General features: G+C 64.9%; 55 protein-coding genes and 2 pseudogenes (1 of these 57 cut by a window edge). 32 read left to right on the top strand and 25 right to left on the bottom strand.

Features of this window, described 5'->3' with window-relative positions:
• Nucleotides 1–677, top strand: the 3' portion of a protein-coding gene (gene dnaQ / locus QJT78_RS11280) for a DNA polymerase III subunit epsilon (RefSeq protein ID WP_028150167.1). Its footprint begins 40 nt before the window's first position; 677 of the gene's 717 nt are visible here — the last part of the coding sequence; its start codon lies off the left edge, out of view; the stop codon is at nucleotides 675–677.
• On the opposite strand, the gene secB is transcribed toward dnaQ, so the two are convergent.
• Nucleotides 674–1,159 carry a protein-export chaperone SecB gene (gene secB, locus QJT78_RS11275; protein ID WP_028150166.1) on the bottom strand — a complete coding sequence of 162 codons (486 nt, stop codon included), beginning with the start codon at nucleotides 1,157–1,159 and terminating at the stop codon, nucleotides 674–676. The genes dnaQ and secB overlap by 4 nt on opposite strands.
• A gap of 403 nt (nucleotides 1,160–1,562) precedes the next feature.
• On the opposite strand from secB, the gene QJT78_RS11270 reads away from it, so the two are divergent.
• The 3 genes from QJT78_RS11270 to QJT78_RS11260 are packed head-to-tail and all read left to right on the top strand — an operon-like array spanning nucleotide 1,563 to nucleotide 4,388.
• Complete coding sequence (locus QJT78_RS11270; protein WP_014490800.1) at nucleotides 1,563–2,270, top strand: Tim44/TimA family putative adaptor protein; 708 nt, start codon at nucleotides 1,563–1,565, stop codon at nucleotides 2,268–2,270.
• Complete coding sequence (locus tag QJT78_RS11265; RefSeq protein WP_028150165.1) at nucleotides 2,248–3,801, top strand: MltA domain-containing protein; 1,554 nt, start codon at nucleotides 2,248–2,250, stop codon at nucleotides 3,799–3,801. Before QJT78_RS11270 ends, QJT78_RS11265 begins: the two co-directional genes overlap by 23 nt.
• Entirely contained in the window at nucleotides 3,798–4,388 is a 591-nt protein-coding gene (locus QJT78_RS11260; RefSeq protein ID WP_038943468.1) for a Smr/MutS family protein, read from the top strand. Before QJT78_RS11265 ends, QJT78_RS11260 begins: the two co-directional genes overlap by 4 nt.
• On the opposite strand, the gene QJT78_RS11255 is transcribed toward QJT78_RS11260, so the two are convergent.
• The 5 genes from QJT78_RS11255 to hslV form a co-directional block, all read right to left on the bottom strand.
• Nucleotides 4,385–5,509, bottom strand: coding sequence for a hypothetical protein (locus tag QJT78_RS11255; RefSeq protein WP_028150163.1), 1,125 nt, complete (start codon nucleotides 5,507–5,509; stop codon nucleotides 4,385–4,387). The two genes, QJT78_RS11260 and QJT78_RS11255, sit on opposite strands and share 4 nt — an antisense overlap.
• Before the next feature lie 202 nt (nucleotides 5,510–5,711).
• Complete coding sequence (gene hslU, locus QJT78_RS11250; protein ID WP_028150162.1) at nucleotides 5,712–7,016, bottom strand: ATP-dependent protease ATPase subunit HslU; 1,305 nt, start codon at nucleotides 7,014–7,016, stop codon at nucleotides 5,712–5,714.
• 49 nt (nucleotides 7,017–7,065) lie between these two features.
• Nucleotides 7,066–7,683: a DUF2585 domain-containing protein gene (locus QJT78_RS11245; protein WP_028150161.1), complete on the bottom strand. Its 618-nt coding sequence runs from the start codon at nucleotides 7,681–7,683 to the stop codon at nucleotides 7,066–7,068.
• Nucleotides 7,680–8,165, bottom strand: coding sequence for a GNAT family N-acetyltransferase (locus QJT78_RS11240; RefSeq protein WP_028150160.1), 486 nt, complete (start codon nucleotides 8,163–8,165; stop codon nucleotides 7,680–7,682). The genes QJT78_RS11245 and QJT78_RS11240 overlap by 4 nt, the downstream gene beginning before the upstream one ends.
• Nucleotides 8,166–8,182: 17 nt before the next feature.
• Nucleotides 8,183–8,743: an ATP-dependent protease subunit HslV gene (gene hslV / locus QJT78_RS11235; RefSeq protein WP_028150159.1), complete on the bottom strand. Its 561-nt coding sequence runs from the start codon at nucleotides 8,741–8,743 to the stop codon at nucleotides 8,183–8,185.
• A gap of 190 nt (nucleotides 8,744–8,933) precedes the next feature.
• Between hslV and hisB the strand changes: the two genes are divergently transcribed.
• The 7 genes from hisB (at nucleotide 8,934) to coaA (ending at nucleotide 13,669) form a co-directional block, all read left to right on the top strand.
• Nucleotides 8,934–9,527 carry an imidazoleglycerol-phosphate dehydratase HisB gene (hisB, locus tag QJT78_RS11230; RefSeq protein WP_028150158.1) on the top strand — a complete coding sequence of 198 codons (594 nt, stop codon included), beginning with the start codon at nucleotides 8,934–8,936 and terminating at the stop codon, nucleotides 9,525–9,527.
• 65 nt (nucleotides 9,528–9,592) lie between these two features.
• Nucleotides 9,593–10,123, top strand: coding sequence for a DUF2628 domain-containing protein (locus QJT78_RS11225; protein ID WP_028150157.1), 531 nt, complete (start codon nucleotides 9,593–9,595; stop codon nucleotides 10,121–10,123).
• Nucleotides 10,120–10,770 (top strand): imidazole glycerol phosphate synthase subunit HisH, encoded by a 651-nt coding sequence (hisH, locus tag QJT78_RS11220; protein ID WP_028150156.1) that lies wholly within the window; start codon nucleotides 10,120–10,122, stop codon nucleotides 10,768–10,770. Before QJT78_RS11225 ends, hisH begins: the two co-directional genes overlap by 4 nt.
• Nucleotides 10,767–11,504: a 1-(5-phosphoribosyl)-5-[(5-phosphoribosylamino)methylideneamino]imidazole-4-carboxamide isomerase gene (gene hisA, locus QJT78_RS11215; RefSeq protein ID WP_028150155.1), complete on the top strand. Its 738-nt coding sequence runs from the start codon at nucleotides 10,767–10,769 to the stop codon at nucleotides 11,502–11,504. The genes hisH and hisA overlap by 4 nt, the downstream gene beginning before the upstream one ends.
• Nucleotides 11,505–11,514: 10 nt before the next feature.
• Nucleotides 11,515–12,288 carry an imidazole glycerol phosphate synthase subunit HisF gene (gene hisF, locus QJT78_RS11210; RefSeq protein ID WP_028150154.1) on the top strand — a complete coding sequence of 258 codons (774 nt, stop codon included), beginning with the start codon at nucleotides 11,515–11,517 and terminating at the stop codon, nucleotides 12,286–12,288.
• A gap of 78 nt (nucleotides 12,289–12,366) precedes the next feature.
• Entirely contained in the window at nucleotides 12,367–12,687 is a 321-nt protein-coding gene (locus tag QJT78_RS11205; protein WP_028150153.1) for a phosphoribosyl-ATP diphosphatase, read from the top strand.
• A gap of 25 nt (nucleotides 12,688–12,712) precedes the next feature.
• Nucleotides 12,713–13,669, top strand: a complete 957-nt coding sequence (coaA, locus tag QJT78_RS11200) for a type I pantothenate kinase (protein ID WP_028150152.1) — start codon at nucleotides 12,713–12,715, stop codon at nucleotides 13,667–13,669.
• 286 nt (nucleotides 13,670–13,955) lie between these two features.
• On the opposite strand, the gene QJT78_RS11195 is transcribed toward coaA, so the two are convergent.
• The 5 genes and pseudogenes from QJT78_RS11195 to QJT78_RS11175 all read right to left on the bottom strand — a co-directional run.
• Nucleotides 13,956–16,190: an ATP-binding protein gene (locus tag QJT78_RS11195; protein WP_038975645.1), complete on the bottom strand. Its 2,235-nt coding sequence runs from the start codon at nucleotides 16,188–16,190 to the stop codon at nucleotides 13,956–13,958.
• A gap of 119 nt (nucleotides 16,191–16,309) precedes the next feature.
• Complete coding sequence (locus QJT78_RS11190; protein ID WP_038943465.1) at nucleotides 16,310–16,783, bottom strand: hypothetical protein; 474 nt, start codon at nucleotides 16,781–16,783, stop codon at nucleotides 16,310–16,312.
• Nucleotides 16,784–16,892: 109 nt separating this feature from the next.
• Nucleotides 16,893–17,798 (bottom strand): annotated as a pseudogene (locus tag QJT78_RS11185) (ATP-binding protein); the annotation flags it as partial.
• Between the two features lie 73 nt (nucleotides 17,799–17,871).
• Nucleotides 17,872–18,252 carry a hypothetical protein gene (locus tag QJT78_RS11180; RefSeq protein ID WP_038943464.1) on the bottom strand — a complete coding sequence of 127 codons (381 nt, stop codon included), beginning with the start codon at nucleotides 18,250–18,252 and terminating at the stop codon, nucleotides 17,872–17,874.
• Between the two features lie 260 nt (nucleotides 18,253–18,512).
• Nucleotides 18,513–19,154: pseudogene (locus QJT78_RS11175) on the bottom strand (magnesium chelatase domain-containing protein); the annotation flags it as partial.
• A 216-nt stretch (nucleotides 19,155–19,370) separates the two neighbouring features.
• Here QJT78_RS11175 and QJT78_RS11170 point away from each other — a divergent pair.
• Entirely contained in the window at nucleotides 19,371–19,616 is a 246-nt protein-coding gene (locus tag QJT78_RS11170; RefSeq protein ID WP_027534981.1) for a PilZ domain-containing protein, read from the top strand.
• A gap of 79 nt (nucleotides 19,617–19,695) precedes the next feature.
• Nucleotides 19,696–20,469: a tetratricopeptide repeat protein gene (locus tag QJT78_RS11165; RefSeq protein WP_038944011.1), complete on the top strand. Its 774-nt coding sequence runs from the start codon at nucleotides 19,696–19,698 to the stop codon at nucleotides 20,467–20,469.
• A gap of 80 nt (nucleotides 20,470–20,549) precedes the next feature.
• Here QJT78_RS11165 and QJT78_RS11160 read toward each other — a convergent pair whose 3' ends face one another.
• The 7 genes from QJT78_RS11160 to rsmI all read right to left on the bottom strand — a co-directional run bounded on the left by QJT78_RS11160 (nucleotide 20,550) and on the right by rsmI (nucleotide 27,676).
• Nucleotides 20,550–21,842, bottom strand: a complete 1,293-nt coding sequence (locus QJT78_RS11160; protein WP_028148783.1) for an AAA family ATPase — start codon at nucleotides 21,840–21,842, stop codon at nucleotides 20,550–20,552.
• Entirely contained in the window at nucleotides 21,839–22,573 is a 735-nt protein-coding gene (locus tag QJT78_RS11155; protein ID WP_028148784.1) for a CpaD family pilus assembly protein, read from the bottom strand. Before QJT78_RS11155 ends, QJT78_RS11160 begins: the two co-directional genes overlap by 4 nt.
• Before the next feature lie 52 nt (nucleotides 22,574–22,625).
• The gene (locus QJT78_RS11150) at nucleotides 22,626–24,143 is read right to left on the bottom strand and encodes a type II and III secretion system protein family protein (protein WP_038944010.1); all 1,518 of its coding nucleotides are present in this window, start codon (nucleotides 24,141–24,143) and stop codon (nucleotides 22,626–22,628) included.
• Nucleotides 24,144–24,156: 13 nt separating this feature from the next.
• Nucleotides 24,157–24,972, bottom strand: a complete 816-nt coding sequence (gene cpaB / locus QJT78_RS11145; protein WP_014490823.1) for a Flp pilus assembly protein CpaB — start codon at nucleotides 24,970–24,972, stop codon at nucleotides 24,157–24,159.
• Nucleotides 24,973–25,385: 413 nt separating this feature from the next.
• Nucleotides 25,386–26,330: a glutathione synthase gene (gshB, locus tag QJT78_RS11140; RefSeq protein WP_028148786.1), complete on the bottom strand. Its 945-nt coding sequence runs from the start codon at nucleotides 26,328–26,330 to the stop codon at nucleotides 25,386–25,388.
• A 10-nt stretch (nucleotides 26,331–26,340) separates the two neighbouring features.
• Complete coding sequence (locus QJT78_RS11135) at nucleotides 26,341–26,739, bottom strand: YraN family protein (protein ID WP_028148787.1); 399 nt, start codon at nucleotides 26,737–26,739, stop codon at nucleotides 26,341–26,343.
• The gene (gene rsmI, locus QJT78_RS11130; protein ID WP_028148788.1) at nucleotides 26,726–27,676 is read right to left on the bottom strand and encodes a 16S rRNA (cytidine(1402)-2'-O)-methyltransferase; all 951 of its coding nucleotides are present in this window, start codon (nucleotides 27,674–27,676) and stop codon (nucleotides 26,726–26,728) included. The genes QJT78_RS11135 and rsmI overlap by 14 nt, the downstream gene beginning before the upstream one ends.
• Nucleotides 27,677–28,015: 339 nt before the next feature.
• Between rsmI and QJT78_RS11125 the strand changes: the two genes are divergently transcribed.
• Nucleotides 28,016–29,254: a penicillin-binding protein activator gene (locus QJT78_RS11125; RefSeq protein WP_281460231.1), complete on the top strand. Its 1,239-nt coding sequence runs from the start codon at nucleotides 28,016–28,018 to the stop codon at nucleotides 29,252–29,254.
• 99 nt (nucleotides 29,255–29,353) lie between these two features.
• Here QJT78_RS11125 and hemW read toward each other — a convergent pair whose 3' ends face one another.
• Genes hemW through rph form a run of 3 tightly spaced genes read right to left on the bottom strand, consistent with a single transcriptional unit; the run spans nucleotide 29,354 to nucleotide 31,855 of the window.
• Nucleotides 29,354–30,508 carry a radical SAM family heme chaperone HemW gene (gene hemW / locus QJT78_RS11120; protein WP_028148790.1) on the bottom strand — a complete coding sequence of 385 codons (1,155 nt, stop codon included), beginning with the start codon at nucleotides 30,506–30,508 and terminating at the stop codon, nucleotides 29,354–29,356.
• Nucleotides 30,495–31,130, bottom strand: coding sequence for an RdgB/HAM1 family non-canonical purine NTP pyrophosphatase (gene rdgB, locus QJT78_RS11115; protein ID WP_028148791.1), 636 nt, complete (start codon nucleotides 31,128–31,130; stop codon nucleotides 30,495–30,497). Before rdgB ends, hemW begins: the two co-directional genes overlap by 14 nt.
• Before the next feature lie 11 nt (nucleotides 31,131–31,141).
• Nucleotides 31,142–31,855, bottom strand: coding sequence for a ribonuclease PH (gene rph / locus QJT78_RS11110; protein ID WP_028148792.1), 714 nt, complete (start codon nucleotides 31,853–31,855; stop codon nucleotides 31,142–31,144).
• Nucleotides 31,856–32,023: 168 nt separating this feature from the next.
• Between rph and hrcA the strand changes: the two genes are divergently transcribed.
• Entirely contained in the window at nucleotides 32,024–33,112 is a 1,089-nt protein-coding gene (gene hrcA, locus QJT78_RS11105) for a heat-inducible transcriptional repressor HrcA (protein WP_028148793.1), read from the top strand.
• A gap of 96 nt (nucleotides 33,113–33,208) precedes the next feature.
• Nucleotides 33,209–33,814, top strand: coding sequence for a nucleotide exchange factor GrpE (gene grpE, locus QJT78_RS11100; RefSeq protein ID WP_028148794.1), 606 nt, complete (start codon nucleotides 33,209–33,211; stop codon nucleotides 33,812–33,814).
• A 71-nt stretch (nucleotides 33,815–33,885) separates the two neighbouring features.
• On the opposite strand, the gene pncA is transcribed toward grpE, so the two are convergent.
• Both pncA and QJT78_RS11090 read right to left on the bottom strand, forming a co-directional pair.
• Nucleotides 33,886–34,608, bottom strand: a complete 723-nt coding sequence (pncA, locus tag QJT78_RS11095) for a bifunctional nicotinamidase/pyrazinamidase (RefSeq protein WP_028148795.1) — start codon at nucleotides 34,606–34,608, stop codon at nucleotides 33,886–33,888.
• Nucleotides 34,609–34,721: 113 nt separating this feature from the next.
• Nucleotides 34,722–35,663, bottom strand: coding sequence for a hypothetical protein (locus QJT78_RS11090; RefSeq protein WP_038944008.1), 942 nt, complete (start codon nucleotides 35,661–35,663; stop codon nucleotides 34,722–34,724).
• Between the two features lie 393 nt (nucleotides 35,664–36,056).
• Here QJT78_RS11090 and dnaK point away from each other — a divergent pair, with 393 nt between their 5' ends.
• The 13 genes from dnaK (at nucleotide 36,057) to QJT78_RS11025 (ending at nucleotide 50,594) form a co-directional block, all read left to right on the top strand.
• On the top strand, nucleotides 36,057–37,958 hold the full coding sequence (gene dnaK, locus QJT78_RS11085) for a molecular chaperone DnaK (protein ID WP_028148797.1): 1,902 nt from the start codon (nucleotides 36,057–36,059) through the stop codon (nucleotides 37,956–37,958).
• A gap of 244 nt (nucleotides 37,959–38,202) precedes the next feature.
• On the top strand, nucleotides 38,203–39,330 hold the full coding sequence (dnaJ, locus tag QJT78_RS11080) for a molecular chaperone DnaJ (RefSeq protein ID WP_281460230.1): 1,128 nt from the start codon (nucleotides 38,203–38,205) through the stop codon (nucleotides 39,328–39,330).
• 88 nt (nucleotides 39,331–39,418) lie between these two features.
• Entirely contained in the window at nucleotides 39,419–40,018 is a 600-nt protein-coding gene (locus tag QJT78_RS11075) for an rRNA adenine N-6-methyltransferase family protein (protein WP_028148799.1), read from the top strand.
• Between the two features lie 57 nt (nucleotides 40,019–40,075).
• The gene (locus QJT78_RS11070) at nucleotides 40,076–40,654 is read left to right on the top strand and encodes an NAD(P)H-dependent oxidoreductase (RefSeq protein WP_028148800.1); all 579 of its coding nucleotides are present in this window, start codon (nucleotides 40,076–40,078) and stop codon (nucleotides 40,652–40,654) included.
• Between the two features lie 6 nt (nucleotides 40,655–40,660).
• Nucleotides 40,661–41,374, top strand: coding sequence for an orotidine-5'-phosphate decarboxylase (gene pyrF, locus QJT78_RS11065; RefSeq protein WP_028148801.1), 714 nt, complete (start codon nucleotides 40,661–40,663; stop codon nucleotides 41,372–41,374).
• Between the two features lie 73 nt (nucleotides 41,375–41,447).
• The gene (locus tag QJT78_RS11060; RefSeq protein ID WP_028148802.1) at nucleotides 41,448–41,750 is read left to right on the top strand and encodes a DUF1330 domain-containing protein; all 303 of its coding nucleotides are present in this window, start codon (nucleotides 41,448–41,450) and stop codon (nucleotides 41,748–41,750) included.
• Between the two features lie 409 nt (nucleotides 41,751–42,159).
• Entirely contained in the window at nucleotides 42,160–43,461 is a 1,302-nt protein-coding gene (locus QJT78_RS11055; protein ID WP_028148803.1) for a calcium-binding protein, read from the top strand.
• A 122-nt stretch (nucleotides 43,462–43,583) separates the two neighbouring features.
• Nucleotides 43,584–45,299, top strand: a complete 1,716-nt coding sequence (locus tag QJT78_RS11050; protein WP_240537658.1) for a type I secretion system permease/ATPase — start codon at nucleotides 43,584–43,586, stop codon at nucleotides 45,297–45,299.
• Nucleotides 45,296–46,657, top strand: a complete 1,362-nt coding sequence (locus QJT78_RS11045; protein ID WP_028148805.1) for an HlyD family type I secretion periplasmic adaptor subunit — start codon at nucleotides 45,296–45,298, stop codon at nucleotides 46,655–46,657. Before QJT78_RS11050 ends, QJT78_RS11045 begins: the two co-directional genes overlap by 4 nt.
• A gap of 178 nt (nucleotides 46,658–46,835) precedes the next feature.
• Entirely contained in the window at nucleotides 46,836–47,918 is a 1,083-nt protein-coding gene (locus QJT78_RS11040; protein ID WP_028148806.1) for a helix-turn-helix transcriptional regulator, read from the top strand.
• Nucleotides 47,919–48,033: 115 nt separating this feature from the next.
• Nucleotides 48,034–48,945: a M23 family metallopeptidase gene (locus QJT78_RS11035; protein ID WP_348652386.1), complete on the top strand. Its 912-nt coding sequence runs from the start codon at nucleotides 48,034–48,036 to the stop codon at nucleotides 48,943–48,945.
• Between the two features lie 103 nt (nucleotides 48,946–49,048).
• Nucleotides 49,049–49,864, top strand: a complete 816-nt coding sequence (gene dapB, locus QJT78_RS11030) for a 4-hydroxy-tetrahydrodipicolinate reductase (protein ID WP_028148808.1) — start codon at nucleotides 49,049–49,051, stop codon at nucleotides 49,862–49,864.
• A 106-nt stretch (nucleotides 49,865–49,970) separates the two neighbouring features.
• Complete coding sequence (locus tag QJT78_RS11025; RefSeq protein ID WP_014490847.1) at nucleotides 49,971–50,594, top strand: 2,3-bisphosphoglycerate-dependent phosphoglycerate mutase; 624 nt, start codon at nucleotides 49,971–49,973, stop codon at nucleotides 50,592–50,594.
• A 123-nt stretch (nucleotides 50,595–50,717) separates the two neighbouring features.
• Here QJT78_RS11025 and QJT78_RS11020 read toward each other — a convergent pair whose 3' ends face one another.
• On the bottom strand, nucleotides 50,718–51,614 hold the full coding sequence (locus QJT78_RS11020; RefSeq protein WP_028148809.1) for a bifunctional helix-turn-helix domain-containing protein/methylated-DNA--[protein]-cysteine S-methyltransferase: 897 nt from the start codon (nucleotides 51,612–51,614) through the stop codon (nucleotides 50,718–50,720).
• Between the two features lie 55 nt (nucleotides 51,615–51,669).
• Nucleotides 51,670–52,203 carry a DUF2244 domain-containing protein gene (locus QJT78_RS11015; RefSeq protein ID WP_028148810.1) on the bottom strand — a complete coding sequence of 178 codons (534 nt, stop codon included), beginning with the start codon at nucleotides 52,201–52,203 and terminating at the stop codon, nucleotides 51,670–51,672.
• Between the two features lie 22 nt (nucleotides 52,204–52,225).
• Here QJT78_RS11015 and nth point away from each other — a divergent pair, with 22 nt between their 5' ends.
• The 3 genes from nth to QJT78_RS11000 are packed head-to-tail and all read left to right on the top strand — an operon-like array spanning nucleotide 52,226 to nucleotide 55,561.
• Complete coding sequence (gene nth / locus QJT78_RS11010) at nucleotides 52,226–52,993, top strand: endonuclease III (protein ID WP_028148811.1); 768 nt, start codon at nucleotides 52,226–52,228, stop codon at nucleotides 52,991–52,993.
• 56 nt (nucleotides 52,994–53,049) lie between these two features.
• The gene (locus QJT78_RS11005; RefSeq protein ID WP_038952269.1) at nucleotides 53,050–54,192 is read left to right on the top strand and encodes an HlyD family secretion protein; all 1,143 of its coding nucleotides are present in this window, start codon (nucleotides 53,050–53,052) and stop codon (nucleotides 54,190–54,192) included.
• Complete coding sequence (locus QJT78_RS11000; RefSeq protein WP_249169739.1) at nucleotides 54,179–55,561, top strand: MFS transporter; 1,383 nt, start codon at nucleotides 54,179–54,181, stop codon at nucleotides 55,559–55,561. The genes QJT78_RS11005 and QJT78_RS11000 overlap by 14 nt, the downstream gene beginning before the upstream one ends.
• Nucleotides 55,562–55,648 lie beyond the last annotated feature (87 nt).

Here is a 55,648-nt window from a genome sequence, read left to right as displayed (position 1 = left end):
ATCCGCTCCGCGGCGATCGCCTGGTCGAAATCGGCTGCGTCGAGATTTTCAACCGCATGCCGACGGGCCAGACGTATCACGTCTATATCAATCCCGAACGGGATATGCCGGCGGAAGCCTTTGCGGTGCACGGGCTGTCGGCCGAGTTCCTGTCGACCAAGCCGCTATTCCACGAGGTCGTCGATGCGTTTCTGGAGTTCATCGGCGATGCGCCGCTGGTGATCCATAACGCTTCGTTTGACATCGGCTTCATCAACGCCGAGCTCGACAAAGTAAAACGCGTCGCGATCCCGCGCGAGCGGCTGGTCGATACGCTACTGTTGGCGCGGCGCAAGCATCCGGGCGTGTCGAACCGGCTCGACGATCTCTGCTCGCGCTATTCGATCGACAATTCACACCGCACCAAGCACGGCGCGCTGCTCGACGCCGAGTTGCTCGCCGAAGTCTATGTCGATCTGGTCGGGGCGCGACAATCGCAGTTGCTCCTCGCTTCGGAAGGCGAGGACATTCGCATCAATGCGGCTGGCGATGCGCCGCGGCGGCAGCGGACCGTGCCGCTCGCGCCGCGGATTTCCGATGCCGAGCGCGAGGCCCATCGGGCCTTCATCGCAACGCTCGGTGACAAGGCGATCTGGAACGAGTTCCTGCCCGCTCCAGCCGCCCCTCCGGCTGTTTAGGCCTGACCGCTCGTCTGCTGAGCGGCCATTTGCCGCTCCATGTTCTGACGATAGAGACCGACGAAATCGACCGGATCGAGCATCAGGGGCGGGAACCCGCCGTCGCGCACGGCGGTCGCGATGATCTCGCGGGCGAACGGGAACAGCAGACGCGGGCATTCGATCATGACCAGCGGATGCAAATTCTCCTTCGGCACATTGGTGATGCGGAACACGCCGGCATAGGCAAGCTCGAACGAGAACATGATCTTACCGGCGGTCTCGGCCTTGCCCTCGACCGACAGCGTCACCTCGAACTCGGTTTCGCTGAGATTGATGGCGCTGACATTGATCTGGATGTTGATCTGGGGCGGCTGGCCCTGCTGCTGGAGCGAGGTCGGCGCGTTCGGATTCTCGAACGAAAGGTCCTTGATATATTGCGCCAGAACGTTGAGCTGGGCCGCCTGGGCCGCCTCGGGAGGGGTGCCGTTGCCGTTGGTCATGAGTGTCTCTCCTTACCCGATTTGGGCTGAATTTCGCGGCGGTTGGCTAACATAGGGCCGCCTCACTCCACAAGGACGAACGGCCCCGGATCGGGTATCCGCGCCGCCCCCGCAATTGTGACGTTCACCCGGCCCTCCTGACGAAATCGCGCGTTAAACGATTGAAGATGCGCGATTTCCGGGCAGGATCGGGTTTCCCCTTAGGCATAAAACGCGCTACACTCGGCGCTGTGCCAAAAGGCGCCATTGGCCGGGCAAGATTTCGTGCCTACATCCCACGGACCAGACCGCGGACGTAAAATGGTGATGTAGACTTGCCGTTCCCGTATGGAACGGTCTACTGGCCGGATTGATTTTCCCGGCGACGGCCCCCTTCTAGAGAAGACCAGAAAGCGAATACCACGTGGACATCTACACCATCATCTTCCTGGCGCTGGCGGTCTTCATCTTTCTGAGGCTGCGCAGCGTGCTGGGACAGCGGACGGGTAACGAGCGGCCGCCGTTCGACCGCACCGCCGCCCGCAATGCGCTGGGGGGTGCCCAGGACAAGAACGTCGTGACCATGCCGGGCAAGGTGATCGACCAGGCTCCGCTGGCGCCGACCGCCGAGCCGGCCCCGCCCTCCGACCGCTGGAAGGGTCTGACCGAGCCGGGCACCGCGCTCGCCCAGGGTCTCGACGCCATCGTCGACAAGGATTCCACCTTCGACCCGCGCCATTTCATCTCGGGCGCTCGCGGAGCTTATGAGATGATCGTGCTGGCCTTTGCCAATGGCGACCGCCGCGCGCTGCGCGACCTGCTGTCGTCGGAGGTCTATGACAGCTTCGACGCCGCCATCAAGGAACGCGAGAAGAATGAGCAGAAGACCGAGACGCGTTTCGTCTCGATCGACAAGGCCGAGCTCGTCGGCGCCGAGCTGCGCGACCGCACGGCTCAGCTCACCATACGATTCGTCTCGCAGATGATCTCGGCCACCCGCGACAAGAGCGGCAATATCGTCGACGGAAGTGCGGACACGGTCGCCGACATCACCGACATCTGGACCTTCGCCCGCGATATCACCTCTCGCGATCCAAACTGGAAGCTGGTTGGCACCGGAAGCGCGAATTAAGAATTTCCTCAAGAACAGCGCGACGGCGCTTTGCGCAGGTGCCGTCGTGCTGTCGTCGTTTTCGCTCGGCGCCGAGGCGGCGCGGCGTCACTATCGCAGCCATCACCATCATCTCCCGGCACTCCCCGCCACCCCGCCGCGCGCCTTGCCCTATCCGCAGCTCCCACTGCCGTTCGAAATCCCCGGTGCGCAATATCTGCCGCTGACCTGGGCGGACGTGAAAGGCTGGAGCGACGACGACCATCTGGCCGCCTACAAGACGTTCCGCGCGAGCTGCCGGACGATCAACGCGCAGACCGGTGCGGCTGAACCGAAGGCGCTTGGCGGCTCGCTGAGTGAGCCCTGCCGGGCCGCCAAGTCGCTCGAGCTCACCGACGATTCCAAAGCCAGGACCTTCTTCGAGGAGAATTTCGCGCCGCTGCGGATCTCGCGCCTCGGCGAGCCCGACGGTTTCGTCACCGGCTATTACGAACCGGTGCTGGAGGGATCGCGGACGCAGACCGAAATCTTCAACGTGCCGGTCTATCGTCGCCCGTCGAACCTGTTCGTGCGCGGCTACAAGCAGGACTCGGTCAGCCTGCCCAACAAGGGCCCGGTCTACCTCAAGATCGGCCGCCGCAAGCTGGTGCCCTATTACGATCGCGGCGAGATCGAGGACGGCAAGATCGCCGGCCGCGGGCTGGAGATCGCCTGGCTGAAGGATCCGACCGATCTGCTGTTCGCCCAGATCCAGGGCTCGGCGCGGATCAAGTTCGACGACGGCGGCACGGTCCGGCTGAATTACGACGCTTATAACGGCTATCCCTACACGGCTGTCGGTCGTGTCCTGATCGAGCGCGGCATCATTCCGAAGGAGGAGATGTCGATGCAGAAGATCAGGGAGTGGATGGCGCAGAACCCCGATGGCGCCAAGGATCTACGCCGCCAGAACCGCTCCTACATCTTCTTCCGCGAGGTCAATCTGTCCGACAAGGAAGAAGCGGTGGGTGCGCAAGGCATTCCGCTGACCGCCGGCCGCTCGATCGCGGTCGACAAGGCGCTGCACGTTTATGGCACGCCGTTCTTCATCGAGGGCGAGCTGCCGATCGATTCCGAACGCTCCAAGACGCCGTTCCACCGGCTGATGATCGCGCAGGACACCGGCTCGGCCATCATCGGTCCCGCGCGCGCCGATCTCTATTTCGGCGCCGGTGCGGATGCCGGCCGCGTCTCGGGACGGCTGCGCCATCCCATGCACTTTGTCATGTTGGTGCCGAAGGGCCTCGATCCCACGGTGCGCGCCGCGCGGCTGCCGGTGCCGGACCCGCGGCCCTCGGAGAAGATCGCAAAACTGTTTCCGCAGACCGATCCTGCCAGGGATTCGACCAAGGATCAGACCAAGCCGGCGGCTCCGGCCGCAGCCGTGGCACAAGGTAAAGGTGAGACAGTCGCCGTTGCCAATCCGGTCCCGTTGCCGGTGCCGCGTCCCGTGATAGAGCCCGTTCAGGAGCCGCGGCGGCCGGTCAAGAATCGTCCCCATCGGCAGCAATGAAGCGATCGTCCCGTCCGCCCGTGCTGGAGCCTCGTCCCTCGCCGCGCCGCCGTGCGTTGAGCGAGGAGGAGCGCGCGCTGTGGGATGCGGTCGCAAAACAGGTCAAGCCGCTGCGGAAGCATCGCGTGGCAAAGACGCACGCCCCGCCGCGCACCGAGCCTTCACCGGCAGCGCCGGTTACGCGATCTGCGCCATCGCCACGGCCGATCGCTGCCGCGCCGGCCGTGCGCGTGGTAAAGCCGGCGATGCCGCCGCTGGCACCGCTGGGCAAGCGCGAGCGCACAAAATTGTCGCGCGGCCGCAGCGAGATCGAGGCGCGGCTCGATCTGCACGGCATGACCCAGATACGCGCCCATCGGGCCCTGACCGGCTTCCTGCATCGCGCCCATGATGACGGCCTGACCTTCGTGCTCGTCATCACCGGCAAGGGACGGAGCGGCGGCGAAAGCGGCGTGCTCCGCCGCCAGGTGCCGGAATGGCTGAGCCTGCCGGAATTCCGCGCCTTCGTCGTCGGCTTCGAGGAGGCGCATATCGGCCACGGCGGCGAGGGCGCGCTCTATGTGCGGATACGCCGAGCGAGGTATTAGAACGGCCGGACGATTCCGACGCGCGGGATCAGCGTGAGGACCAGGCCGAAGATGTTTGTCTTCCGATCCTCCGACGCGATCAGCGGTGCATTGCATTTGGCCGGCAGCATCTTCACCGCGTGCAGGATCAGGAACAGGCAGACTGCCCAGTTCGAGATCCAGCGCGAATAGTCGAACACCATCGCGAACATCACGAGATAGGCGAGGCTGATGCCAATCAGCGCCGCGATGACGAGGCGCCGGTGCAGGTCGTTCGCGAGCGCGCCGATCAGGCCGGCAAAATAGCGCCAGAGTGGCGTGTGCAGCCAGATCAGCAGGGCAAACACCGGCACGCCGAGGATGTTGTGCGGCAGGCGGCCCCAGGTATCCGAAACCTCCTTCGCCAGCGGCTGGTACCAGATGTAGGCGAATTGCAGCAGGTCGGTCCGCGCCGGATCGGCCATCCGGGTCTTCAGATAGGCGACGAAATCCGCTTCCGGGATTGGCATCGTTCCCAGAAATTGCGCCGCGAAGAACAGCGCGCTCACGCCAAGCAACGCGACCAAACCGAACGCGACATTCGCTCTGGTGGCGCCATGCGTGAGGTAGTGCCTGATCACGACGATGGTGATGATCGTCGGCACATACATCAGCAGATGAATGTGGTGGATCAGCACGAGGATGATCGAGAACAGCGCGGCCGTTGCGACGAACAGCAGCGAGCCCGCCGGCATCAGCAGCAGGATGATCGCCAGCGCGCAGCCATAGATGTCGAAATGGCCGAGCGTGTGCATGAAGTTCTTGAGAAAGAACGGCGAGCCCGCGATGAAGACGAACAGCGGCAGCGTCCTCGCGGTGAAGCCGATCGTTTTCTGGAATAGCCTTACGTACAGCCCAAGCGTCACCAGCCACGTCGCCCCGCCGAGCGCAAAGACCAGCCACACCGGCACCTTGTCCGTGAACAGCGCGACGATGGCGCCGATCAGCGCGCGCTTGATGAAGCCGAAATGATAGTCGACGAGGAGGTGGATGTAGGGGACGTAAGGCGGCAGCTGGATCTTGTGGACGAACACGCCGACGATGACCGCCGCGTTGATCGCGAGCAGGAGACGCCAGGGATTTTTCTGAATCTGGGCGATCACGCCGCACCCGAACTGACGCGATCTACCTCCGCCGTCGTCCCGGACAAGCGAGCACAGCGAGCGCAGATCCGGGACCCATAACCACAGGAAGTCGTTCGAGCCGGGATCGTGGTCGCCATCTGTTTCAACAAGAGCCGCTGGTGGTTATGGGTCCCTGCTTTCGCAGGGACGACAGCGGCATCAATAGCGCGGCAGCGCCGAATTACAAAATGAACCGGCTCAGATCCGCGTTCTTGGCGAGGTCGCCGACGTGCTTCTGCACGAAGTCCGCATCGACCTTGACGGTCTCGCCGCTGCGGTCGGGGGCGGTGAAGGAGATTTCGTCCAGCACCCGTTCCATCACGGTCTGAAGTCGCCGCGCGCCGATGTTCTCGACCGTCGAATTGACGGCGACCGCGACGTCGGCGAGCGCGTCGACGGCGTCGGCGGTGATGTCGAGCGTCACGCCCTCGGTCTGCAGCAACGCGATATATTGCTTGATCAGCGAGGCCTCGGGCTCGGTCAGGATGCGCCGCATGTCGTCGCGGGTCAGTGCCTGCAGTTCGACGCGGATCGGCAGGCGGCCCTGCAATTCCGGCAACAGGTCGGACGGTTTCGCGACGTGGAAGGCGCCGGACGCGATGAACAGGATGTGATCGGTCTTCACCGCGCCGTGCTTGGTCGAGACCGTGGTGCCCTCGATCAACGGCAGCAGGTCACGCTGCACGCCCTCGCGCGAGACGTCGCCGCCGACCCGGCCGTCGCGTGCGCAGATCTTGTCGATCTCGTCCAGGAACACGATGCCGTTGTTCTCGACCGCGCTGATCGCTTCCAGCGTGAGCTGGTCGGTATCCAGCAGCTTGTCGGATTCCTCATTGACGAGGATCTCGTGCGAGTTCTCCACCGTCAGTCGCCGCGTCTTGCTGCGCCCACCCAGCTTGCCGAAGATGTCGCCGAGCGACACCGCGCCCATCTGCGCGCCGGGCATGCCCGGGATCTCGAACATCGGCATGCCGCCGCCCGAGGACTGCGTCTCGATCTCGATTTCCTTGTCGTTGAGCTCGCCGGCGCGCAGCTTCTTGCGGAACGATTCGCGCGTTGCCTGGCTGGAATTGGCGCCGACCAGCGCGTCGAGCACGCGCTCCTCGGCGGCGAGTTGCGCGCGTGCCTGCACGTCCTTGCGCTTGCGCTCACGCACCTGGGCGATCGCGACCTCGACGAGATCGCGCACGATCTGCTCGACGTCGCGGCCGACATAGCCGACCTCGGTGAATTTCGTCGCTTCCACCTTCAGGAACGGCGCATTCGCGAGCTTGGCGAGCCGTCGCGCGATCTCCGTTTTGCCGACGCCGGTGGGGCCGATCATCAAGATGTTCTTCGGGAGTACCTCTTCGCGCAAGGAGCCGGAGAGCTGCTGCCGCCGCCAGCGGTTGCGCAGCGCGATCGAGACCGCGCGCTTGGCATCGGCCTGGCCGACGATGAAACGGTCGAGTTCGGAGACGATTTCGCGGGGGGAGAAGTCTGTCATGGGACCTTAGCTAGGATCAGATGCGGGTCGGGACAAGCCGCATTTTACGTCAGATGATGGGCGGGCCCGATTGCCACTGTTTCACGGCGTCGATCGGATGGATCAGCATCAGGATATTGAGCGTCAGATTGTCGCGAATGTGAAGCGCGAGCATGATCTCGAAGGCGAGCCCGAGCAGGACGGTCACCGAGACTGGCAGCACGCGCGCGGCGAGGAACCCCATCATCATGGCCAGATTGTCAGAAATCGAATTGACGATGCTGTCGCCGAAATAATCCAGCGAGATCGTGCCGGCACGGTAGCGTTCGATGATGAAGGGCGAGTTCTCGACGATCTCCCAGGCGCCTTCGATCAGCATGGCGACGATCAGCCGTGCCGGCCAGGACAGTTGTAGGAAGGGCAGGCGCGCGAACAGCAGCCAAGTCAAGCCGTAGAACAGGAAGCCATGCAGGATGTGAGAGAAGGTGTACCAGTCCGTGATGTGCTGCGAATTTTCGGAGCTGTTCACCACGCCATGCCAGAGCTTTACATAGCCGCAGGTGCAGATCGGCACCCGTCCCATCGCGAACAGGATCGAGGCCTGCAGCGCCAGCAGCAGCAGTGCGATGCCGACCCAGGCCAATGGCGGTACGGCGACCTTGCTCTCGTGTGTGCTGGTCAGCGTCACGGCTCGCGCACCATCAGCAGCGCCGTCCCGTCCGGCGTCTCGACCATGCGGTCGCGGACGAAGCCGGCCTTCTCATAGGCGCGCACGGCACGTGCGTTGAGCGGATCGGGATCGGTGACGATGCGTGGCAGGCCCTGCCGCAACTGGCCGTCGACGAACTGGCGGATGAACGCGGAGCCGTGGCCGCGCGCGATCATGTCGCTTTCGCCGATGAACTGGTCGATCCCACGGGTGCCCTCCGGTTGCGGCCCAAAGCCGGTATTCCAGGCTGTCAGGCGATAGCATTGAAGATAGCCGAACGGGTGGGTGCCGGCCAACACGATGAACTGGTCCATCGCCGGCTCATCGAGATCGCCGCCCACGAGCGCAAACTGCTCGTCCGGATCGCCCCACCATTCCCGCACATGCGCCTCGCCCAGCCACCGCCGGATCAGCGGCAAATCGGCCGGGCTCATCGGGCGGAAGGTGTAGGCGGGCGCCATGTCCTGTTCGGTCTGGCCTAGCCGGTCGCCAGGCTTTCGATGGTCAGATTGCGGTTGGTGTAGACGCAGATGTCGGCGGCGATATCGAGGGAGCGGCGGACGATGGTCTCGGCATCCTTGTCGGTGTCGATCAAGGCCCGCGCGGCGGCCAGGGCGTAATTGCCGCCGGAGCCGATCGCCATGACCCCGGCCTCGGGCTCCAGCACGTCGCCGGTGCCTGTCAGGACCAGGGAGACGTCCTTGTCGGCCACGATCATCATGGCCTCCAGGCGGCGCAGATAGCGGTCGGTCCGCCAGTCCTTGGCGAGCTCCACCGCAGCCCGGGTCAGCTGCCCCGGATACTGCTCGAGCTTGGATTCGAGCCGCTCGAAGAGCGTGAAGGCGTCGGCCGTGGCGCCGGCAAAGCCGCCGATCACGTCGCCCTTGCCGAGTTTTCGCACCTTCTTGGCGTTGGACTTGATCACGGTCTGGCCGATCGAGACCTGGCCGTCGCCGCCGATCACCACCTTGCCGCCCTTGCGGACCGTCAAAATCGTGGTGCCGTGCCAGCCCGGCGCGCTGTTCTGGGAATCCTGCATCAAATACCTCGTTGTCGGACCTGATTTAGGCGGTCCGGACCGACCGTACAACGGGCCGCTCCGGGCCCATTTCGCTCACCATAGGCAGAAGTAGAGGCCCGGCCAGCCGTTCCCGCAGTAGCGAAGGCGTCATTTGACTGTTAAAAGACCGCCGTTTTCGGTCCAAAACCAGAATGGAAACCGCTTTTCAATGCGCACCGCGACGATCAAGCGCAAGACCAAGGAAACCGACATCGAGGTCACCGTGAACCTCGATGGCACCGGCGTGTCCAATATCGCGACCGGCATCGGCTTTTTCGACCATATGCTCGATCTCCTCGCCCGCCATTCCCGCATCGACCTCACGGTCAAGGCGGTTGGCGATTTGCACATTGATCATCACCATACCACCGAAGACACCGGCATCGCGCTCGGCCAGGCGGTCAAGCAGGCGCTCGGCAACATGGCGGGCATCACCCGCTATGCCGGCGTGCACATGCCCATGGACGAGACGCTGTCGCGCGTGGTCATCGACATCTCGGGCCGTCCGTTCCTGGTGTTCAAGGCCGACTTCCCCCGCGACAAGATCGGCGAGTTCGATACCGAGCTGGTGCGCGAGTGGTTCCAGGCCTTCGCCATGAACGCCGGCGTGACTCTCCACGTCGAGACCCTATATGGCGATAACAGCCACCATATCGCCGAGTCCTGCTTCAAGGGCCTGGCGCGGGCGCTGCGCACTGCCGTCGCGATCGATCCGAAGGCCGTGGGCGAAATCCCGTCCACCAAGGGTTCGCTCGGCGGCTGACGTCTTTCGGCCCGCGGCACGCGCCGCTTGCGGTATCACTGAATTCCTAGGAACGGGGCATCACCATGCCTGTCTACACAGTTCATGCTCCCTCCCCTGCCGGAGCCGATCTGCGCGCGACCGACAAGTTCGTCTTCGTGCGCGACGGTTTTCATTTCTGGGCGATGGTTTTGGGTCCGTTCTGGCTGCTCTGGAACAGGCTCTGGCTGGCGCTGATCGGCTGGGTGATTTTCCTGGCTGCATTCGATGCAGGGCTGCATAGCCTCGGCGTTGGCCGCAGCTCGATCTTCCTGGCCAATATGATCATCGCGGTGCTGATGGGTTTCGAGGCCTCGAGCCTGCGCCGCTGGACGCTGTCGCGCGGCAAGTGGCGCCAGCTCGACGTCGTCATCTCCGACGACGAGGACACCGCCGAGCGGCGGTTCTTCGAGCGCTGGAGCCAGAAGCAGCGCGGCATCGTCAACGATCAATGGGCCGTCGATCGAGGCGGCCCGCCGCCAACCCGCAACGTGCCGGGTCAGCAATTCTCGAATCCGCCACCGCTGCCGTCGGGCGGCATCATTGGATTGTTTCCAGAACCGGGAGGGTCAAGATGAGCGTCGCGATCATCGATTACGGTTCAGGCAATCTGCATTCCGCCGCCAAGGCATTCGAGCGCGCCGCGCGCAGCCTGGAGATTCCGCAAAAGGTCTTCGTCACCAGCGATCCGGATCAGGCCTACGGCGCCGACCGTCTGGTGCTGCCGGGCGTCGGCGCCTTCGCCGATTGCCGGCGCGGGCTCGATGCCGTCAACGGCATGGTCGAGGCGATCACCGAAGCGGTGCGCGTCAAGGCGCGGCCCTTCTTTGGTATTTGCGTCGGCATGCAGCTGATGGCGAGCCGCGGCAAGGAACACGTCATCACCGAGGGCCTGAACTGGGTCGGCGGCGACGTCGAGAAGATCATGCCGCGCGACGAGAGCCTGAAGATCCCGCACATGGGCTGGAACACGCTCGACCTGCTGCGCGAGCATCCGGTGCTGGACAGGCTGCCGCTCGGTCCCAAGGGGCAGCACGCCTATTTCGTGCACTCCTACCACCTCAACGCCGCCAACGAGGCGGACGTGCTCGCGCGCGCCGATTACGGTGGACCCGTCACCGCGATCGTCGCGAAGGACACCGCCATCGGCACCCAATTCCACCCCGAGAAGAGCCAGCGTTTCGGCCTGGCCCTGATCTCGAACTTTTTGCGATGGAAACCGTGATTCTCTTTCCCGCGATCGATCTCAAGAACGGCCAGTGCGTGCGCCTCGAGCAAGGCGACATGGCGCGCGCGACCGTGTTCAACCTCAATCCCGCAGCGCAAGCGCAGAGCTTTGTCGAACAGGGCTTCGAGTATCTCCATGTCGTCGATCTCGACGGCGCCTTTGCCGGCAAGCCGGTGAACGCGCAGGCGGTCGAGGCGATGCTCAAGACGATCAAGATCCCGGTGCAGCTCGGCGGCGGCATTCGCGATCTCGCGACCGTCGAAGCCTGGCTCGACAAGGGTATCACCCGCGTCATCATCGGCACCGCCGCGGTGCGCGACCCTGAACTGGTGAAGGCGGCTGCAAGGAAATTCCCCGGCCGCGTCGCGGTCGGGCTCGATGCCCGTGACGGCAAGGTCGCCGTCGAAGGCTGGGCCGAGACCTCGCAGGTGACGGTGCTGGAAATCGCGCAGCGTTTCGAGGATGCCGGCGTTGCCGCCATCATCTTCACCGACATCGCGCGCGACGGCCTGCTCAAGGGCCTCAACCTCGATGCGACCATCGCGCTGGCGGATGCGATCTCGATTCCCGTGATCGCCTCAGGCGGCCTCGCCTCGATCGAAGACGTCAAGGCGATGCTGACGCCGCGCGCCAGGAAGCTCGCCGGCGCGATCGCCGGCCGCGCGCTTTACGATGGCCGGCTCGATCCCGCCGCCGCCCTCACCTTGATCCGCAACGCGCGCACCGCCTAGGAGCCGACACATGTTCAAGGTGCGCGTGATCCCCTGCCTCGACGTCAAGGACGGCCGGGTCGTCAAGGGCGTCAACTTCGTCGACCTGCGCGATGCCGGCGATCCCGTCGAAGCCGCGATCGCCTATGACGCCGCCGGTGCCGACGAGCTCACCTTCCTCGACATCACCGCGACCCACGAGAACCGCGGCATCATGCTGGACGTGGTCCGGCGTACGGCGGAGGCCTGCTTCATGCCCGTGACCGTCGGTGGCGGCGTGCGCAAGGTTGACGACATCAAGACGCTCCTGCGCGCCGGCGCCGACAAGGTCTCGATCAACAGCGCCGCGGTGTCGCGGCGCGAGTTCGTCAAGGAAGCCGCCGAAAAATTCGGCGAACAATGCGTGGTGGTCGCGATCGACGCCAAGCGGGTCAAGCGTCCGGGCGGCGATCGCTGGGAGATCTTCACCCATGGCGGGCGCAACTCGACCGGCATCGATGCCATCGAATATGCCCAGGAAGTGGTCTCGCTCGGTGCCGGTGAAATCCTGCTCACCTCCATGGACCGCGACGGCACCCGGCAGGGCTTCGACATCCCGCTGACCCGGGCGATCGCCGACAGCGTTCCCGTTCCGGTGATCGCCTCGGGCGGCGTCGGCAATCTCGATCATCTCGTCGACGGTATCCGCGACGGCCACGCCACGGCTGTGCTGGCCGCCTCGATCTTCCATTTCGGGGAATTCACCATTCGCGAAGCCAAGGAGCACATGGCCCGGCGCGGACTGGCCATGCGCCTCGATGCCTGACGACTCCCGATCATAAAAATGCTACATAGGCCTGCGGGGAATGGCCTCCGTGGCCTTGTGTGTTTTCGAGTAATTCCGATGTCGCGTTTCACGATCCACGATCTGGCCGACACCATCGACGCCCGCGCGGCGGCCGGCGGCGAGGCGTCCTATACCCGCAAGCTCCTGGACAAGGGCGCCGAGCATTGCGCCAAGAAGTTCGGCGAGGAGGCAGTCGAAACCGTAATCGCAGCAGTCGAAAACGATCGCGCGCATCTGATCGCTGAAAGTGCCGACCTGCTCTATCACTTCCTTGTGCTGCTCAAGGCCCGCGGCGTAAAGCTGGAGGAGGTCGAGGCCGCGCTGGACAAGCGGACGAATATGTCCGGATTGGAAGAAAAGGCGTCCCGCAAGGGTTAGTAGATCCCAACGGAAAGGTCGCGTCATGGATATCCGCGCACCCGAGCAGCAGTATAATCCGTACCGCGTCTATACGCGCGAGCAGTGGTCGCGACTGCGCGACGACACGCCGATGACGCTGGAGCCCGGCGAGTTCGACCGGCTGCGCTCACTGCACGATCGCCTGGACTTGCAGGAGGTCGAGGACATCTACCTGCCGCTGTCGCGCCTCCTGTCGATCTATGTCGATGCGATGCAGCGCCTGTACTACGCGGAGCGCCAGTTCCTCAACATCCGCGACCGCAAGATGCCCTACATCATCGGCGTCGCCGGCTCGGTCGCGGTCGGAAAATCCACCACGGCCCGCGTGCTTCAGGCGCTGCTGGCGCGCTGGTCGCCGCGTCCGAAGGTCGAACTGATCACCACCGACGGATTTCTGTATCCCAACGCCGTGCTGGAGCGGCAGGGCATCATGCAGAAGAAGGGCTTTCCGGAGAGCTACGACCTGCCGCTGCTGCTCAGCTTCCTTTCCGACATCAAGGCCGGCCGCCGCCACGTGCGCGCGCCGGTCTATTCGCATCTGACCTACGACATCGTGCCCAACCAGTGGGCCGAGATCGACCAGCCCGACATCCTGATCGTCGAGGGCGTCAACGTGCTGCAGACCGGCAAGCTGCCGCGCGACGGCAAGGCGGTGCCCGTCGTCTCCGACTTCTTCGATTTCTCGGTCTATATCGACGCTGACGAGGCGGCGCTGCGGCAATGGTACATCAAGCGCTTCCTGGCGCTGCGTGACACGGCGTTCACCAATCCAAAATCCTACTTCAACCGCTACGCGCTGTTGTCGGACGAGGAAGCCACCGCCACCGCGATCGCGATCTGGGAACGCACCAACCTCGCCAATCTCGAGGACAACATCCTTCCGACCCGCCCCCGCGCGACGCTGATCCTGAAGAAGGGTGCCGACCACACCGTGGCGAGTGTGGCGCTGCGACGGCTATAGGCCGCGGTGCCGTGTGCCGTGGTATCGTAGGGTGGGCAAAGGCGCGAAGCGCCGTGCCCACCGTCTATCTCCATTTTGAACGTGAATGGTGGGCACGCGGAGCCTGTCATCGGGCGCGCATTCGCGCGACCCGTTGGCTTTGCCCACCCTACGGCATTGGCGATTGGCGCACGCCTGCAGCCACATCGTCATTGCGAGCGCAGCGAAGCAATCCAGAATCTTTCCGCGGGGGATTCTGGATTGCTTCGTCGCAAGGGCTCCTCGCAATGACGGAGGAGAGACCTTCCTACACCGCCAGATGCCGCGCCGCGGCCAGCCCGGCCAGCGCCTCGTCAAGCTTGTCGCGGTCGAGCGGCTTGATCAGAAACCCGTTCATGCCCGCCTCGAAACAGGCATAGCGATCCTCCACCAGCGTATTGGCGGTGAGCGCGAGGATCGGCGTGTGGTGGCCGCCTTTGGCGGCCTCATGCGTGCGGATGCGTTTCGTCGCCTCGATGCCGTCGAGCTGCGGCATCTGGATGTCCATCAACACGAGATCGTAGGGTGTGCCGGCGGATGACGCGGCAAGCCAGGATTCCAGCGCCGCCTCGCCATGAACGGCGATGACGACGCGGTGGCCGAGCTTGGTCAGCAGCGAGCGCATCAGCAGCGCGTTGATCTCGTTGTCCTCGGCGACGAGGATCGACAGGCCCTTTGCCGTTACGACGCCGGTGGGGGAGGCGGCCGGCGGCTCCGGCGCCAGTTCGGGCGAGGGGACCTCCGGCGTCAGCGCGAGACGTGCCGCGAGCGAAGCCGCGCGCAGCGGCTTGATCAGGAAGCCGGTGAAGGAAGCTGAAAATTTCTCGTGGCGCGAGCTCGACGTCAGCAGCACCAGTCGCTGCGCCGTATGCTTGCGCGCGGCCTCGCCGAGATGGTCGGCGATGGCGGCGCCGATCGCACGATCGACCAGCACCGCATGCCATGAGCGCTCCGGCAGCAGCGCCTCTGCGACGGCGCCATCCGAGACGAGGCAGGTCTGGCCGCCCCAGCGCTCCAGCCGCCGCGCGATCAGCGAGGCCTCGATGCCATCGGAAATGAGGAGGATCGACTTGCCGGTGAGATCAGGGCTTGGAAACGCCGTCTGTCCCGCGCCGGATTGCGATCGCGCAAGCGGGATCGCGACCTCGAAGGTCGAGCCCTTGCCCGGCTCGCTCTCCAGGGTGATGCGGCCGCCCATGCGCTTGACGATGCGCTCGCTGATGGCAAGGCCGAGCCCGGTGCCGCCATAGGTGCGGGCGACGCGCTCGTCGGCCTGCTCGAACTCGCGGAAGATGCGCGTTCGCGCCTCGGGTGCGATGCCGATGCCGGTGTCGCGCACCAGAAAACTGATTTCGTTCGGCCAGATGCCGGGTTCGACGATCAGTGCGACGCCGCCGGTCGCGGTGAACTTGATGGCGTTGCCGGCGAGGTTGAGCAGCACCTGGCGCAACCGCGCGGCGTCGCCGACAACCTCGAGCGGCAGGCGCTCGTCGACATAGGCGGCGATCTCGAGCGTCTTTGCCTGCGCGCGCGGTGCGAGCAGCTCGGTGATCTCCTCGATCATGGTCGAGAGCGCGAAGGGGCGCTGGTCGAGATCGAGCTTGCCGGCCTCGATCTTGGAATAGTCGAGCAGTTCCTCGATCAGCGCCATCAAGGCTTCGCCGGAGGTTTTCACCGCCCTGGCATAGGTCGTTTGCTCCGGCGTCAGTGTGGTGTCGAGCAACAGGCCGCCCATGCCGATGATGCCGTTGAGCGGCGTGCGGATCTCATGCGAGGCCATCGCGAGGAAGCGCGACTTGGCGCGGTTGGCGGCATCGGCCTGGTCGCGCGCGTCCGACAGCGCGCGCTCGGTCTCGGTGCGGTCGGTGACGTCGCGTCCGACGCTCTGCAGTTCGGCGGGCTGGCCGGCATCGAGACGGACATAGCCCTCGCGCCAGGCGATCCAGCGCGCGCCGTGCGGGGTGGTGATCCTCTGGTCGTGAATGCGCGTGCCGTTGCTTTCGCGGGCGCTGTCGCCCTGCTCGAGGATGTCGAAATCGAAGCGCGTGCCGACCAGCACGCTGCGCGCCTGTCCTGCGAGCGCGCAATAGGCGTCGTTGGCGAAGGTGATGCGGCCCTGATGGTCGCGCAGCACGATCAGGTCACCCTGCTGTTCGAACAGGCTGCGCGCGCGTTCCTCCGCCTCCTTCAGTTCCCAATTGCGATCGATCAGTGTCTCGTTGTGGGCGGCGAGCTTACGCATCCGCTTGTTGACGAAGCGCAGCCGCATGCTGAGCGTGGCGAGGCCGAGGCAGGCGAGCGCGAACAGGAAGCTCGCGCCGACCGCAAACGTATTGGGATCGTAGCCGGAGTTCTCGGAGCGGCTGCCGGAGACGAAGCCATAGGCGCCGCCGAACGTCGCCGAGAAGATCATGAAGGAGCGGATCGCGAACGCGATGCGGGGATGCTGTCGCCTGAAGCGGCGCATGCGCACCTTGATCCGGAACGTCCGATCCATCGCCATCGACCCCGACTCTTGCTCCGAAACCCCGCGTCGCCAATTGCGACGATGTCTCGCCGACCTTGCGAACAGCTTGAGGCTTTGGGTCGGCCTCCAAACAGGGTTGACGAGGTGTTAACGCTTCAGAGCGAGGCGGCCTGGAGCGGGAGCGGGCGGTGGCCGCCATTGGCGCCGACGATCAGCGCCGCGGCCTCGCGCTGCGAAAAGGTCTTCGAGCGCACATAGATGCGGTAATGGGCCGGCCCGTCGGTGGACAGGTAAATCACCGGGCCGCCGTCGACGGGCTCCGCGGCTATCGTGACGAGGCGCGTCGCCGGATTGGCCTGACAGGAATCCGTTTCGGAGCCGAGACCGTCGTCCACGACCGCGAAGTCCGCCGCGTCCGGATCGTCGGTGATCTGAACCCGCACCGTGGCCCGCGACAGATCGTCGGTGAAGGCGACATGGACGCCGGCCGTCCAGAACAGGGATGTCAGCTCGACTGAAGTCTCGCCCAGCGCGATGCAGGGATGCGAGACCGGTCCGATCTCGCCGCGGGCGAACACCGCGGCCGCCAACAGGGGAACAACCGAGGCCAGGATCTTGAAACGCAACATGACACTCTACTCGCCCGGCCCGGTGTGGACTCGTACTGGGAACGCGTGGGCCTTATGGTTTGCAGAGCGTAAAGGAAACTCGTTACCGCCGGGTTGATGCGCGGAATGATCAGGCCATCTGCCGCACATCCTCCGCGAGTGCGCGGTAGGACAGCGCTTCGGCGAGATGCAGCCGGCCGATCTTGTCGGCGCCGTCGAGATCGGCGAGCGTGCGGGCCACCCGCAGCACGCGGTGATAGCCGCGCGCCGACAGCCGCATGGTCTCGGCGGCGTCGCGCAGCAATTTGGCGCCTTGCGCATCCGGCTTGGCGACGTCTTCCAACACCGAGGCCGGCGCCTCGGCATTGGTGCGAACATGCGGCAGGCCCGCATCCGCGTAACGCGCGAGCTGGATGTCGCGCGCGGCTGCCACGCGCGCGGCGACTTCGGCCGAGCCTTCCGCCGGCGGCGGCAGGATCAGATCCGCTGCGGTCACCGCGGGAACCTCGATGCGCAAATCGATGCGGTCCATCAGCGGACCGGAGATGCGCGCCTGGTAGTCGCCGGTGCAGCGGTCGATGCGGCCGCGCTTGCACGAATAGCCGGGCTCGAACGCATTGCCGCAGCGGCACGGATTCATCGCCGCGACCAGCATGAAGCGCGCAGGATAAGTCACGCGATGATTGGCGCGGGAGACGGAGACCTCGCCGTTCTCAAGCGGCTGGCGCAGCGAATCCAGCACGCGCGGATCGAATTCGGGCAGCTCGTCGAGGAACAGCACGCCCTGATGCGCGAGCGAGATCTCGCTGGGTTTCGCGCGGATGCCGCCGCCGGTGAGCGCGGCCATGCTGGCGGAATGATGCGGCGAACGGAACGGCCGCCGCGCGGTCAACGCGCCGCCCTCGATCTCGCCGGCGACGGAGGCGATCATGGAGACTTCGAGCAATTCGCCCGGCGACAGCGGCGGCAGGATCGAGGGCAGGCGCGCCGCCAGCATCGACTTGCCGGCGCCGGGCGCGCCGATCATGAGCATGTGATTTCTTCAATGGCAAAAGCGGTATGCCTGCCATGCACGCTTCTTACCCTCACGCAACGTGGTGGGCCTGCGCCTAAAGCACGCGCCTCGGATCAGGCTTCGGCATGGGGATTTGCGTAACGATTTCCTTGGGGTCCTTGCGGGACAGCTGTTGGATCAACTCGTTCACATCCATAGACACTTTGACGTCGTATTTGCACTGGGAGAGCGCAAAAATCAGTCCGACAACAAGTGCTTTGAGCGCACCCTTGCTGCCGCTGTTCTGCAGGCTATCGACCGCTTTGCCCAGCGCGGGGTCAATGTTCTCTGCGCGCCCTTTGGCCTCCTCAAGGGGCACCTTCTGATCGTAAACGTCCCGCAGGAGCTTGGCGAACGCCTGTAGGCGCTCGGGCGTCACCGATGCGCTTCGAATGATGTGAATAGCGTTCTCGAGCCCTACGAACTCGCCGTCCATGCTCGCGATATGGCCGCACCGCGGACAGTTAGTGACGCAGTTTTCGATAACTATCCTGGCGCCACCCCCCAAGGAGATTGGAGCCGGAAAAATCGCCCCGCAATTGGGGCAGTAGGCTGGTACGTTGGGCATCAGGTGTGTCCGTGGGTGAAGGACTTGCTCAAGCGCGTCTCTCAAAAGTAGCACAGTTAGGCTCATAGTTCTCGCTTGGTTCGCGGTGTCCCTAGCGATAATTTTGGCCTCTCGGCTGGCGCTGACCTGAGCAGGTGATGTCCGCCGGCGGCCGCGATCTCCAGCGCGCGCTTGGCGCTCTCCTGGCCCTTGATGTCGCGCAGGTCGAGCGGGGAGGCGGCGACCTCGTGCACGCGCGGCGTGGGCCGCGACAGCACCTGCGTGCCCTTGAAATGGTTGGCGATCTGGATCAGCGATTGTGCCGCGATGATCTGGATGTCCGGGCTCGCCCACGCCGCTTCCGAGCCGCAGGCTGCCGGACAGATCAAGCCTTCCTCGCGCACATTGGCGCCGATCGCGGCGGGAAGCACGCCGGCCACCGGCGCGATCGAGCCGTCGAGACCGAGTTCGCCGAGAACGGTAAAACCGGTCAGCGCATCCGGCGGGATTGCGCCGATCGCGGCCATCAGCCCGAGCGCGATCGGCAGGTCGTAATGGCTGCCCTCCTTGGGCAGGTCGGCCGGCGCCAGATTGACGATGATCCGCCGCGCCGGCAGCGCCAGGCCCGAGGCAATCAGCGCCGAGCGGACGCGTTCCCGTGCCTCCGACACCGCCTTGTCCGGCAGGCCGACGATGGCAAACGCCGGCAGGCCGGGCGCGACCTGCACCTGCACGTCGACCGCGCGGGCCTCGATCCCCTCAAAGGCGACGGTAGAAACCCGCTGAACCATGCCTGCCCCCTGATGCAATCAAGGGTAGCAGAGCTGGCCAATCACTGCAAGAACAATACGGGAACATATCCAGAGGCCGCGAAACCCTAACCAATCGTAAACGGGGTCCGGACACTACGCCTCGAATGCGAGCGGCTCTCATCAGCACATCCCAACGAATGTTCGCTACTCCTAGAGCTGCGGGATGGGCCGTGATCTAACAAGTGAACAATCAAAATGCTTGCAAATCGCCGCAGAAGCGAACGACGGGTGTGCACTCGGCTCGCCAAGATTCACTTTGGCGCGGGCTCGCTGCCGAGGGATTGCACGATCACGGATATCTCGGATGGGGGCGTGAAAGTGGTGGCGGAGTTTCTGGAAGTGCCGCCGCAATTCACCATCATCTTCGCGCCCGATTATTCCCGCCAATGCCGTCTGCGCTGGCGCATCGGCTGCGAATTCGGCGCCGAGTTCACCGATTAAGCCGGACGGACCGGGTTCCTTAACTGGACTTTAGCGTTAATCGGTAAGCATCGCTGATCAGTCGCCGAGTGATCAGAGTATGCCCAAGCGTTCGTCCCTTGCCTCTCCGCCGGCGAGATTCCTGCTTTCCGCGCTCGTGATGCTTGCCCTCGGCGGCTGCCAGACCACGAGTCTGGAGGACATCACCGGCGCGCTCGGCGGCAAGTCGGAAACGGCTGGCAGGGCCGATCCGAAGCCGGACATGGACGCGCTTCGCGAGCGCTATCGCGCCAAGCCTTCCGATCCCAACGTCGCGCTCGAATATGGCATGGCGCTGCGCGAGACCGGCCAGCGCGCCCAGGCCGTTGCGGTGATGGAGCAGGCCGTGCTTGCCCATCCCAGCAACAAGGCGCTGCTCGCCGGCTACGGCCGCGCGCTCGCCGACAGCGGCAATTTCCAGCAGGCTTTCGATGTGCTCAGCCGCGCGCATACGCCTGAGGATCCCGACTGGCGCATCCTGTCGGCGCAAGGCGCGGCGCTCGATCAGCTCGGTCGCAACGAAGAGGCGCAGCAATATTATGCGGCGGCGCTGAAGATCGTGCCCGAGGAGCCGCAGGTTCTGTCCAATCTCGGCCTGTCCTACATGCTCCAGAACAATCTGCCGCGGGCCGAGGAAACGCTGCGCCGCGCCTATGATCGCAATCGCGCCGATTCCCGCGTGCGCGCCAATCTGGCGCTCGTCGTGGGACTGCAGGGAAAGCAGGCCGAGGCCGAGACCATCGTGAAGGCCGACCTGCCGCCGGATCAGGCCGCGGCAAAGGTGACGGCGCTGCGGCAGTTGCTGGCGAAGAAGCAGCAGCGGGCGGAGAAATAGCCCGCCCTCGCCCGGATTCTTTTTTTACGCGTTTTGCTGGCGCGAACCGGTATCCACTTCGCTCGAAAACACTTCCGTCCTTACGACACCTTGCGATGCGGGGCTGATCCGCGACCCGCCCTGCCCTTGAGCCTCTTTAGGAGCGGCCCGAGCAGCGAGCGCTTCGGCTTCTTCACCTCGCCACGCCCGGCGAGGCGGTTCGCCATGTTCTGGAACAGAAGGGTGGTGCGGTGGTTCTTGGAGACCTCCGCGATCATCTGACCGTTATTGGCGGCGGTCGAGAACAGTTTCGAGTCGAACGGGATCGCCGCGATCGGCTGGCTCTCCATGGTCTTGGCGAACGCCTTGACCTCGATCTCCGCCCGCTTGTGCATGCCGACCTGGTTGATGCAGTACAGCGGCGGACGGTCGTTCGGCCGTGCCGCTTTGAGCACGCTCAGCATGTTCCTGGTGTTGCGCAGATTGGCCAGATCGGGCTCGGCCACGATCACGATGTCGTCGGCATTGACGAGCGCGCGGCGCGTCCAGCCCGACCATTGGTGGGGAACGTCGAGCACGATGCAGGGCGTGGTCATGCGCAGCGTATCGAAGATCGCATCAAAAGCTTCGGCGCCGAAATCGTAGACGCGGTCGAGCGTGGCAGGCGCCGCGAGAAGACTGAGGCGCTCGGTGCATTTGGCGAGCAGGCGCTCCATCAGCGCCGTGTCCGGCCGGTCCTGCGAGAGCACCGCGTTGGCAATGCCCTGCGCCGGGTCCTGGTTGTAGTCGAGGCCGGCGGTGCCGAAGGCGAGGTCGAGATCGATCACGACGGAATCGAGCGCGAGGTCGCGCGCGATGGTCCAGGCCACGTTGTGCGCGACCGTGGACGCACCGACGCCGCCCTTGGCGCCGACCACCGCGATGACGCGGCCGGTGATGATGGCTTCCGACGCCGAGAACAGGCTGCAGATCGAACGGACGACGTCGAGGGTTTCGACCGGTCCCACCACGTAGTCGTTGACGCCGCGGCGGACCAGCTCGCGATAGGGTGCGGTGTCGTTGGGGTTGCCGATCACGACCACGCGTGTGCCGGGATCGCAGACGCCGGCGAGATCGTCGAGGCCCTCGAGGATATCGCGTGTGCCGTCGGATTCGATCACGATGACGTTCGGCGTCGGCATCGTGTCATAGACTTCGATGGCCGCGGCAAGGCCGCCGCCCTTGGCGGTGAGATGCGCCTTGGCGAGACGGCGATCCTGCCCGGCCGCGGTGATCGCGGCGAGAGTCTGCTCGGTCTCGCAAAAGGCCTGCACCGAGATGCGAGGAACCGGCGCAATGTGGTCCTCGGGGTGCCGCGGGTCGTCCGCTTCTTCGTCGTCGTGAAGACTTGTCATTTGCCGGTGTCGCTGAGTTTGGCCTTTTCGGCCTCGGGATACATGGTCGTGGTCGCCATGCCTTTGCGGTAGCGCTCGAAGGCGATCTCGCGCCGTGCAGTGTAGGCGGGCGTCTCCGCCCGCGGCTGCTCGAGGTCGGCGGGGTTGTCGATCATGGCCGCGAGGTTGCGCTGGCTGGCGCAGCCCAGATTGAAGTACGGCCGGTTCTCGTTGTAGCCGGGGTCGAGGATGTTCGGACCGACGTCTTCCGGCCACAGCCCGCAGGGGCCGGCGACCGCGGCGATCTTCGAATAGCTCAGGCGGATGGTCGGCAGCAGGCCGGGATCCTCGGGGCGATAGGGATGCTGGACGATGGCGCGCGACGGCACGCCGCCGGATGCGAGCACCGACCGTATTTCGTGATAGGTCGCCGCCGCGGCGCGCGAATTCGCAGCGTCGCTAGGCACGTCGACGACGACGGAACCGGTGCCTTCGCGCACCCAGTCCCTGGCAATGCCCGCGACGTCCGCGTGCTGCGCGGTGGAGAGGCCGCCGCGCGCCTTGCCGACGAAGATCACGATCGACTTCTTGGCTTCCTGCACCGCGATCGGGTGGCGCTGGCGATAGTCGGTCGGCACCGTCTGGGTGACGATGTCGCCGGTGGTGTTGCAGGCGCCGAGCATGACGGAAAGCCCCGTCAGCGCGAGCGCGATCCGCAGCTTGCGACGTCGATCGGCGATCATCTTCGTCATCGCTTTGTCCCCTCTTGCCCCGTTTCTTGTCCCGGTCCCCAAACCGTCCGTCTCAGTCGATGATGAAGCCGAAATCGCCGCGGCTGCCTTCGATCGGATCGACGCTGCGCGCGATGCCATAGAGCCGGTTCATGCGGCCGAGCAGCGCCGTCTGCGCGTCCGAGGCCGGCGCAAAGCCGTCGTCTGGCCGCGACAATTCCTTCTGGGCGACCGCGCGCACCACATAGGGCGTCACGATCACCATCAGCTCGGTCTCGTTGTTGACGAAATCCTGGCTGCGGAACAGCGCGCCGATGATCGGCACCTGGTCGACGCCGGGCAGGCCGTTGATCGCCTGTTTGGTCTTCTGCTGGATAAGGCCGGCCATCGCCATCGAGCCTCCGGAGGGAATTTCCAGCGTGGTCTCGGCGCGGCGGGTCTGGACCGAGGGGATGGTGATCGAGTTGCTCGAGGTCGAGGACACCGCCTGCGTCAGCGTGATCGCGTTGGTGTTCGACAGCTCCGAGACCTCGGTCATCACGCGCAGGCTGATACGGCCTTCGCTGAGCACGAGCGGGGTGAAGTTCAGCGAGATGCCGAACTTCTTGTAGGTGACCTGGGTGGTACAGACGTGGGTGACCGGATCGCAGGAATAGCCTGCAGGGATCGGGAATTCGCCGCCGGCGATGAAGGTGGCGGATTCGCCCGAGATCGCGGTCAGGCTCGGTTCGGCCAGTGTACGCATGACGCCGGCGCTTTCCATCGCGCGCATCGTGGCGCTGACGGTGGCGACACCCTTGGCGAGGCCGGCCACGCCGAGCCCGTTGCTGCCGACGATCGGTCCGCCGCTGACCGAGAACGGGTTGGAGTTGTTGAAGTTCACGACCGCCGTGCCGGCATTCAGGCTGGCGCTGAGGTCGACGCCCAGCTGCTTGACGATGTCGCGGCGGACTTCGCCGACGACGACCTTGAGCATCACCTGGTCGCGGCCGCGCACGACGATGTTATTGACGACCTTGTCAGCGCCGTCAACGAGCTTTGCGGCGACATCGCCGGCCTGCTGGGCCTCGATCGGGCTCGACACCGAGCCGGTCAGCATCACGCTGTCGCCGACGCCTTCGATCTGCACGCCCGGCAGCGACTGGCGCAGCGCCGTGCGCATGCCGTTGAGATCGCGCTTCACCGCGATGTCGTAGGAGGCGACCTGCTGGCCGTCGGCGGTGAAGAACACGACGTTGGTCTGGCCGACCTGGCCGCCGATGATATAGGCGCGCTGCGACGAGCGGATCACTGCATTGGCGATCTTGGGATCGGCCACCAGCACGTCCTTGACCTCGCGCGGCAGGTCGATGACGACGGACTTGCCGACGCCGAGCGACAGCGAGCGCGTGCGCGCAGGCGCGATGGTCGAAACCGGCGACACGCCGAGATCCGGCGCCTGCATCGGTGCCTGGTCGCCGACCGGCGCATCCGCCGCGCCGGCGAAGTCGGGGGCTGCGATCAGCCCCAGCATCAGCACCGCCCCCGTCCAGAACGAGCGCGCGCGCTTCCCCCGAATGCGCAGGCCCGTCCGATCATCCCCGTAGTTCATGGTGTCCCCATCATCACTTCTGTGACGTCAGTTGCCGTGCCTGCACCCCGTAGCGGATCACGTTCACGCCGCCGGGCCGCTTGGCCGCCAGGTCTTCGATCGAAATCTCCGACGCGTTGGCATCGGCGATGCTTCGCAACGCGAGCGTCAGCGTGCCGCCCTGGCGCGAGGCCGACAGCGTCGCGACCTGGTCCGGCTTGAGCTCGAGCGTGACGGTCTTGCCGAGCACGGCGTTCTGGCCGTCTTTTTCTTTGGGAGCCTGGTCGATCGCGAGCACACGGATGTTGCTCAGGATGACCTCCGACAGGATCAGGTCGTTGCCGCCGGTCGCGCCGTTGGCGCCATCGGGGTTCTTCAGGCGCCGCGTCAGAACGATGTCGACGCGGTCGTTCGGCAGGATGAAGCCGCCGGCGCCGGTCTCGGCTGAAATCTCGGTGGAGACGGCTCGCATGCCGGAGGGCAGGATCGCGGCCATGAAGCCCGAGCCCTCGGCCCTCACCAGCTTCTGCTCGCGGATCGGTTCGCCCTGCATCAATGGCACGCGCGCGATCGAGCCCGCGATCTGGGTCTGGGCGTCGGGTCTGCTGTCGCGGCGGATGAAGGCGCTGCTCGCGGTCGCCGCCGGCCAGGACTGCCATTGCAGATCCTCGGGCTTCACGGCCTGGCCGAGCTGAATGTCGTTCTTCGCGATCAGCACCTCGACCGTCGGCAGCTTCTCGGCGACGGGAAGGGCGGGCGCGGGCTTGTTGTCAAAGCCGCTCGCCAGATACGCAGCGACGCCGCCGGCGCCCAGCGCGATGACGAGAACGACAATGCGTGCGGTGTTCATACGCTTCTACTCTTACGCGGGGCACTCGAACCGCACGTGGCGGGTTCCCCTGCGTCGATGAGTAGGGAGTAAAAGTATAAGGGGTGTTGCGAGGCCGAGTGTGATGGCCCGTGACGATGCGCGTTCTGGGCAGATGGTGAACGTCGCGTTATCCGCTCGGCCAATGGCCCCGTAGATTCACGCAGGACGGGACGTTCGTTCGAACGATGCGCGCGGCGTCATGGTGAATGGGTGGTTTAGTCATGGGCGCTTCGCGCAGCGTGCGCGGTAGTCGCTCCTCAGGGGGAGGAGCGTCGTTCCTCGTGTTTCAATTGATGTCCGTAGCCCGGATGGAGCGCAGCGAAATCCGGGATCACACCGCGCGCTGCACGACCCCGGATTACGCTGCGCTCCATCCGGGCTACAGGCCGGTGCTACTTCGCCCGCTTCTGCTCGATTACGTCCCAGACCTTCGCCGCGACATCCGGGCCGCCGAGCCGCGCGATGGCGCGGATGCCCGTCGGCGATGTCACGTTGATCTCGGTGAGGTTGCCGTTGATGACATCGATGCCGACGAACAGCAGGCCGCGCTCGCGCAGCGCCGGGCCGACGGTGGCGCAGATCTCGCGCTCGCGTGGCGTGAGCTCGGTCTCCTGCGCGGCGCCGCCACGCACCATGTTGGAGCGGAGGTCGTCAGCGGCCGGCACGCGGTTGACCGCGCCGGCGAACTCGCCGTTGACGAGGATGATGCGCTTGTCGCCGTGCTTCACCTCGGGGATGAACTGCTGGATCACCCAAGGCTCCTTGAACGTGACCGAGAACATGTCGAACAGCGAGCCGAAATTCATGTCCTGCGGCATCACGCGGAACACCGCTGCGCCGCCATGGCCGTGCAGCGGCTTCATCACGACGGCGCCATGCTTGTCGCGAAAGGCGTTGATCTCGTCGAGATCGCGCGAGATCAGCGTCGGCGGCATCAGCTGCGGAAAGTTCATCACGAACAGCTTTTCCGGTGCGTTGCGCACCGAGGCCGGGTCGTTGACGACCAGCGTCTTCGGATGGATGCGCTCCAGGAAATGTGTCGAGGTGATGTAGGCGAGATCGAACGGCGGATCCTGGCGCAGCAGCACCACGTCGAAGCCGTTGAGCGCTTCGCGCCTGGGCTCGCCCAGCGTGAAGTGATCGCCGGGCTCGTCGCGCACGGTCAGGAGCTGGATGGGCGCGACGATCTCCTCGCCGACCATCGAGAGCTTGTCGGGCGTGTAATAGGACAGGCCGTGGCCGCGCTTCTGCGCCTCCAGGAGCAGTGCAAAGGTGGAATCGCCCTTGATGTTGATACGGGCGATGGGGTCCATCTGGACGGCGACGTTCAGTTTCATGGTCTGCCTTTCAGGTCGAGGCGTCGAATGCCGCCAACACATGGCGCGGAAGTGAGCGCGGCGCAATCAGCATGGCGTCGAATCGCAGTTCGAATTCGGCATGCTCGGGATGCGCCACGAGCCAGCCTTGCGCGGCGTCGATGATGCGCTGCTGTTGGCGCGGGGTCACGGCGAAGGCGGCGTCATCCAGCGTAGTGCGGGCCTTGACCTCGACGAAGGCGATCAGGTTGCGGCGGCGCGCCACGATGTCGATCTCGCCATGTGGGGTGCGGTAGCGCCTGGCGAGGATGCGGTAGCCCTTGGCCATGAGATAGGCGGCGGCGCGGCTCTCCGCGGAGATGCCGGTGCGGAACGCGGCGACGCGTTCGGGCGAGGCGGCTTTCGGTTCCGCGCCCTCAGTCTTCGCCATCGCCGTCCCTCAGGTCCTTTGCGAGCTCGAGCGCGCGGGCATAGACCTCGCGGCGCGGCCGGCCCGAGAGCGCGACCGCATGCGCGACGGCATCCTTGACGCTGTGCGCGGCAAGCTGCTCGCGCAGCAGACCGTCGAGCGCATCCGAGGTCAGCAGCTCCGCGTCCGCCGCAGGCGGCGCGATCACCAGCACGAATTCGCCGCGCGTCTCCAGCGTGTCCGCTCCGCGTGCCAGCTCCTGCAGCGGCGCGCGCGAAATCTCCTCGTGCAGTTTCGTCAATTCGCGGCAGATCGCGGCTTCGCGCGTCCCCATGATCTCGGCGAGCTCGGCGAGCGTGTCCTGGACGCGGTTGCCGGAGTCGAACATCACCAGCGTCGCATCGATGCGGGCGAGCTCCGCAAGGCGCGACTTTCGCGCGGCGGATTTCGCCGGCAGAAAGCCCTCGAAGAAGAAGCGGTCAGTCGGCAATGCGGCGACGGACAGCGCGGCCAGCACCGAGGACGGGCCGGGCAGCGCGTAGACCGCATGGCCGGCCGCGCAGACCTCGCGCACCAGCTTGAAACCGGGGTCGGAGATCAGCGGCGTGCCGGCATCCGACACCAGCGCGATCGAACCGCCCTGCCCCAGCGCCTCCAGGATCCTCGGACGCGCCGCTTCCGCGTTGTGCTCGTGATATTGCTTGAGCTGCGCCGTGATCGCGTATCGCTCGGTCAGGCGCCGCGTGATGCGGGTGTCCTCGCAGGCGATGACGTCGACTCCGGCGAGCGTCTGAAGCGCGCGCAGCGTGATGTCGCCGAGATTGCCGATGGGGGTCGCGACCAGATGGAGGCCCGGCGCCGCCTTCGGCGCCGTCAGCCGATGGGCGTCGATGGAGAAACCGCGCGAGGCGGGATCCGTCGTTTCAGGTGTATTTATCGGGCTCGGCTTTGCGCGCATAATGAATCGAACTTAGGCATGATCCCCGGGGCTGGGAACCGGTCCTCGGAAAAAGATCGCGCCAGGTCAGGGGTGAGGAAGGACTGGAATGTGATCCATCCGGCATCACATTGCAGAGGGAATGAAGCGTCGGCGCCATATTCGCGGCGGAAACGCCGCCTTGATGCGGGTGACGGATGGTGGACAGCTAGCCAGGGCTTGAGGTGCGGCCGCGTTAAGTGGTCATTATCCTTTTGTTTTAGTTAACTATTTGCCGACAATATGCCTGAATCCGCGGCTTGTGTCGTGGAAAGAATGTTGTGACCGGCCGGCCGACGGCCGGTTAGAAGAGAAGTTGTGATGCTGGGCCCGCGCGATCCTAAATCTCCCGTTCAGGGCTTCCGATTATCGGGGGCGACCCGGCGAAGCGCACTCGGCCTGTTACTCGGCGCCCCCTTGCTGTCGGCCTGCGCCGGCGTGCAGCAGAGTCTCAGCCAGTTCTCCAACCCGTTCAGCAGCTCCTCCCCGGCCCCGGCTCAGCCGGCCGGACCGCCGCAACAGGCCACCACCACCGCCGGCAGCGGCGGAGTGAAGGTTGCCGTGATCCTGCCGCTCTCGGCCGCCGGCAATGCCGGCCTCGCCGCGCAGTCGATGCGCAACGCCGCCGAGATGGCGCTGGCCGAGTTCCAGAATCCCAACATCCAGCTCCTGATCAAGGACGACAACGGCAGCCCGCAAGGCGCGCAGGCGGGTGCGCAGCAGGCAGTCGACGAAGGCGCCGAGATCATTTTGGGCCCGCTGTTTGCGCAATCGGTGCCGGCGGTGGCGCAGGTCGCGCGTGCGCGCGGCATCTCGGTGATCGCGTTCTCGACCGATTCCAGCATCGCCGGCCGCGGCGTCTTTCTGCTCTCCTTCCTGCCGGCGTCCGACGTCAACCGCATCGTCGAATATTCCGCCGGCATCGGAAAGCGCTCGGTCGCGGTGCTCGTGCCCGACAACGCCTATGGCAATGTCGTCGAGGCCGCGGTGAAGGCGGCGGTGCCGCGGCGCGGCGGCCGCATTGTCGCCTTCGAGAAATACGGCGCCGATCGCGCGACGCCGGCGCGCACCGTGGCGCAGCAGCTCGGCAGCGCGGATGCGCTGTTCATCGCCGATGACGGCGATGCCGTCGTCGCGGTGGCCGATGCGATGACGGCCGCAGGAGCGAATTTGCGCAACATCCAGCTGCTCGGCACCGGCCTGTGGGACAATCCGCGCGTCTATGCCAATGCGAACTTGCAAGGCGGTCTCTACGCCGCGCCGGACCCGGCCGGCTTCCGCGCCTTCTCCGGCCGCTACCGTACCAAATACGGCGCCGAGCCGATCCGCACCGCGACGCTCGCCTATGACGCGGTCGCCCTCGTCGCCGCGCTGGCGCGCACGCAGGGCCCGACGCGCTTCTCGCCGGACGTGCTCACCAACCCTTCCGGCTTCGCCGGCATCGACGGCCTGTTCCGCTTCCGCGCCGATGGCACCAACGAGCGCGGCCTCGCCGTGATGAAGGTGACGACGGGTGGTGGCGTGGCGGTCGCGGGCTCGCCGAAGAGTTTTGGGGCGTAATCTTCGTAGCCCGGATGGAGCGCAGCGCAATCCGGGACCGGTCTCTCAACTCGCACAACCCTGGATTACGCTGCGCTCCATCCGGGCTACGGCAACTCGCTATGCCGCCAGATCCGCGACCACTGCATCAAGCACCGGAAATCCGCTGCTCGTCACGCGCAAGCGCCCCGTCGCATCCACGATGATCGCGCCCTCCTCGCGCAACAGCGCGATGCGCTTGGGATCGAGCGGGCGGCCCGACAGCGCGCTGTAGCGCTCGGGGTCGATGCCCTCGGCGAGACGCAACCCCATCAGCAAAAATTCGTCGGCGCGCTCCTCGCTGTTGAGGAGATCGTCGGTGACGTTGCCGTGGCCGTTGGTCTCGACCCGCATCAGCCAGGCTTCGGGGCGCTTCTCGGTGGCGGTGGCGTGCCTGATCCCGTCGATATCGAGGCGGCCATGGGCACCGGGGCCGATGCCGGCATATTCCTCGCCGCGCCAGTACACCAGATTGTGCCGGCACTCGGCGCCGCGCCGCGCGTGATTTGAAATCTCGTAGGCGGGCAGGCCGAGCTTGTCGCAGGTTTCCTGCGTGACATCGTAGAGCGCGCGCGCGACCGTTTCGTCCGGCGTCTTCAATTTGCCGGCCTGGTGCAGGCCGAAGAACGGCGTGCCTTCCTCGATCGTGAGCTGATAGAGCGACAGATGCTCGGCGGCTTCGTCGATCGCGAGGCGCAGCTCGTCGGCCCACATCGCCGGTGTCTGGTCGGGGCGGGCGTAGATCAGGTCGAACGAATAACGGTCGAACGAACGGCGGGCGATGGCGACCGCGTCGAGCGCTTCGCGGGCGCTGTGCATCCGGCCGAGCGCTTTCAGCGAGGCATCGTCGAGTGCTTGCACGCCGAGCGAGACGCGGTTGACGCCGGCTGAGCGATAGCCGGCAAAGCGCGTGGCTTCGACGCTGGTCGGGTTTGCCTCCAGCGTGACCTCGACATCGCTTGCGACAGTCCAGTGCTTGCCGACGGCATCGAGCACCGCGCCGACGGTTGCCGGCTGCATCAGCGACGGCGTGCCGCCGCCGAGGAAGATCGAGGTGACTTCACGGCCGGGCGCACGCTGCGCGGTCGTTTCGATCTCCCTCGCGAAAGCTGAAGCGAAGCGCGCCTCGTCGATCGCAGCGTGGCGGACGTGGCTGTTGAAGTCGCAATAGGGGCACTTCGACAGGCAGAACGGCCAGTGCACATAGACGCCGAAAGCTTGCTTAGCGCGGCTCAAGGCAGATCTCCGCCAGTTTCACGAAGGCGCGGGCGCGATGCGACAGGCCGAGGCCAAGCGGCGGCAGGCCGTGCTTCTCGATGCTGGTCATCTCGCCGAAGGTGCGATCGTGGCCATTGGGCAGGAACATCGGATCATAACCGAAGCCGGCGGTGCCGCGCGGCGGCCAGACCAAGGTGCCGTCGACGCGCGCCTCGACCTCTTCGAGATGATCGTCGGGCCAAGCGACGCAGAGCGCGGAAACGAAATGCGCGGTGCGCTTGTCCGGCGTGGTGGCGCCGCGCTCCTGCAACAGGCGCTCGATCTGCGCCATCGCCGCGGCAAAATCCTTGGCTGGACCGGCCCAGCGCGCGCTGTAGATGCCGGGCGCGCCGTCGAGCGCGTCGACCACGATGCCGGAATCGTCGGCGAAGGAGGGGAGCTTGGTCGCCTGCGCCGCCGCGATCGCCTTGATCGCGGCGTTGCTGCGGAAATCGTTGCCGGTCTCGTTGGGCTCGGGCAGGCCGAGCTCACCGGCCGACACCGCCTCGATGCCGTAAGGCGCGAGCAACTCCTTCATCTCGGCGAGCTTGCCGGGATTGTGGGTCGCGATGACGAGCTTTCCGGTGATTCGGCGGTGCATGGGCCTATTGACTACGCCACAGCCAGTTTCTGCAAGTCCACGAGCCGCGCGATACCCTTCTGGGCCAGCGCCATCAGCGCGAGGAACTCGTCCTGCGTGAACGGTTCGCGTTCCGCGGTGCCCTGCACCTCGATGATGCGGCCGTCGCCGGTCATGACGAAATTGGCGTCGGTCTGGGCTTCCGAATCCTCGGCATAGTCGAGGTCGAGCACGGGCGTGCCGTTGTAGATGCCGCAGGAGATCGCGGCGACGTTGTCGCGCAGCACCTTGGCCTTGATCATGTTGCGCGCCTTCATCCAGTTGATGCAATCGGCGAGCGCGACCCAGGCGCCGGTGATCGAGGCCGTGCGCGTGCCGCCGTCGGCCTGGAGCACGTCGCAATCGACCGTGATCTGGCGCTCACCGAGTGCTTCGAGATCGACGATGGTGCGAAGCGAGCGGCCGATCAGGCGCTGAATCTCGACTGTACGGCCGCTTTGCTTGCCCGCGGAGGCCTCGCGGCGGGTGCGTTCGGAGGTCGCGCGCGGCAGCATGCCGTATTCGGCGGTGACCCAGCCGCGGCCCTGGCCCTTCAGCCACGGCGGCAGGCGGTCTTCCAGCGTGGCGGTGACCAGCACATGGGTGTCGCCGAATTTCACCAGGCAGGAGCCTTCCGCATATTTGACCACGCCGCGCTCCAGCGTCACGGGGCGCAATTCGTCGGGCGCACGGCGGCTTGGCCGCATGGGAAATCCTCCAAAACTCTCGGAAAAGGGCTATTCGCGGTGCTTGTAGGTGGGGTGAGGGTGGGCGGCAAGGCTTTTTCACCCCGGGTTTTCCACCCCGCAAACGCCACGCTTGTCAGAACCCTCCGGGATGGACAAATTATAAGCGTCTGAGAGGAGTTACCGTCTGTGGCCCATCACGATCCGATCCATCTGATCGCGCCGCGCGCAGGCCTCGCCCAGCTCAACGAGCGTTCCCGCGACATCTTTCGTCAAATTGTCGAAAGCTATCTCGCGACCGGCGAGCCGGTTGGCTCGCGCAATATTTCGCGGCTGATCGCGATGCCGCTGTCGCCGGCCTCGGTTCGCAATGTCATGGCCGACCTGGAACAGCTCGGCCTGATCTATGCGCCCCACACCTCCGCCGGCCGATTGCCGACGGAACTCGGCTTACGCTTCTTCGTCGACGCCTTGATGCAGGTCGGCGACCTCAATGATGCCGAGCGGCAGTCGATCCAGAGCCAGCTCACCTCCGTCGGTCAGGCGCAATCGGTCGAGGCGGCGCTGGACCAGGCGCTGACGCGGCTGTCCGGTCTCACCCGCGCCGCAGCGGTCGTGCTGACCCCGAAATCCAATGTGCGGCTGAAACACATCGAATTCGTTCGGCTGGAACCGGAGAAAGCGCTGGTGATCCTGGTCGGCGAGGACGGTCAGGTCGAAAACCGCGTGCTGTCGCTGCCGCCGGGAGTTCCCTCCTCGGCGCTCACGGAAGCCGGTAATTTCCTCAATGCGCGGATCCGCGGCCGCACGCTGGCCGAGGCGCGGCTCGAGCTCGAAACCGCGCTCGGCGAAGCCCGTGCCGAGCTCGATCAGCTGACGCAAAAGGTGATTTCGGCCGGCATTGCGAGCTGGTCCGGCGGCGAGAACGAGGACCGCCAGCTGATCGTTCGCGGCCACGCCAACCTGCTCGAGGATCTGCACGCGCTGGAGGATCTGGAGCGCGTTCGCCTGTTGTTCGACGATCTCGAGACCAAGCGCGGCGTGATCGACCTTCTGGGGCGCGCCGAGACCGCCGAGGGCGTGCGGATCTTCATCGGTTCGGAGAACAAACTGTTTTCCTTGTCAGGCTCCTCCACCATCATCTCACCCTATCGGGATGCCGCCGGCCACATCGTCGGCGTTTTGGGCGTGATCGGGCCGACGCGGCTGAATTATGCCCGCGTGATCCCGACCGTGGACTACGCCGCGCGCATCGTCAGCCGCCTCCTGGGGGGCTGATCGGCGTTTCCTTCGATCACGGGCGCTTGATTTTCGTGAGCTTAGGCACGATATCCGGGCCAACAATCCCTTGAGACGAGTTCGAGAAGAGAGCCGATGACCGATCGAGACCGGCAGCCCGACGACACGACCCCACAGACCGACGAGCCCGTGGTGTCAAAACCCTACATCATGCCCGACGATCCGGAGCCCGGCTCGGTCGAGCTGTTGCAGAAGGAAGCCGCCGAGGCGCGTGACCGCATGCTGCGGACGCTGGCCGAGATGGAAAATCTGCGCAAGCGCACCACCAAGGAGGTCGCCGACGCCCGCCTCTACGGCATCACCGGCTTTGCCCGCGACGTGCTCGACATCGCCGACAATCTCCAGCGTGCGCTCGATGCCGTTCCGGCCGAGGCCCGTGCCGCGGCCGATCCGGGCCTGACCTCGCTGATCGAGGGCGTCGAGCTCACCGAGCGCTCGCTGCTCAACGCGCTGGAAAAGCACGGCGTGAAGAAGTTCGATCCGCAGGGCCAGAAGTTCGACCCGAACTTCCAGCAGGCGATGTACGAGGTGCCGGATGCGTCGGTGCCTGCGGGCACCGTCGTGCAGGTCATGCAGGCCGGCTACACCATCGGCGAGCGCGTGCTGCGCCCGGCGCTGGTCGGTGTCGCCAAGGGCGGCACCAAGGCTGCGCCGGCTGCGAACAGCAACGAAGTGAACTGAGCGGCTAACCAAGCCTTGGCGTCATTCCGGGTTCGATGCTTTGCATCGCCCCAGAACGACCGATTGCTATCTTAGGCGCTCACCGCGATATCCGCGGACTGAATCCGCTTCACGCCGGCCTTGGCCATGTCGGCCCAGGCTTTTGCCAGCGAACCCTGCGTGTCGATGCCGCGGCAGGCGTCCTCCACCACATAAACCTCGAAGCCCGCCTTGCGCGCATCGAGCGCGGTCCAGGCGACGCAGAAGTCTGTCGCGAGGCCGGCGACGAAGACACGCTTGATCTTGCGGCCCTTCAGGTAACCGGCGAGGCCGGTCGAGGTCTTGCCGTCGGCTTCCAGGAAGGCCGAATAGCTGTCGACGTCCTTGTGAAAACCCTTGCGGATGATGAGCTCGGCATGCGGGATCGCGAGGTCCTTCGACAGCGCGGCGCCGTCGGTGCCCTGCACGCAATGGTCGGGCCACAGCACCTGCTTGCCGTAGGGGAGATCGACGGTCTCGAACGGCTTCTTGCCGGAGTGCACTGACGCAAACGAAATGTGGCCCGGCGTGTGCCAGTCCTGGGTCATCACCACGTTCGCAAAGGCTTTCGCCATCTTGTTGATGACGGGAACGACCTGCTCGCCTTCCTTCACGGCGAGGCTGCCGCCAGGCAGGAAGCAGTTTTGCACGTCGATCACGAGCAGCACGGAGGCATCGTCCGGCTTGATCGATGCGGCCGCAAGGAGCGCGGTTGGAGCAAGGGCTACGAGAGCGCTTGTCCCAAGCGCCGCGAGGATTTGTCGTCGATCAAGCATCGTTCGCCTCCCTCCGGGATAATCCAATGGGAGGAAGCCTAGTTCCGTTCGTATACGAACAGAAGCCCGAAAATGCAGCCGGTTCTGTCCAGCGCTTGGGCTAACCCTTGAGACTAACCCTTGGGCTGGATGCCGTCGCGCACGGCGCGGAAGCGGGTGAAGGCGGCCGACCACTGGTCGCGCGGGGCGCTGGCGATGATGCGCAGCGAGGCGCCGCCGCTCGAGAAGCGAATCCACTGCACCACGGTCACGGGCGTCTTGCCCTTGCCGCTGACGCCGTCGATCCGGGTCTCGAAACCCTGCTGGCCGTTGATGCGGATCGGCTCGGACATGGTGACGCGCGACTCGCGCACGCCGGGGATCTGCAGCGCCGCCTCCTGGGCGAAGCGGGCGCGATCGTCGGCCTGCTGCGGGGTGGCGCCGATCAAGCCGAGGATCATGAACGGCTTCGACTCATAGCCTGCGCTCTCGTTGCCGTCGGCCAGGATGATGCTGGAGCCCGGCGCCAGCGTGCGGATGTCCTTGAAGTCGGCGAGATCGGTGATCTTGAACGGCATCAGCGCGATCTGCTCTTCGGCCGAGACCTGCTTGCGGGTTACGGCGCTCGCAAACATTTGCCGCACCGCCTCGTCGGTGTAGATCTTGGTCGCGTTCTCCGGGATCTGCACCGCGACATAGCCGGAGAAGCCGGCGCCCGGCACGATCATCGAGTAGCGCTTCACCGGCGTCTCGCCGGCCTTGCCGCTTTCCATGGTGAAATAAGCAAGACCCGCGGGGGTCTCGATCTTGTCCTGCTTGACGCCGGCGGTGCCGCCGGGATTGGAATTGAAGGCGCTCACGACCTCGCCATAGGCCGCCGGCGGCAGCTCGGTGATCAGCACCTTGACGCTGCCGTCCTCGCTCTCGAAGCCCGGAAACGTCTTGGCCGTGCTCAGGCCAACCAGCGGCACCATGCCGAGGCGCAAGCCGGGCGGGAAAACGGCATCGGCCGCAAGGGCCGGAAGCGCCGTGGCGACGAGGACGGCGAGCGCGGCGAGGGGGCGAATGAGCTTCATGGGCACTCTGATTGGTTCACATTGAGGCCGTTCGATGGTCGGCCGTTGGGCCGCTTTGTCGCGCAAAGCCGCCTTGATGGCGGCGGTCCGGCCGCCCGCCTTTTAACGGGTTTGGCCCGCCGGTAACAGGGCGGGGCAGATCACGGTGGCGGGGGCCGGCTGACGCCTGAACCTGTTAATAATTCCTCACCCGCAAGGGCGGTTGAGCCCGGATAGATCTTCCAAAACCCAATGTTTTCATGGCCGAAACTTGCGTTCGGTCCTTGCGGGCCCCTCCCCCCCTCCTATATGAGCGTCAACCATCGCAATATCGCGGATGTTTGATCTTAGGGGTTTGGAGCGGGTGCCTCTTGGGCCCAGCCAACCTGCCGCAAAAACAAGGATATCAGGACCATGGGAAAGGTCATTGGGATCGACCTCGGCACCACGAATTCGTGCGTCGCCGTGATGGATGGCAAGAACGCCAAAGTCATCGAGAATTCCGAAGGCATGCGCACGACGCCTTCGATCGTCGCTGTGACGGACGACGGTGAGCGCCTCGTCGGCCAGCCTGCCAAGCGCCAGGCCGTTACCAATCCCGAGCGTACGTTCTTCGCAGTGAAGCGCCTCATCGGCCGCCGCTACGACGACCCGATGGTCGAGAAGGACAAGAAGCTCGTTCCGTACAAGATCGTGAAGGCTTCCAACGGCGACGCCTGGGTCGAGGCCGACGGCCAGACCTACTCGCCCTCGCAGGTGTCTGCGTTCATCCTGCAAAAAATGAAGGAGACCGCGGAGGCCCATCTCGGCCAGAAGGTCGACCAGGCCGTCATCACCGTTCCCGCTTACTTCAACGACGCCCAGCGCCAGGCGACCAAGGACGCCGGCAAGATCGCGGGCCTTGAAGTGCTGCGCATCATCAACGAGCCGACCGCGGCCGCGCTCGCCTATGGTCTGGACAAGACCAAGACCGGCACGATCGCCGTGTACGATCTCGGCGGCGGCACGTTCGATATCTCCATTCTCGAAATCGGCGACGGCGTGTTCGAGGTGAAGTCGACCAACGGCGACACCTTCCTCGGCGGCGAAGACTTCGACATGCGCCTCGTGGGTTATCTGGCCGACGAGTTCCAGAAGGAGCAGGGCATCAACCTGCGCAACGACAAGCTCGCGTTGCAGCGCCTTAAGGAAGCCGCTGAAAAGGCCAAGATCGAGCTGTCGTCGACGACGCAGACCGAGATCAACCTGCCCTTCATCACCGCGGACCAGACCGGCCCCAAGCATCTGACGATGAAGCTCACCCGCGCCAAGTTCGAGGCGCTGGTCGACGATCTCGTCCAGAAGACGGTCGAGCCCTGCCGCAAGGCGCTGAAGGACGCCGGCGTCACCGCCGGTGAGATCGGCGAAGTCGTTCTGGTCGGCGGCATGTCGCGCATGCCGAAGGTCCAGGAAGTCGTGAAGCAGCTGTTCGGCAAGGAGCCGCACAAGGGCGTCAACCCGGACGAAGTCGTGGCGATCGGTGCCGCGATCCAGGCCGGCGTGCTCCAGGGCGACGTCAAGGACGTGCTGCTGCTCGACGTGACCCCGCTGTCGCTGGGCATCGAGACGCTGGGCGGCGTGTTCACCCGCATCATCGACCGCAACACCACGATCCCGACCAAGAAGAGCCAGGTGTTCTCGACCGCCGAGGACAACCAGAACGCGGTCACCATCCGCGTCTTCCAGGGCGAGCGTGAAATGGCGGCCGACAACAAGATGCTCGGCCAGTTCGACCTGATGGGCATTCCGCCGGCTCCGCGCGGCATGCCGCAGATCGAGGTGACCTTCGACATCGACGCCAACGGCATCGTCAACGTCTCGGCCAAGGACAAGGCCACGGCCAAGGAGCAGCAGATCCGCATCCAGGCCTCCGGCGGCCTGTCGGAAGCCGACATCGAGAAGATGGTCAAGGACGCCGAGGCCAACGCCGAGGCGGACAAGAAGCGCCGCGAGGCCGTCACCGCCAAGAACGAGGCGGATGGCCTGGTGCACTCCACCGAGAAGGCTCTGGCCGAGCACGGTTCGAAGGTCGCCGAGCCCGAGCGCCGCGCGATCGAGGATGCCGTCAGCGACCTCAAGGAAGCGCTGAAGGGCGACGATGCCGAGGCGATCAAGGCCAAGACCCAGACGCTGGCTCAGGCTTCGATGAAGCTCGGCGAGGCCATGTACAAGCAGCAGGCCGAGGCCGACGCCAAGAAGGATGCGGCCAAGGACGACGTCGTCGACGCGGAATTCACCGAAGTCGACGACGACAAGAACAACAAGAAGTCCGCATAAGCCCGCGAGGGTCATGATGCGGACGGCTTGCACCCCACACGCTGCACTGGCCTCCCCCCTCAGGGGGGAGGCCGTCGTGTCGGGCTCGACGGGCGGGATGCCCGTTACGATCGATCAATTCCCAGCCGTTATTCTCAACGCTGCCATGCAGCCCTCTGCCGCGAAGCAGAAGGCTGCCTATATCGTCGCGTGGCGACGTTGTTTCGCTCCGACTTGACTCGCGATTGGATAGACCGAGCCCGCCATGTCCACCAAGCGCTGCTACTACGAAACCCTCGAAGTCGAACGTTCAGCCGACGATACCGTCCTGAAGTCGTCCTTCCGCAAGCTGGCGATGAAATTCCACCCGGACCGCAATCCCGGGGACGACACCAGCGAAGTCAAGTTCAAGGAAATCAACGAGGCCTACGAGGTCCTCAAGGACAAGGACAAGCGCGCGGCCTATGACCGCTTCGGCCATGCGGCCTTCGAGCAGGGCGGTCCCGGCGGCGGCGCCGGTTTCGGTGCGGGCTTCGCCTCCTCCTTCTCCGACATCTTCGAAGACCTGTTCGGCATGGCCGGGCAGCGCGGCCGCGGCGGCCGCGAGCGTGGCGCCGACCTGCGCTACAACATGGAAATCACGCTCGAGGAAGCCTTTGGCGGCAAGACCGCGCAGATCGAGATTCCGGTCTCGGTCACCTGCGAGGCCTGCTCGGGCATCGGCGCCAAGGCCGGCACCAAGCCGAAGACCTGCTCGACCTGCGGCGGCGCCGGCCGCGTGCGGCAGTCGCAGGGCTTTTTCACGCTGGAGCGCACCTGCCCGGGCTGCCAGGGCCGCGGCCAGATGATCGAGGATGCCTGCCCGTCCTGCTCCGGCCAGGGCCGGGTCACCCGCGAGCGGACGCTGTCGGTCAACATTCCCCCGGGGGTCGAGGACGGCACCCGGATCAGGCTCGCCGGCGAGGGCGAGGCCGGGGTTCGCGGCGGCCCGCCCGGCGACCTCTACATCTTCCTGTCGCTGGCCCAGCACCAGCTCTTCCAGCGCGACGGCGCCGATTTGCACTGCCGGGTGCCGATCTCGATGGTGACGGCCGCCCTCGGCGGCGAATTCGAGGTGCCGACCATCGACAGCGGCAAAACCAAGGTGAAGGTGCCGGCCGGAACCCAGTCGGGCCGCCGATTCCGCATTGCATCAAAAGGCATGCCGGTGGTGCGCTCGCGCCAGATGGGCGACATGTACGTCCAGGTTGCCGTCGAGACCCCGCAGAATCTCACCAAGAAGCAGCAGGAATTGCTGGCGGAATTCGAAAAGCTCTCCTCCGGTAATACCCAGCCGGAATCCGTCGGCTTCTTCGCCAAGGTCAAGGATCTATTCAGTAATCGGGCGACCTGACTCGTCTTGACCGTTCCGCCTTCGGCCTATACCTGTTTATGACCATTTTCTGACACGCCGCGGTCCTGCGGTCCCGTCCGGTCCAGACATGCCATTGCCATCGTCCGCGCGTGCGTTGAAGAAGCCTCGTCTCGATGACGAGGTGCGTTTTCTCAGATCGTGGATCGAAAAGCCGCTGCACATGGGTGCGGTGATGCCTTCGGGCAAGCTGCTCGCCCGGACCATGGCGCATTACGTCGACGTCAACTCGGACGCACCCGTGGTCGAGCTCGGGCCCGGCACCGGCGCCATCACCTCGGCCTTGGTCGAGCGCGGCGTCGACCAGAAGCGCCTCGTCCTCGTCGAATACAATCCCGGCTTCTGCGCCTTGCTGCGCGACCGCTATCCGCAAGCCAAGGTGGTGCAGGGCGATGCCTATCGCCTGCGCGACACGCTCTGGAACGTGCTCAGCGCACCGGCCTCCGCCGTCGTCTCCGGCCTGCCGCTCGTGACGAAACCGATGCTGACGCGGCTCCGGCTGGTCCGCGACGCCTTCGCGGCGCTGACCCCGGGCGCGCCCTTCGTGCAGTTCACCTATGCGGTGGTGCCGCCGATCCCGAAATCGCTGCCCGGCGTGTCCACAGAGGCCTCGGAACGGATCTGGATGAACCTTCCGCCGGCCCGCGTCTGGGTGTATCGCAAGGACTAATTCCGCCGGCATTCCCCTTTGCGCGGCGGACTCGTTTCGCCGAACGCATGGAAGCGGATGTCCGCACCGAAAATCCTGATCATTCCCGGCTCGCTACGCACCGGCTCGCACAATGCGAAGCTGGCGGCGGTCGCCGCCTATGAATTCGCCCAGGCCGGCGTCGACGTCACCCGCATCTCGCTCGCCGATTTTCCGCTGCCGATCTACGACGGCGATCTCCAGGCCAAGTCGGGCGTGCCCAAGCACGCAATCAATCTCAAGCGCATGATCGGCGCGCATCATGGCGTGCTGATCGTTTCGCCCGAATATAACGCCTCGGTGCCGCCATTGCTCAAGAACGCGATCGACTGGGTCAGCCGCGTGCATGAGCTGCACGAGACGCGCGGCGACGTGTTTCGCAACCGCGCCTTCGCGCTCGCCGGCGCCTCGCAGAGCCGGCTCGGTGCGGCCCGTGCGCTCCAGGCATTGCGACTGATCCTGACCTCCTGCCACGCCAATGTGATTGCCAGCCAGCTCACGCTCGCCTTTGCCGACCAGGCCTATGACGATATGGACAGGCTGAAGAACGAGGGCGACATCGCCGCGTTGAAGGAGCTGGTGCGGCAATTGATCGACATTTCCCAACGCATGATGTGAGGTGACATGACGCCAGCCGAGATCGCCCCGAAGGACCGCCTGATCGTTGCGCTCGACCTGCCCAGCGTTGACGCCGCGGAGGCGATGATCGCAAGGCTCGGCGACAGCGTCACCTTCTACAAGATCGGCTATCAGCTCGCTTATGCCGGCGGCCTGCCGCTGATCGGCAAGCTCGCCGACAAGGGCAAGAAGGTGTTTGCCGATCTCAAGATGCACGACATCGGCAACACCGTCACGCGTGGTGTGGAGAGCGTGGCCAAGCTGGGTGCAACCTTCGTCACCGTGCACGCCTATCCGCAGACCATGAAGGGCGCGGTCGAAGGCCGCGGTAGCGCGAGCCTGAAGATTCTCGCCGTCACGGTGCTGACGTCCTACAACGACGACGATCTGCATGCGGCCGGCTATCGGCTCAGCGTCTCCGAGCTGGTCGAAGCGCGCGCGCAGCAGGCGCAGGTGCTCGGCGTCGACGGGCTGGTGTCCTCGCCCGAGGAGGTCGGCGCCTTGCGCAAGATCGTTGGCCACCAGATGAGCCTCGTCACCCCCGGCATCCGCCCGGCGGGTTCTGCGAGCGGCGACCAGAAACGCATCATGACGCCGGGCCGCGCAATTGCCGCGGGCGCCGATTACCTCGTCGTCGGACGGCCGGTGGTGGAAGCCACAGACCCCAAGGCGATCGCGGAAGCCATCCAGGCCGAGATCGCGCAGGCGCTCGGCGCATGATCTGGAAAAAGCGTGCAGCGGTTTTCCGGTCGGGTCATGCTTAGATAGACATCAACAAACAGGGAGAAGAACAATGGCAAAGGGCTACTGGATCGGGCGCGTGGACGTGAGCAGTGACGAGGGCTACAAGCCCTATGCCGTCGCCAACGGTCCGATCTTCAAGAAATGGGGTGGCCGCTTTGTCGTCCGCGCCGGCAAGTTCACCACCGTCGAAGGCCAAAGCCGCTCGCGCAACGTCGTGATTGAATTTCCCGACTACGAGACTGCGATCGCCTGCTACAACTCGCCGGAATACCAGGCCAACATCAAGGTGCGCCAGCCGCACTCCATCGCCGACCTCATCATCATCGAGGGCTATGACGGCCCGCAGCCCTGAAGACGAATTGCCGCGAGAGCCGATCCTGGATTGACGCGAGCATTATCCGGCTCTCGCGGGCAGCACGCGCGTACGATCATCGTACGCGATCGGGAGAGCGTCGCAGACATCTCCGCACGCACTTACGCCGACATCACCTTGCATCACCTTGACGGACTCATTCGCTTGAAAGCGTGAGGGTCGTTCGCGCCTGAGACGAAGATTGTGGCCGTCATTGGGTCCACCAGCTTGCCGTATTCTTTTGTCCCCAAATGGGGATTGCTGGATCGCTCTCCTTTCATCCAAGGTTGCTTGATCGGAGCCCACATCGATCGGTGATGGGCATCAAGCCAAACCGAAATTTGCGACGTCCGTGACGGGCCGCAAGGCGACCCGCATCGCGCATTTCCATGCAAAGGGAGTGGAGATCATGGCACTGATCATCGGAACAGCAGGCGACGATGTGTTGCCTGGCACGAATGTAGACGATCAGATCTTTGGCCTTCAAGGCAACGACACCATTACTGGCCTGGACGGCAATGATGAGGTAAGCGGCGGCGCGGGCAATGATTCCATCGATGGCGGTGCCGGCAACGATACCCTGGATGGCAATGCCGGTATCGATACGATCACCGGTGGCGCCGGCGACGACACGATCAACGGCGGCGCGGGCGACGACACGCTGAACGGAAATGCCGGCGCCGACATCATCCATGGCGACCAAGGCAACGACACCATCGATGGTGGAGCCGGCGCTGACCAGCTCTTTGGTGACGCCGGCGACGACGGCATCCACGGCGGCGACGGCAATGATGACATTCATGGCGGCGCGGGTGCCGACACCCTGTGGGGCGACGCCGGCGACGATACGTTGAGCGGCGACGCCGGCGATGACGTCTTGAATGGCGGCGACGGTAACGACGTACTCAACGGTGGATTCGGAGATGACATTCTGAATGGCGATGCCGGCAACGACACGCTGAACGGCGGACTTGGCAATGACCTGCTGAACGGCGGTACCGGTGACGACATCCTGAACGGCGGTTTGGGCGCCGATACGCTCGACGGTGGCGATGGCAACGACACCATGCACGGCGACGCGGGCGACGACATCATGGACGGCGGCGCCGGTAACGATACGATGTTCGGCGATGCCGGAGACGACGAGATGGCCGGCGGCGCGGGCAACGATGCCATGAGCGGCGGCGCCGGTGATGACGAAATGAGCGGCGGAACCGGCAACGACACGCTCGACGGCGACGCCGGAGATGACACACTCGATGGCGGCGACGGCACCGATGTCCTGAACGGCGAGGCTGGGGCTGACATCCTGTCGGGCGGCGCCGGCAATGACACCCTGAGCGGCGGTAACGGCGATGACGAGTTGGACGGCGGCAATGGCGCCGACGTCCTCAACGGTGGCCTCGGCGATGATGTGCTGACGGGCGGTGCTGGTACCGATACGCACAATTTCGGCGACAACACAGCCACGAACTTCGGCAACGATGAAGTCACCGATCTCAGCTTTGCCGATGGCGATGCCGTTGTTGTCGACGCTCCGCCAGGCTTTGACCCGGCTACTGTGGTGGTGGACGACGACGGCACCAACACCGTGCTGGATTTCGGCTTCGGCGCCATCCAGCTCGATGGCATCACGGGCGGTGCGACACCGTTCGAGTCGATCGACGACATCAACACTGCCGCCGGTTATACGGCCGTTGACGTTGTCTAGCGCCGACTAGTAGCGGGGCGGCTGTCAGGCCGCCCCGCCCTCATTTCAGTCAGTGATAGTGCCGGCAAGTTATGTATTCGCGTAACCGTGGTGTGATCCCAGCATCTGGTCAGAGATTGCTGGTGGCCTTGATTCCGGGACGATTCGCATTGGTGTGGATCGTCTGCTTCAGCGTGTCCATAAACCTGCTGCTGCTGGTCGTACCTTTCTATTCCATCGAAGTGTTCGACCGCGTGCTCAGCAGCGGAAGCGTCGAGACGCTTGTCGGCCTCACCGTCATCGCCGTCGGCGCTCTCGCCTTCAGCGCCGCCTTCGACACGTTTCGTAACCGCCTGTTGAGCCGGTTCGCGGTCGGGTTCGAGCACTGCCTCGCTCCGATCATCCTTGAAGGCAGCATCACCGGCGCGGCGCCGGGCGACGGCCGGCAGCACGATCTGGTCAAGCTTCGCGAGTTGAGAACTTTCCTGTCGAGCGGAACGGTCACATCGCTGATAGATGCTCCATTCCTCCCGGTGTTCATTCTCATCCTGTTCTTCCTGCACCCCTGGTACGGCGTCATAGCCCTGATCGGGGTGGCGGTCCTGCTGGCGATGGGTGTTGCAAGCCACTGGATCGCGCGCGGGGAAATTGCGCAGGCTTCGCAGGCCGCGTTGAAGACGCAGGCGTTGCTCGATGGAATCGTCCGGCACTCCAGCGTGGTGCGGGCGATGGGCTGGACCCGGGGCGCTATCCGCGCGTTCATGAGCCTCAATGACGAAGCCCTGTCTCCGGTGGTGCGGGCCAGCGAACGCATCCACACGATTAGCGCCGCCGCGCGAATGGTCAGGACCATCCTGCAGATCGCCGCGATCGGCGCCGGTGCCTGGCTCGTGCTCCAGAACGAGGTGCTGTCCGGCAGTCTGATCGCGAGCTCAATCCTGATAGCGCGCACGTTACAGCCCATGGAAGGGTTGGTCTCGGCCTGGCGCGCGCTGGCATCTGCGCAGGACGCCTGGACGCAGGTCTGCAACGCCGCGATGCCGGTGCTTGCGCGTCCGCGGAAGACGTTGCTTCCGCCGCCAGCCGGCATGCTCAAGGTCGAACGGGTGACATTCCGGATTGGCGGGACGCAGCGTCCCATCCTCGCGGGCATATCCTTTCAATGCCGGCCGTCCGAGCTAGTCGTCGTGATCGGACCGACCGGCGCCGGAAAATCCACATTGCTGCGCTTGATGGCGGGCCTCGAGCGGCCGACCAGCGGTACGATCCGGTTGGACCACGCAGCACTCCATACCTGGGATCCCGACCAGCTTGGGCAATTCGTCGGCTATCTCCCCCAGGACGTGCAGCTCCTGGATGGAACAGTGGCCGAAGCCATTGCCGGGTTCGACGAATACGCACGGGACGAGGCCATCGTCGCCGCGGCCATGCTCGCGCAGGCGCATGAGATGATCCTGTCCCTTCCGGCCGGCTACCAGACCGAGATCGGCCGCGACGGCTGCAGGCTTTCCGGTGGCCAGCGTCAGCGCATTGGTCTTGCACGCGCCTTCTTCGGCGATCGCAAATTGATCCTGCTGGATGAGCCCAATGCCAATCTCGATCCGGACGGCGAAGAAGCGTTGTGCTCCGCCATTCAATCGGCCAAGGCGCGCGGTGCAGCGTCGGTGATCGTCACCCACCGGCCGCGGCTGTTGACCATCGCCGATGCCGTGCTGCTGTTGAGGGACGGCAACCAGGTCGCCTTCGGACCGCCATATGATGTTCTTCGCGGCCAGCGGCCGGCACCGGTCCCGGGTTCGGCAGGGCTCCCGCGCAATGTCGAACCTCAGCGGCTGCCAGGCAGGAGGGTCATTCCATGACGCAGACCGGTCATGCCTCCGCGATGTCCGCGCCTGTTGTCGGCCGGTCGAAGACATGGCCGACGGAGCAGCCGCGATCCGACATGCGACGGATCATCGCATGGGGCTGTGTACTGCTCGTCCTGCAATTTTGCGGCTTCGGCTTGTGGGCAACCACGGTTCCGCTCCGCGGCGCCGTCGTGGCACCAGGATTCATCAAGGTCCATTCGAAGCGCAAGGCGGTGCAACATCTGGAAGGCGGAATCATCAAATCGATCTATGTCCGGGAGAACGATCACGTCGAAGCCGGCCAACTCATTGCACGGCTCGACACCGCGCAGATCGAAGGGACCCTTGGTTCCCTCGAAACGAAGTTCTTTGCTGACCTGGCGATGGAGGCCCGGCTGGCGGCGGAGCAAGACGGTGCGAAGTCAATCCGGTTTCCGGACGAATTGCGGGAAAGTGCGACGCGTCTCTCCGCACGTATCGCCGTTCAAACCCAGCAGGCTGAATTTGCCGCGCGACTGGCCGCGATTGAGAACGAGCGCAAGGTGATCGATCAGCAGATGCTGCAAAACGCGGACACCATCCGCGGCCTGCAGAGCAACACCCAAGGACTTGAACAGCAACTCAAGCTGTTGCGGGAAGAGATCGCCGACACGAGTTATCTCCTCGCAAAGGGCCTCGCCCGGAAACCGCGTTTGCTGGCCTTGCAACGGGCCGAAGCCGAGGCCACCGGACAGGTCGATCGCAATGCCGCGTCAATCTCGGAGATGCAGGGCAAGATCGCGGAGTTGCAGGACAGACGCCGGCAGCTGGGGTTCAACCAAAATCAGGATATCGCCAAGCAGCGGCATGCGACGAGCGAGGAGATCGGCGACCTCAGACATCGAATTGCCGCGTTGCGTGCCCAGCTTGTCCGGTCTGAATTGCGTGCCCCGGAAAGTGGAAGGATCGTCGGCCTCAACAGCAGGGACCTCAATGCCGTGCTTGGACCTCGGGAAACCCTTTTGGAAATCGTTCCGATGCAAGATCGGCTTGTCATCGAGGCGACATTGAAGCCTGCCGATCGGGAAGAGGTCTATGTCGGACAGATGGCGCGTGTGCGGGTTCACGCGCTGAACATTCGCCGCCGGCCGATGCTCGAGGGAAGGGTGGTCGGCGTTGCGGCAGACGCACTGACCGACACCCGTTCAGGCGACAGCTCCTATTTGGCCGAGGTTGAGCTCGACCCCAACGCGCCGACGGCCCCCTACATCTCCACATTGATGCCTGGAATGCCTGTCGAGATATTTGTCGAGACGGGGGAACGAACCTTTGCGGAATATCTTTTGCAGCCGATGACGTTACGGATCAACCGTGCGTTCAGGGAGAATTAAGCGCTGGTAAGGGGTGGGCCGGCCTATGAGGGAGGCGACCGTGCATGAGTGCAGTAAGGCACTACCTTCCGCACAGGATGATTTTCGTTCCGATTGCGTCGAGCGCGCCTCGAAGCAAGGCAACGACGGATGCGGTCCGTCAGGGTCTCGTCCGGAGCCGCGCCCGCACCAGGCCGCAATGGAATATTTCGCGAAGGCCATGGCGGAATTGCTCGGCTGCAGGAGCTGCTACGTAGCCATGCTATCCGCCTCCGGGCTGGAAGAAGCCAGAATCGGAGACGCTCCTGCCGATCCGTCATGCGCGACGATGGTTGAGCGATTTGCGCGCAAGGGCACCGCCGAGGACGTCGCCTCGCTCGAGCCGATCAATTCCCGGACCTCCTTCGTCCGCAAGTTGATCGGCGCGGAACCCCCGGTAAAGAGTCATTCAGTCATTGGCAGGTTTGCTTCCGATGAGCGAACCACGGTCGTGTTCGTGGCCGGATGGCGACCGGCCGCGCTTGCGGCATCGGAGATTCCCGGCTTGGCGCATACCGTGCGCCCGTTATGGAAGGCTGCTCATTCACTCGCCCGGCAAGCGCCGGGGCAGGTCGATGCGCAACTCTGGCTCGAAGAGCTGACGTTTCCCGCCATCGTCGTGGACCAGGGCCTGCACCTTTACGCAGTCAATCGTGGTGGACGCGTGCTGCTTGCCAAGCGCGAGCTGCTCAGGATGGATGGAGGCAGGCTCGCCGGCTCATGCGCTTCCGTGACCGAGAGCTTGCGGGGGGCAATCGGGAAGGTGCTCATCGAGAGCGGGACTCATGGATGGTTCAACACTACGGTACCGCTCTCGACGGATCGTCAGCAATTCGCCTTCGCCAAGATCGGCGCTGTTCCAACGCATGACAAGCTGGGACAGGCCCTCATCGTCGTGCCGCAATTCGATGACGCGCAGGGCGCGCACTGCATTGCGTCAGCCTTCGGGTTGAACTGGGCCGAGGAGAGAATCGTCGCCCGGATTCTTCAATTCCAGTGCCCTCGCGATATTGGAGCCGAGCTTGGGCTGACCGAGGCAACAGTGCGAACCTACACCAAGAGGATCATGCTCAAACTGGGGATCAACCGACAGTCGGAGTTCTTTCTGCTGTATCATCTCACCCAGTCGCCTTTTGGCGCTGGCAGGCGCGAGAACTGGGTGAGCCGGCCGGCCTCCGACGGTCGATTGGACGAAGAGGGTCCGATGAGATTGCGGACGGCTGGCAAGCATTCGCCTGACTGAGTAGGGGTTCTCCGCGATGTCGAGGCGCATGGGCTGCGCAGGTTTCCTCTACCGGGCGTTCGCTGCCCTGGCATTGGCCGGGGCCGGCTTCCCTGCCCATGCCGAGAGCATTCAATTGGCGCTGCCGATTGCCTGCGAGCCTGGCCGCACCTGCTACATCCAGAATTACACGGATCTCGATCTGTCGCGGTCGGCGCGAGATTACAAATGCGGCACGCTGACTTATGACGACCACAACGGCACCGACTTTCGTTTGCCGTCACTGGCAGCGCAAAAGGCCGGCGTGGACGTGCGCGCAGCGGCGGGCGGCCGCATTCTTCGTACACGCAATGACGCGCCGGACGGCGCCTTCACAAAATCGGGACGCGAAGCGGTGCGCGAGGCCGAATGTGGCAATGGCGTCGTCATCGAACATCCGGAGCGGTGGGAAACCCAGTACTGCCACCTCGCCGCCGGCAGTGTGTTGGTCAAGCCTGGAGACAAGGTCGACCTCGGACAGTCGATCGGCCGTGTCGGACTCTCCGGCCTCACGGAGTATCCTCACCTGCATTTCACCGTGAGGCACAATGGCGCGGTGGTCGATCCCTTTGCGTACGGCGTTCGTCCCGAGTCTTGCGAGGGCGGTCAATCGCTCTGGCTTGCTGCCCTCCGCCCGAAACTCGAGTACCAGGAACGAGCCATCCTCAATGCAGGCTTTACGACGGGGCCGGTCACGATGGAACTCATCGAGGACGGCAGTGCCGAGAGCCAAAAGCCGTCCGCCGGTTCGATGGCGATCGTCGCGTTCGTGCGCGCTATCGGGCTGAAGGCGGGCGATGCGCAATGGTTGGTCATCAAGGATCCCCTCGACAACGTCATCGCGGAAAATCGGTCTGCACCACTTCAGGCCAACAAGGCGCAATTCATGCTCTTTGCGGGGAAGAAGCGGCCTCCGGGGGGGTGGGAACGCGGCTCCTACAAGGCCACTTATGTTGTCGAGCGCGATGGCCAGATCGTGCTCAGGAAAGAGCTGGAGCTCATGCTCTAGCGTTGCACCTGTGCGTGGGGAGACCCGCGCCACGGGCCTTTTGAAGGCCTGATCGGTTGCCGGAACGGCCCGCTCCCGCTATAGGGCGTGGAGAGGGTGAACCATGTCCGATATGCGTTTGATTGTTGCTGGGGCAGGCGGCCGGATGGGCCGGGCGCTGGCACGAGCCATTGCCGACACCGAAGGCGCGGTGCTGGCGGGAGCCCTGGAGGCGCCCGGCTCGGAGCTGCTCGGCAAGGATGCCGGCGTGCTCGCGGGCCTGCCGGCCAACGGCGTCAAACTCTCGGCCGACCTCTGGGCGATGTCGAAGGACGCCGACGGCATCCTTGATTTCACCGTGCCGGCCGCGACCATCGCCAATGTCGCGATCGCGGCCGAGCGCGGCATCGTGCACGTCATCGGCACCACCGGACTGTCGGCCTCCGACAACGCCGTGATCAAGAGCGTCACCAACCGTGCGGTCGTGGTGCAGTCGGGCAATATGAGCCTGGGCGTCAATCTGCTCGCCGCGGTGGTCAAGCGCGTCGCCAAGGCACTCGACGAGAGCTTCGACATCGAGGTCGTGGAAACCCACCACCGCATGAAGATCGATGCGCCCTCGGGCACTGCGCTGATGCTGGGCCAGGCCGCTGCCGCCGGCCGCGGCATCTCGCTCGATGAGCATTCGGATCGCGGCCGCGACGGCATCACCGGCGCGCGCAAGCCGGGCGACATCGGCTTTGCCTCCTTGCGCGGCGGCACCGTCGCCGGCGAGCACAGCGTGACCTTCCTCGGTCCGTTCGAACGCCTGACGCTGTCGCATCTCGCCGAAGACCGCATGCTGTTCGCACACGGTGCGCTCAAGGCGGCGCTGTGGGCGCATGGCAAGAAGCCGGGGCACTACTCCATGGCCGACGTGCTCGGTCTCGCGGACATCTGAGCGAGCTGGAGCATGAATCGGACCCGAAGGGCCGCGTTAGCGCAAGATGTGAAGCGGCTTTCCGCCAAGATCATTCCTCAACAATAACCTCAATGGAAAGCAGTCAATGAGCGAACGTCTCCTCGTGCTCGTGCGCCACGGTCAGAGCGAGTGGAATCTGAAGAACCTGTTCACGGGCTGGAAGGATCCTGATCTCACCGAGCTCGGCGTGAAGGAAGCCACGGAAGCCGGCCGCAAGCTGAAGGCGCAGGGCCTCGTGTTCGACGTCGCCTACACCTCGGTCTTGACGCGCGCGCAGCACACGCTCGATCTCATTCTCGGCGAGCTCGACCAGAAGGGCCTGCCGACCTCCAAAGACCTCGCGCTGAACGAGCGCGACTATGGCGATCTCTCCGGCCTCAACAAGGACGACGCCCGCAAGAAATGGGGCGAGGACCAGGTGCTGATCTGGCGCCGCTCCTACGACGTGCCGCCGCCCGGCGGCGAAAGCCTGAAGGACACGCTGGCGCGCGCGCTGCCCTATTACGTGCAGGAGATCCTGCCCGGCGTGCTCAACGGCAAGCGCACGCTGGTCGCCGCCCACGGCAACTCGCTGCGCGCGCTGATCATGGTGCTGGAAAAGCTCTCGCCCGAAGGCATTTTGAAGCGCGAGCTCGCGACCGGTGTGCCGATCATCTACCGGCTCAACGCGGATTCGACGGTGGCCTCGAAGCTGGATCTGGCGGGCTGAGCTTCGCGACAAGCGCGGAATCGTAGAGTGGGCAAAGCGTAGCGTGCCCACCATGTGTCAGCGATCGCGGAAGAATGGTGGGCACGGCGCTATGCGCCTTTGCCCACCCTACGGAAGCGGGGCCTACTGCATCCCCAGCTGCCCGGCCTCCCAGCCCAGCATCGCCTGCTTGCGGGTGATGCCCCAGTGATAGCCGGTGAGCGTGCCGCTCTTGCCGAGCGCGCGGTGGCAGGGCACGACGAACGAGACCGGGTTCTTTCCGACCGCAGCGCCGACGGCGCGTGAGGCCTTCGGGCTGTTGATGTTACAGGCGATGTCGGAATAGGACACCGCGCGACCCATCGGGATCTTCAGCAGCGTCTCCCAGACCCGCACCTCGAAATCGGTGCCGATCATCACCACGCGCAACGGCTGGTCCGGCCGCCACAGCTTGGTGTCGAAGATGCGCTGTGCGAGCGGTGCGGTGCCTTCGTGATCCTCGACGTAAGTTGCGTTGCGCCATCGCCGCGTCATGTCGGCGAGCGCGACCTTCTCCTCACCGGGATCGGCGAACGCAAGTCCTGACAGGCCGCGGTCGGTGGCGATCACGATCGCCGTGCCGAACGGCGAGGGATGGAAGCCGTAGCGCAGCGTCAGGCCCGCGCCGCCGTTCTTCCATTCGCCGGGCGACATCGCTTCATGGGTGACGAAGAGATCGTGCAGCCGGCCCGGCCCTGAAAGACCTGAGTCGAGCGCGGCATCGAGAATGCTCGCGGAGTCCCGCAACAGTCCCTTGGCGTGATCGAGCGTCAGCGCCTGCATAAACGCCTTCGGCGTGATCGAGGCCCAGCGGCGGAACAGATGGTGCAGCTCATCCGGCGTGACGCCCGCCGCATCGGCCATCGCTTCGATGGCCGGCTGGCTGCGCCAGTTCTCCGAGATGAACGCGATCGCCCGGCGCACGGAATCGTAATCGCGCAACGCGGCGTTCTGGGAGCCCGGCTTGGCCAGGCGCTGGTCATTTATGGCGAGTGTCATCATGACTGGAAATGTAGGCGTGGCGCCGGGCCGAAACCACCCGATTTCCGATCCGGACTCAGGAGACCGGGTTGTAGGTCGGGCCGCGCTTGGCGGCGTTCAGGGCCTCAATCAAGCCTTTGTAAAAATTTGCTTTTTCGTCCGGGCCGAGGAAGCGGGCGATCTGGATCTGGTGACCGCGCGAGATCAGATAGAGATGCTCGATGCCAAAATCCTCGTCGACCTCCATGTCGAGGCGGACCCAGAGCGGATTGAACGTCCATTCGGCGACCTGGCCGCGATGACTGATGCGCCGCACCCGCAGTTCGGACGCCGTGACCGAAATCTCCTCGCGCGCTCGCGCGGTACGGAAATTGGCCTTGAAGGCCCACCAAACGACCAGCACGTCGAGGCCGAAAAAGCCCAACACCGGCCACGCGCCCTTCATCAGGAAGGCGAGGCCGGTGGCAAAGCTCACCGCGCTCAGGAACAGCATCACGGCGAGGAAGCCGGTGCGGTTCAGCGAGCGGTGCGGCGTCAGGAGCGCGGAGAAGATCTGAGGCTCCGTCTCGCGTTCAGATCGCTCGCGCTCAATTTCGTTGCCTGTGCTCATCGTCCCTCAGTATATCCCGATCATGGCGAAAATCACCCGCAAGCCGGCCCCGCGCAAAGCGTCCGTGCCGAAGAAAAAGGCAAAGGCGATAGTTGCGAAGCCGAAGGCTCCCGCCAGGAAATCGCTCAAGGCCACAAGACCCAATTCTACCAAACCTTGGACGCCGGCCGAGATCCACGAGGTCTTCAGCCGTTTCCGCAAGGCCAATCCGGAGCCGAAAGGCGAGCTCGAGCACGTCAATCCGTTCACGCTGCTGGTCGCCGTGGTGCTGTCGGCGCAGGCCACCGATGCCGGGGTCAACAAGGCGACGCGCGCATTGTTCGAGATCGCCGACACGCCGCAGAAGATGCTCGACCTCGGCGAAGAGCGCTTGCGCGAGTACATCAAGACCATCGGCCTCTATCGCACCAAGGCCAGGAACGTAATTGCGCTGTCGGCAAAGGTGCTCAGCGAATTCGGCGGCGAGGTGCCGCGCACGCGCGCCGAGATCGAGTCGCTGCCCGGGGCTGGCCGCAAGACCGCCAACGTGGTGCTCAACATGGCCTTCGGCGAGCACACCATGGCGGTGGACACGCATGTCTTCCGCGTCGGCAATCGCACCGGGCTCGCTCCCGGCAAGACGCCGCTCGAAGTCGAGCTTGGTCTCGAAAAGGTGATCCCGGCCGAGTTCATGCTGCACGCCCATCATTGGCTGATCCTGCACGGCCGCTATACTTGCCTCGCGCGCAAGCCGCGCTGCGAGGTTTGCCTGATCAACGATCTCTGCCGGTGGCCGGAGAAGACGGTCTGAGGTGGCACCGTCGTTTCGGGGGGCGATGTGAAGCAAGCCGGTTTTGGGGACATGTCGTGAGTCAGCAAGAACAAATCTCATCGCCAGCGCCACCGCCGGCCGCGGCACCGGCTCCGCCGCCGAAGCCGACGCAGCGGCCGGCGAGCTCGCTCTGGAGCCGGCTCGCGATCCCCCTGTTCGCCGTCATCGTCGCGCTCGCTTTCGTCGCACTGGCGACGCTGCGCTTCGACGAATGGGTCGGCAACGCCGTGATCCAGACCACCAACGACGCCTATGTGCGCGCCGACCTGACGCGGCTTGCAAGCCGCGTCTCCGGTGAAGTGCTGACCGTCGGGGTGACCGACTTCCAGCGCGTCAAGACCGGCGATCTCCTGATCCAGATCGATCCCGCCGACTACGAGGCCCAGGTCGCGCAGTCCGAGGCCGCTGTCGCCGCCGCGCAGGCCGTGCTCGACAATCTGAGCAACCAGATCGAGCTGCAATATGCGACCATCGCGCAGGCGCAGGCCGCGCAGCTGTCAGCGGAAGCGTTGGAAGTCGAGGCCCGGCAGGAGCAGGATCGTCAGAAATCCCTGACGCAGACGGAAGCCGGCACGCGGCAGCGGCTGGAACAGGCCGTCGCGGGCTATGCGAAGGCGCAGGCCGACGTGCGTGCCAGTCGCGCCGTCATCGCCGCGCAGCAGCATCAACTCGAAGTTCTGCAGGGCACCAAGAAGCAGCGCGCCGCCGACGTCGCGGCGGCCAAGGCGACGCTGGCGAGCGCGAAGCTGAAGCTCGGCTATACCAGGATCACCGCGCCGTTCGACGGCGTCGTCGGCGAGCGCCAGGTGCAGCCCGGCGACTACGTCAACATCGGCACCAACCTCATCAACGTGGTGCCGCTGCCGAAGGTCTATGTGATCGCGAATTACAAGGAGACCCAGCTCACGCATGTCGCGCCGGGCCAGCCGGTCGAGATCACCGTCGATGGCTTCCCGCGCGAGAAGCTGCGCGGCAAGGTGGAGCGCATCGCGCCCGCGACCGGCGCGCAGGTGGCCCTGCTGCCGCCGGACAATGCGACCGGCAATTTCACCAAGGTCGTGCAGCGCATTCCCGTGCGCATCCAGTTCGACGACAACCAGCCGCTGCTGGCGCGGCTGGTGCCGGGCATGTCGGTCGTCACCAGTATCGACACGAAGGCCGCGAATGGCGGAAAATGACGATGCCGGCCGCGGACCTCTGTCGCGCGGAGGCATCGCGCCACAGCCGTTGTTTGCCGTGGCGGCGGTGCTGCTCGGCTCGTTCCTCGCCAATTTCGACAGCCGGCTGACCACGGTCGGCCTGCCGGACCTGCGCGGTGCGTTCTCGCTCTCGTTTGACGAGGGCGCCTGGCTTTCGACCGCAGGCATCGGCTCGCAGATCCTGATTGCGCCGGCGGTGGCGTGGCTCGCGACGGTGTTCGGCCTGCGCCGCGTGCTCGGCATCCCGAGCCTCGTCTACGCCGCGGTGTCGCTGATCATTCCCTTCGTGCACGATTATCCGACGCTGCTCGCGCTCAGCGTCGTTCATGGCCTGCTGCTCGGCACCTTCGTGCCTGCGACGCTCATGATCGTGTTACGAAACCTGCCGATCCGATGGTGGGTGCCGGCGATCTCGCTCTATTCGATCCGGGTCGGCTTTGCGCTGGATACGTCGAGCTCGCTGGTCGGCTTCTATGTCGACCATCTCGGCTGGCAATGGATGTACTGGCAGAGCGTCGTGATCGCGCCCTTGATGGGCCTGATGGTTTATCTGGGCACGCCGAGCGAGCCGGTGAACCGCACGCTGCTGCGCGAGGCCGATTGGGGCGGCATGCTGCTGCTCGGCGCGGCGGTCTCGATGATCTATGCCGGCCTCGATCAGGGCAATCGCCTGGACTGGCTCGGCTCCGGCACGGTGATGGCGCTGCTCGTCAGCGGTGTGGCGCTGTTCGCAGGCTTCCTCGTCAACGAGTCGCTGGTGCGACAGCCCTGGGCGCATGTGAACGTGCTGTTCTCGCGCAATGTCGGGTTGGGGCTGGTCTTGATCCTGCTCTACACGCTGACCAGCCTCTCCAACTCGTCGCTGGTGCCGAATTTCCTCGGCAATGTCGTTCTGCTCAGGCCGGAGCAGAGCGGGATGTTGCTGCTCACCTACGGCGCGCTGCCGATGTTCGTGCTGGTGCCGATCTCGATCTGGCTGCTGCGGCATTTCGATACGCGGCTTGTCGTGGTGCTGGGCTTTGCCTGTTTTGCCGCGGCCAATCTCTGGGGTACGCAGCTCAGCCATGTCTGGGCGCGCGAGGATTTTGTCGGCATCGTGCTGCTCCAGGCGATCGGGCAGTCGCTGATCCTGCTGCCGCTCATCATCACGCTGCTGTCGAACGCCGATCCGAGCCGCGCCACCTCCTTTGCCGCCTACATCCAGATCATGCGGCTCGGCGGCGCAGAGATCGGCATCGCGCTGATGGGAACCTGGCTGCGCGTGCGCGAGCAGGTCCATTCGTTCTATCTCGGCCAGAACCTTATGGTCGGCGATGCCGATGTGGGAGCTATGGCGGAATCTGGGTGATGACGGTGTGAGGAAGGCGGCGTATCGAGGCGGGTGACGAGCCTGCCAGAACCTCTCGAGGAGAGCGATACGCCATGACCGAGACTA

It is taken from the genome of Bradyrhizobium sp. Mp27, from assembly GCF_029953005.1.
In the GTDB taxonomy this organism is placed as follows: Bacteria; Pseudomonadota; Alphaproteobacteria; order Rhizobiales; family Xanthobacteraceae; genus Bradyrhizobium; species Bradyrhizobium barranii.
The sequence above is the reverse complement of the archived record's forward strand: the minus strand, read 5'-3'. Positions and strand labels throughout refer to the sequence as shown.

Bases quoted from the DNA above. Each gene is read 5' to 3' on its own strand.
- QJT78_RS11180 (WP_038943464.1), bottom strand. From the start codon at position 18,252: ATGGACGGCGAGTTCGTAGGGCTCGAGAACGCTATTCACATCATTCGA.
- hisB (WP_028150158.1), top strand. From the start codon at position 8,934: ATGCGCACCGCGACGATCAAGCGCAAGACCAAGGAAACCGACATCGAG.
- gshB (WP_028148786.1), bottom strand. From the start codon at position 26,330: ATGAAACTGAACGTCGCCGTCCAGATGGACCCCATCGCCCGTATCAAC.
- QJT78_RS11260 (WP_038943468.1), top strand. From the start codon at position 3,798: ATGAAGCGATCGTCCCGTCCGCCCGTGCTGGAGCCTCGTCCCTCGCCG.
- rph (WP_028148792.1), bottom strand. From the start codon at position 31,855: ATGCGGCCAAGCCGCCGTGCGCCCGACGAATTGCGCCCCGTGACGCTG.
- dnaJ (WP_281460230.1), top strand. From the start codon at position 38,203: ATGTCCACCAAGCGCTGCTACTACGAAACCCTCGAAGTCGAACGTTCA.
- QJT78_RS11015 (WP_028148810.1), bottom strand. From the start codon at position 52,203: ATGAGCACAGGCAACGAAATTGAGCGCGAGCGATCTGAACGCGAGACG.
- QJT78_RS11055 (WP_028148803.1), top strand. From the start codon at position 42,160: ATGGCACTGATCATCGGAACAGCAGGCGACGATGTGTTGCCTGGCACG.
- QJT78_RS11195 (WP_038975645.1), bottom strand. From the start codon at position 16,190: ATGGCGATGGATCGGACGTTCCGGATCAAGGTGCGCATGCGCCGCTTC.
- QJT78_RS11240 (WP_028150160.1), bottom strand. From the start codon at position 8,165: ATGGCGCCCGCCTACACCTTCCGCCCGATGAGCCCGGCCGATTTGCCG.
- QJT78_RS11135 (WP_028148787.1), bottom strand. From the start codon at position 26,739: ATGGCGAAGACTGAGGGCGCGGAACCGAAAGCCGCCTCGCCCGAACGC.
- QJT78_RS11160 (WP_028148783.1), bottom strand. From the start codon at position 21,842: ATGACAAGTCTTCACGACGACGAAGAAGCGGACGACCCGCGGCACCCC.
- rsmI (WP_028148788.1), bottom strand. From the start codon at position 27,676: ATGCGCGCAAAGCCGAGCCCGATAAATACACCTGAAACGACGGATCCC.
- QJT78_RS11155 (WP_028148784.1), bottom strand. From the start codon at position 22,573: ATGACGAAGATGATCGCCGATCGACGTCGCAAGCTGCGGATCGCGCTC.
- QJT78_RS11170 (WP_027534981.1), top strand. From the start codon at position 19,371: ATGCTTGCAAATCGCCGCAGAAGCGAACGACGGGTGTGCACTCGGCTC.
- pncA (WP_028148795.1), bottom strand. From the start codon at position 34,608: ATGCTTGATCGACGACAAATCCTCGCGGCGCTTGGGACAAGCGCTCTC.
- dnaK (WP_028148797.1), top strand. From the start codon at position 36,057: ATGGGAAAGGTCATTGGGATCGACCTCGGCACCACGAATTCGTGCGTC.
- dapB (WP_028148808.1), top strand. From the start codon at position 49,049: ATGTCCGATATGCGTTTGATTGTTGCTGGGGCAGGCGGCCGGATGGGC.
- rdgB (WP_028148791.1), bottom strand. From the start codon at position 31,130: ATGCACCGCCGAATCACCGGAAAGCTCGTCATCGCGACCCACAATCCC.
- QJT78_RS11070 (WP_028148800.1), top strand. From the start codon at position 40,076: ATGTCCGCACCGAAAATCCTGATCATTCCCGGCTCGCTACGCACCGGC.
- secB (WP_028150166.1), bottom strand. From the start codon at position 1,159: ATGACCAACGGCAACGGCACCCCTCCCGAGGCGGCCCAGGCGGCCCAG.
- QJT78_RS11040 (WP_028148806.1), top strand. From the start codon at position 46,836: ATGGAATATTTCGCGAAGGCCATGGCGGAATTGCTCGGCTGCAGGAGC.
- hslV (WP_028150159.1), bottom strand. From the start codon at position 8,743: ATGCAGGATTCCCAGAACAGCGCGCCGGGCTGGCACGGCACCACGATT.
- cpaB (WP_014490823.1), bottom strand. From the start codon at position 24,972: ATGAACACCGCACGCATTGTCGTTCTCGTCATCGCGCTGGGCGCCGGC.
- hisF (WP_028150154.1), top strand. From the start codon at position 11,515: ATGTTCAAGGTGCGCGTGATCCCCTGCCTCGACGTCAAGGACGGCCGG.
- hisH (WP_028150156.1), top strand. From the start codon at position 10,120: ATGAGCGTCGCGATCATCGATTACGGTTCAGGCAATCTGCATTCCGCC.
- coaA (WP_028150152.1), top strand. From the start codon at position 12,713: ATGGATATCCGCGCACCCGAGCAGCAGTATAATCCGTACCGCGTCTAT.
- QJT78_RS11205 (WP_028150153.1), top strand. From the start codon at position 12,367: ATGTCGCGTTTCACGATCCACGATCTGGCCGACACCATCGACGCCCGC.
- QJT78_RS11190 (WP_038943465.1), bottom strand. From the start codon at position 16,783: ATGTTGCGTTTCAAGATCCTGGCCTCGGTTGTTCCCCTGTTGGCGGCC.
- QJT78_RS11225 (WP_028150157.1), top strand. From the start codon at position 9,593: ATGCCTGTCTACACAGTTCATGCTCCCTCCCCTGCCGGAGCCGATCTG.
- QJT78_RS11125 (WP_281460231.1), top strand. From the start codon at position 28,016: ATGCTGGGCCCGCGCGATCCTAAATCTCCCGTTCAGGGCTTCCGATTA.
- QJT78_RS11090 (WP_038944008.1), bottom strand. From the start codon at position 35,663: ATGAAGCTCATTCGCCCCCTCGCCGCGCTCGCCGTCCTCGTCGCCACG.
- hslU (WP_028150162.1), bottom strand. From the start codon at position 7,016: ATGACAGACTTCTCCCCCCGCGAAATCGTCTCCGAACTCGACCGTTTC.
- QJT78_RS11075 (WP_028148799.1), top strand. From the start codon at position 39,419: ATGCCATTGCCATCGTCCGCGCGTGCGTTGAAGAAGCCTCGTCTCGAT.
- QJT78_RS11020 (WP_028148809.1), bottom strand. From the start codon at position 51,614: ATGATGACACTCGCCATAAATGACCAGCGCCTGGCCAAGCCGGGCTCC.
- grpE (WP_028148794.1), top strand. From the start codon at position 33,209: ATGACCGATCGAGACCGGCAGCCCGACGACACGACCCCACAGACCGAC.
- QJT78_RS11000 (WP_249169739.1), top strand. From the start codon at position 54,179: ATGGCGGAAAATGACGATGCCGGCCGCGGACCTCTGTCGCGCGGAGGC.
- QJT78_RS11025 (WP_014490847.1), top strand. From the start codon at position 49,971: ATGAGCGAACGTCTCCTCGTGCTCGTGCGCCACGGTCAGAGCGAGTGG.
- QJT78_RS11060 (WP_028148802.1), top strand. From the start codon at position 41,448: ATGGCAAAGGGCTACTGGATCGGGCGCGTGGACGTGAGCAGTGACGAG.
- QJT78_RS11150 (WP_038944010.1), bottom strand. From the start codon at position 24,143: ATGAACTACGGGGATGATCGGACGGGCCTGCGCATTCGGGGGAAGCGC.
- QJT78_RS11045 (WP_028148805.1), top strand. From the start codon at position 45,296: ATGACGCAGACCGGTCATGCCTCCGCGATGTCCGCGCCTGTTGTCGGC.
- pyrF (WP_028148801.1), top strand. From the start codon at position 40,661: ATGACGCCAGCCGAGATCGCCCCGAAGGACCGCCTGATCGTTGCGCTC.
- QJT78_RS11165 (WP_038944011.1), top strand. From the start codon at position 19,696: ATGCCCAAGCGTTCGTCCCTTGCCTCTCCGCCGGCGAGATTCCTGCTT.
- nth (WP_028148811.1), top strand. From the start codon at position 52,226: ATGGCGAAAATCACCCGCAAGCCGGCCCCGCGCAAAGCGTCCGTGCCG.